Origin of the sequence: Enterococcus sp. ZJ1622 (assembly GCF_011038845.1) — a bacterium.
In the GTDB taxonomy this organism is placed as follows: Bacteria; Bacillota; Bacilli; order Lactobacillales; family Enterococcaceae; genus Enterococcus_B.
Genome location: NZ_JAAKDW010000013.1, coordinates 1 through 57671, shown reverse-complemented (window position 1 = coordinate 57671; position 57671 = coordinate 1). Strand labels below are relative to the sequence as shown.

45 protein-coding genes, 19 tRNA genes, 1 riboswitch and 1 other annotated feature (1 of these 66 running past the window's edge) are annotated in these 57671 nt (G+C 42.5%); of the genes, 17 read left to right on the top strand and 47 right to left on the bottom strand.

The features are described 5' to 3' along the window. The 6 genes from G7Y42_RS12190 to G7Y42_RS12165 all read left to right on the top strand — a co-directional run. Positions 1–433: the 3' end of a tagaturonate reductase gene (locus G7Y42_RS12190; RefSeq protein ID WP_165006194.1), read on the top strand. The gene continues 989 nt to the left of window position 1, outside the view; 433 of the gene's 1422 nt are visible here — the last part of the coding sequence; its start codon lies beyond the left edge, outside the window; the stop codon is at positions 431–433. Then, entirely contained in the window at positions 426–1931 is a 1506-nt protein-coding gene (locus G7Y42_RS12185) for an altronate dehydratase family protein (RefSeq protein ID WP_165006192.1), read from the top strand. Before G7Y42_RS12190 ends, G7Y42_RS12185 begins: the two co-directional genes overlap by 8 nt. A 42-nt stretch (positions 1932–1973) precedes the next feature. Further along, positions 1974–3368, top strand: coding sequence for a glucuronate isomerase (gene uxaC, locus G7Y42_RS12180; protein WP_165006190.1), 1395 nt, complete (start codon positions 1974–1976; stop codon positions 3366–3368). Positions 3369–3545: 177 nt separating this feature from the next. Next, positions 3546–4229: a rhamnogalacturonan acetylesterase gene (locus tag G7Y42_RS12175; RefSeq protein ID WP_165006188.1), complete on the top strand. Its 684-nt coding sequence runs from the start codon at positions 3546–3548 to the stop codon at positions 4227–4229. Between the two features lies 1 nt (position 4230). Then, on the top strand, positions 4231–5067 hold the full coding sequence (locus G7Y42_RS12170) for a sugar phosphate isomerase/epimerase (RefSeq protein WP_165006226.1): 837 nt from the start codon (positions 4231–4233) through the stop codon (positions 5065–5067). Between the two features lie 8 nt (positions 5068–5075). Then, the gene (locus G7Y42_RS12165; RefSeq protein ID WP_165006187.1) at positions 5076–6830 is read left to right on the top strand and encodes an ABC transporter ATP-binding protein; all 1755 of its coding nucleotides are present in this window, start codon (positions 5076–5078) and stop codon (positions 6828–6830) included. A 246-nt stretch (positions 6831–7076) separates the two neighbouring features. Here G7Y42_RS12165 and G7Y42_RS12160 read toward each other — a convergent pair whose 3' ends face one another. Together G7Y42_RS12160 and G7Y42_RS12155 are read right to left on the bottom strand one after the other, a co-directional pair. Beyond that, positions 7077–7418, bottom strand: a complete 342-nt coding sequence (locus G7Y42_RS12160; RefSeq protein ID WP_165006186.1) for a YlbF family regulator — start codon at positions 7416–7418, stop codon at positions 7077–7079. A gap of 74 nt (positions 7419–7492) precedes the next feature. Then, positions 7493–9661 (bottom strand): PBP1A family penicillin-binding protein, encoded by a 2169-nt coding sequence (locus G7Y42_RS12155; protein WP_165006185.1) that lies wholly within the window; start codon positions 9659–9661, stop codon positions 7493–7495. 215 nt (positions 9662–9876) lie between these two features. Between G7Y42_RS12155 and G7Y42_RS12150 the strand changes: the two genes are divergently transcribed. Beyond that, entirely contained in the window at positions 9877–10731 is an 855-nt protein-coding gene (locus G7Y42_RS12150; protein WP_165006184.1) for an RluA family pseudouridine synthase, read from the top strand. 85 nt (positions 10732–10816) lie between these two features. Here the strand turns inward: G7Y42_RS12150 and G7Y42_RS12145 are convergent, their stop codons facing one another. The 3 genes from G7Y42_RS12145 to G7Y42_RS12135 are packed head-to-tail and all read right to left on the bottom strand — an operon-like array spanning position 10817 to position 15669. Further along, positions 10817–11674: an ROK family protein gene (locus G7Y42_RS12145; protein WP_165006183.1), complete on the bottom strand. Its 858-nt coding sequence runs from the start codon at positions 11672–11674 to the stop codon at positions 10817–10819. Continuing rightward, entirely contained in the window at positions 11675–14368 is a 2694-nt protein-coding gene (locus G7Y42_RS12140; protein WP_165006182.1) for an alpha-mannosidase, read from the bottom strand. A gap of 11 nt (positions 14369–14379) precedes the next feature. Next, positions 14380–15669 carry a glycoside hydrolase family 125 protein gene (locus G7Y42_RS12135; protein ID WP_165006224.1) on the bottom strand — a complete coding sequence of 430 codons (1290 nt, stop codon included), beginning with the start codon at positions 15667–15669 and terminating at the stop codon, positions 14380–14382. Positions 15670–15819: 150 nt separating this feature from the next. Between G7Y42_RS12135 and G7Y42_RS12130 the strand changes: the two genes are divergently transcribed. Together G7Y42_RS12130 and G7Y42_RS12125 are read left to right on the top strand one after the other, a co-directional pair. Further along, the gene (locus G7Y42_RS12130; protein ID WP_165006181.1) at positions 15820–16866 is read left to right on the top strand and encodes a LacI family DNA-binding transcriptional regulator; all 1047 of its coding nucleotides are present in this window, start codon (positions 15820–15822) and stop codon (positions 16864–16866) included. Positions 16867–16868: 2 nt separating this feature from the next. After that, on the top strand, positions 16869–19022 hold the full coding sequence (locus G7Y42_RS12125) for a GH92 family glycosyl hydrolase (protein WP_165006180.1): 2154 nt from the start codon (positions 16869–16871) through the stop codon (positions 19020–19022). Between the two features lie 222 nt (positions 19023–19244). On the opposite strand, the gene G7Y42_RS12120 is transcribed toward G7Y42_RS12125, so the two are convergent. The 10 genes from G7Y42_RS12120 to G7Y42_RS12075 form a co-directional block, all read right to left on the bottom strand. Then, positions 19245–20684 carry a response regulator transcription factor gene (locus G7Y42_RS12120; RefSeq protein ID WP_165006179.1) on the bottom strand — a complete coding sequence of 480 codons (1440 nt, stop codon included), beginning with the start codon at positions 20682–20684 and terminating at the stop codon, positions 19245–19247. Beyond that, entirely contained in the window at positions 20662–22416 is a 1755-nt protein-coding gene (locus G7Y42_RS12115; RefSeq protein WP_165006178.1) for a sensor histidine kinase, read from the bottom strand. Before G7Y42_RS12115 ends, G7Y42_RS12120 begins: the two co-directional genes overlap by 23 nt. After that, positions 22409–23023, bottom strand: a complete 615-nt coding sequence (locus G7Y42_RS12110; protein ID WP_165006177.1) for a DUF624 domain-containing protein — start codon at positions 23021–23023, stop codon at positions 22409–22411. The genes G7Y42_RS12115 and G7Y42_RS12110 overlap by 8 nt, the downstream gene beginning before the upstream one ends. Before the next feature lie 211 nt (positions 23024–23234). Next, positions 23235–24689, bottom strand: a complete 1455-nt coding sequence (locus tag G7Y42_RS12105) for an ABC transporter substrate-binding protein (protein WP_165006176.1) — start codon at positions 24687–24689, stop codon at positions 23235–23237. A gap of 40 nt (positions 24690–24729) precedes the next feature. Continuing rightward, positions 24730–25650 carry a carbohydrate ABC transporter permease gene (locus G7Y42_RS12100; protein ID WP_165006175.1) on the bottom strand — a complete coding sequence of 307 codons (921 nt, stop codon included), beginning with the start codon at positions 25648–25650 and terminating at the stop codon, positions 24730–24732. An 11-nt stretch (positions 25651–25661) separates the two neighbouring features. Continuing rightward, entirely contained in the window at positions 25662–26609 is a 948-nt protein-coding gene (locus tag G7Y42_RS12095) for a sugar ABC transporter permease (protein WP_165006174.1), read from the bottom strand. A 324-nt stretch (positions 26610–26933) separates the two neighbouring features. Beyond that, positions 26934–27938 (bottom strand): NADP-dependent oxidoreductase, encoded by a 1005-nt coding sequence (locus tag G7Y42_RS12090; protein ID WP_165006173.1) that lies wholly within the window; start codon positions 27936–27938, stop codon positions 26934–26936. Positions 27939–27950: 12 nt separating this feature from the next. After that, positions 27951–28523, bottom strand: a complete 573-nt coding sequence (locus tag G7Y42_RS12085) for a TetR/AcrR family transcriptional regulator (RefSeq protein WP_165006172.1) — start codon at positions 28521–28523, stop codon at positions 27951–27953. Between the two features lie 198 nt (positions 28524–28721). After that, positions 28722–29447, bottom strand: coding sequence for a pseudouridine synthase (locus G7Y42_RS12080; RefSeq protein WP_165006171.1), 726 nt, complete (start codon positions 29445–29447; stop codon positions 28722–28724). Between the two features lie 57 nt (positions 29448–29504). Then, positions 29505–31151, bottom strand: a complete 1647-nt coding sequence (locus G7Y42_RS12075; RefSeq protein ID WP_165006170.1) for a polysaccharide biosynthesis protein — start codon at positions 31149–31151, stop codon at positions 29505–29507. 178 nt (positions 31152–31329) lie between these two features. Here G7Y42_RS12075 and G7Y42_RS12070 point away from each other — a divergent pair, with 178 nt between their 5' ends. From G7Y42_RS12070 to G7Y42_RS12060, 3 genes are all read left to right on the top strand, one after another. Beyond that, the gene (locus G7Y42_RS12070) at positions 31330–31923 is read left to right on the top strand and encodes a YitT family protein (protein WP_165006169.1); all 594 of its coding nucleotides are present in this window, start codon (positions 31330–31332) and stop codon (positions 31921–31923) included. A gap of 123 nt (positions 31924–32046) precedes the next feature. After that, positions 32047–33561 (top strand): UDP-N-acetylmuramoyl-L-alanyl-D-glutamate--L-lysine ligase, encoded by a 1515-nt coding sequence (locus tag G7Y42_RS12065; RefSeq protein ID WP_165006168.1) that lies wholly within the window; start codon positions 32047–32049, stop codon positions 33559–33561. A gap of 165 nt (positions 33562–33726) precedes the next feature. Then, positions 33727–34026, top strand: coding sequence for a hypothetical protein (locus tag G7Y42_RS12060; RefSeq protein WP_165006167.1), 300 nt, complete (start codon positions 33727–33729; stop codon positions 34024–34026). A gap of 68 nt (positions 34027–34094) precedes the next feature. Here G7Y42_RS12060 and celB read toward each other — a convergent pair whose 3' ends face one another. The 5 genes from celB to G7Y42_RS12035 are packed head-to-tail and all read right to left on the bottom strand — an operon-like array spanning position 34095 to position 38634. After that, the gene (gene celB, locus G7Y42_RS12055; protein WP_165006166.1) at positions 34095–35447 is read right to left on the bottom strand and encodes a PTS cellobiose transporter subunit IIC; all 1353 of its coding nucleotides are present in this window, start codon (positions 35445–35447) and stop codon (positions 34095–34097) included. After that, positions 35447–35965 (bottom strand): hypothetical protein, encoded by a 519-nt coding sequence (locus G7Y42_RS12050; RefSeq protein ID WP_165006165.1) that lies wholly within the window; start codon positions 35963–35965, stop codon positions 35447–35449. Before G7Y42_RS12050 ends, celB begins: the two co-directional genes overlap by 1 nt. Next, positions 35962–36306: a PTS cellobiose transporter subunit IIA gene (locus tag G7Y42_RS12045; protein ID WP_165006164.1), complete on the bottom strand. Its 345-nt coding sequence runs from the start codon at positions 36304–36306 to the stop codon at positions 35962–35964. The genes G7Y42_RS12050 and G7Y42_RS12045 overlap by 4 nt, the downstream gene beginning before the upstream one ends. A gap of 13 nt (positions 36307–36319) precedes the next feature. Further along, complete coding sequence (locus G7Y42_RS12040) at positions 36320–38299, bottom strand: PRD domain-containing protein (RefSeq protein ID WP_165006163.1); 1980 nt, start codon at positions 38297–38299, stop codon at positions 36320–36322. Between the two features lie 20 nt (positions 38300–38319). Continuing rightward, positions 38320–38634 (bottom strand): PTS cellobiose transporter subunit IIB, encoded by a 315-nt coding sequence (locus G7Y42_RS12035; RefSeq protein ID WP_165006162.1) that lies wholly within the window; start codon positions 38632–38634, stop codon positions 38320–38322. A 200-nt stretch (positions 38635–38834) separates the two neighbouring features. Here G7Y42_RS12035 and G7Y42_RS12030 point away from each other — a divergent pair, with 200 nt between their 5' ends. After that, the gene (locus tag G7Y42_RS12030) at positions 38835–39128 is read left to right on the top strand and encodes a putative quinol monooxygenase (protein WP_165006161.1); all 294 of its coding nucleotides are present in this window, start codon (positions 38835–38837) and stop codon (positions 39126–39128) included. Between the two features lie 70 nt (positions 39129–39198). Here the strand turns inward: G7Y42_RS12030 and G7Y42_RS12025 are convergent, their stop codons facing one another. The 3 genes from G7Y42_RS12025 to G7Y42_RS12015 all read right to left on the bottom strand — a co-directional run bounded on the left by G7Y42_RS12025 (position 39199) and on the right by G7Y42_RS12015 (position 44454). After that, entirely contained in the window at positions 39199–39711 is a 513-nt protein-coding gene (locus tag G7Y42_RS12025; RefSeq protein ID WP_165006160.1) for a ClbS/DfsB family four-helix bundle protein, read from the bottom strand. Between the two features lie 184 nt (positions 39712–39895). Then, a complete protein-coding gene (gene leuS, locus G7Y42_RS12020; RefSeq protein WP_165006159.1) occupies positions 39896–42313 on the bottom strand; it encodes a leucine--tRNA ligase in 2418 nt (805 codons plus the stop codon). An 88-nt stretch (positions 42314–42401) separates the two neighbouring features. Further along, positions 42402–42614 (bottom strand) — a binding site (T-box leader). A gap of 67 nt (positions 42615–42681) precedes the next feature. Further along, a complete protein-coding gene (locus tag G7Y42_RS12015) occupies positions 42682–44454 on the bottom strand; it encodes a LysM peptidoglycan-binding domain-containing protein (RefSeq protein ID WP_165006158.1) in 1773 nt (590 codons plus the stop codon). 369 nt (positions 44455–44823) lie between these two features. On the opposite strand from G7Y42_RS12015, the gene G7Y42_RS12010 reads away from it, so the two are divergent. The 3 genes from G7Y42_RS12010 to G7Y42_RS12000 are packed head-to-tail and all read left to right on the top strand — an operon-like array spanning position 44824 to position 47008. Further along, entirely contained in the window at positions 44824–45465 is a 642-nt protein-coding gene (locus G7Y42_RS12010; protein ID WP_165006157.1) for a phosphatase PAP2 family protein, read from the top strand. Between the two features lie 17 nt (positions 45466–45482). After that, a complete protein-coding gene (locus tag G7Y42_RS12005; protein ID WP_165006156.1) occupies positions 45483–46439 on the top strand; it encodes a TIGR01212 family radical SAM protein in 957 nt (318 codons plus the stop codon). Further along, on the top strand, positions 46439–47008 hold the full coding sequence (locus G7Y42_RS12000) for a class I SAM-dependent methyltransferase (protein WP_165006155.1): 570 nt from the start codon (positions 46439–46441) through the stop codon (positions 47006–47008). The genes G7Y42_RS12005 and G7Y42_RS12000 overlap by 1 nt, the downstream gene beginning before the upstream one ends. Positions 47009–47662: 654 nt before the next feature. Here G7Y42_RS12000 and G7Y42_RS11995 read toward each other — a convergent pair. Together G7Y42_RS11995 and G7Y42_RS11990 are read right to left on the bottom strand one after the other, a co-directional pair. Beyond that, entirely contained in the window at positions 47663–49432 is a 1770-nt protein-coding gene (locus G7Y42_RS11995; RefSeq protein WP_165006154.1) for an ABC transporter ATP-binding protein, read from the bottom strand. A gap of 2 nt (positions 49433–49434) precedes the next feature. Further along, positions 49435–51147 (bottom strand): ABC transporter ATP-binding protein, encoded by a 1713-nt coding sequence (locus G7Y42_RS11990; protein WP_165006153.1) that lies wholly within the window; start codon positions 51145–51147, stop codon positions 49435–49437. A gap of 114 nt (positions 51148–51261) precedes the next feature. Between G7Y42_RS11990 and G7Y42_RS11985 the strand changes: the two genes are divergently transcribed. After that, entirely contained in the window at positions 51262–51909 is a 648-nt protein-coding gene (locus G7Y42_RS11985) for a TetR/AcrR family transcriptional regulator C-terminal domain-containing protein (protein ID WP_165006152.1), read from the top strand. A gap of 41 nt (positions 51910–51950) precedes the next feature. On the opposite strand, the gene G7Y42_RS11980 is transcribed toward G7Y42_RS11985, so the two are convergent. The 22 genes from G7Y42_RS11980 to G7Y42_RS11875 all read right to left on the bottom strand — a co-directional run bounded on the left by G7Y42_RS11980 (position 51951) and on the right by G7Y42_RS11875 (position 57619). After that, positions 51951–52739 carry an alpha/beta hydrolase family protein gene (locus tag G7Y42_RS11980; RefSeq protein WP_165006151.1) on the bottom strand — a complete coding sequence of 263 codons (789 nt, stop codon included), beginning with the start codon at positions 52737–52739 and terminating at the stop codon, positions 51951–51953. Positions 52740–52848: 109 nt separating this feature from the next. Then, positions 52849–54321 (bottom strand): MDR family MFS transporter, encoded by a 1473-nt coding sequence (locus tag G7Y42_RS11975; protein WP_165006150.1) that lies wholly within the window; start codon positions 54319–54321, stop codon positions 52849–52851. 147 nt (positions 54322–54468) lie between these two features. Continuing rightward, positions 54469–55662 (bottom strand): methionine adenosyltransferase, encoded by a 1194-nt coding sequence (gene metK / locus G7Y42_RS11970; RefSeq protein ID WP_165006149.1) that lies wholly within the window; start codon positions 55660–55662, stop codon positions 54469–54471. Continuing rightward, a riboswitch (SMK box riboswitch) is annotated at positions 55660–55736 on the bottom strand. Its footprint overlaps the gene before it by 3 nt. Positions 55737–55920: 184 nt before the next feature. Further along, positions 55921–55992 (bottom strand) — tRNA-Glu (locus G7Y42_RS11965). Positions 55993–56010: 18 nt separating this feature from the next. Beyond that, positions 56011–56084 (bottom strand) — tRNA-Ile (locus tag G7Y42_RS11960). Positions 56085–56096: 12 nt separating this feature from the next. Beyond that, positions 56097–56167: transfer RNA gene (locus G7Y42_RS11955), tRNA-Gly, on the bottom strand. Positions 56168–56171: 4 nt separating this feature from the next. Continuing rightward, positions 56172–56244: transfer RNA gene (locus G7Y42_RS11950), tRNA-Phe, on the bottom strand. Positions 56245–56247: 3 nt separating this feature from the next. Beyond that, positions 56248–56320 (bottom strand) — tRNA-Asp (locus tag G7Y42_RS11945). An 18-nt stretch (positions 56321–56338) separates the two neighbouring features. After that, positions 56339–56412: transfer RNA gene (locus G7Y42_RS11940), tRNA-Met, on the bottom strand. Positions 56413–56424: 12 nt separating this feature from the next. Continuing rightward, positions 56425–56514: transfer RNA gene (locus G7Y42_RS11935), tRNA-Ser, on the bottom strand. A gap of 15 nt (positions 56515–56529) precedes the next feature. After that, positions 56530–56601, bottom strand: a tRNA-Glu gene (locus G7Y42_RS11930). Positions 56602–56617: 16 nt separating this feature from the next. Further along, positions 56618–56705: transfer RNA gene (locus G7Y42_RS11925), tRNA-Ser, on the bottom strand. A 24-nt stretch (positions 56706–56729) separates the two neighbouring features. Beyond that, positions 56730–56803: transfer RNA gene (locus G7Y42_RS11920), tRNA-Ile, on the bottom strand. Positions 56804–56816: 13 nt separating this feature from the next. Continuing rightward, positions 56817–56887, bottom strand: a tRNA-Gly gene (locus tag G7Y42_RS11915). A gap of 1 nt (position 56888) precedes the next feature. Beyond that, positions 56889–56964, bottom strand: a tRNA-Asp gene (locus G7Y42_RS11910). A 19-nt stretch (positions 56965–56983) separates the two neighbouring features. Further along, a tRNA-Met gene (locus G7Y42_RS11905) sits at positions 56984–57057 on the bottom strand. A 12-nt stretch (positions 57058–57069) separates the two neighbouring features. Then, positions 57070–57159: transfer RNA gene (locus tag G7Y42_RS11900), tRNA-Ser, on the bottom strand. Positions 57160–57182: 23 nt separating this feature from the next. Beyond that, positions 57183–57256 (bottom strand) — tRNA-Ile (locus G7Y42_RS11895). A gap of 13 nt (positions 57257–57269) precedes the next feature. Further along, a tRNA-Met gene (locus tag G7Y42_RS11890) sits at positions 57270–57343 on the bottom strand. 27 nt (positions 57344–57370) lie between these two features. Next, positions 57371–57443, bottom strand: a tRNA-Ala gene (locus G7Y42_RS11885). Between the two features lie 19 nt (positions 57444–57462). Next, positions 57463–57536, bottom strand: a tRNA-Pro gene (locus G7Y42_RS11880). A gap of 9 nt (positions 57537–57545) precedes the next feature. Beyond that, positions 57546–57619 (bottom strand) — tRNA-Arg (locus tag G7Y42_RS11875). Between the last annotated feature and the right edge of the window lie 52 nt (positions 57620–57671).

Sequence of the window (57671 nt, the reverse complement as noted above, 5' to 3'; positions counted from 1 at the left end):
ATTGGCCGCTTATGCCGATCAGATCAAGGAGCGTTTTTTGAATCCGTTCGCTCACCATAAATTAGAAGCGATTTCATTGAACAGTATTTCAAAATTCAGTACCCGTCTACTTCCTGTCTTCCATAAATATATCGAAGAGAAGGAGACGATCCCGCCACTGATGGCCGTTTCACTTGCTGCCTTGTTGCTGATGTACCGTGGGGACCAGATCCAGCCACATGACGATGAAGCGATCCTTACACGTTTTGCAGCTGCTTGGTCTGAACCTGAAACAGCTATTCCTACACTTCTGAAAGATTCTGAGCTTTGGGGAAGAGATTTGTCAGATATACCGGATCTTACTCACACTATTACAGAAATGACTGCTGCGATCGACAAAAAAGGCGTCCGCCAAGTCTTGCAGGAAATGAAAGGAACGATGGTCTATGCTTGACACACTGCAATCCACACCGATCATGAAACTGAACCCAAGAGATAGCGTCGCTGTGGCGTTGTCTCCTCTTCCAAAAGAGACTCAAATCGTCATCGATCAGCAATCAGTCACTTTATTAGAAGACATTCCGCAAGGCCACAAAATCGCGTTGGCTGGACTGAAAAAAGGAGAAAACGTCATCAAGTATGGCTATCCGATCGGACACGTGACTGAAGATGTTCATGCCGGTCAATGGCTGCATACACACAACGTCAAGACCAATCTCTCTGGTGAACTGGATTATCGTTACGAAAAGGATGTCCACCCTGTACATTACCCTGTAGAGAACCGGACGTTCCAAGGTTATTTGCGTGAAAATGGAAAAGTCGGTATTCGAAATGATCTTTTTCTGATCCCCACTGTCGGTTGCGTAAACGGAATTGCGGAATTGATCGTAAAAGAATTCAAAGCAAAACATCCTGATCTAGGACCTTTTGACCATGTGACGATTCTAAAGCATCCTTATGGCTGTTCGCAGCTTGGGAAAGATCATCAAAATACACGTGAAATCTTAGCAGATGCTGTCAGTCACCCCAATGCTGGAGGAGTCCTAGTCTTCGGGCTTGGCTGTGAAAACAATACTGTTCCAGAATTCAAAAAAGCATTGGGCAGCTTTGATGAACAACGCGTGAAATTCTTAGTCGCTCAGGAAGTCTATGATGAAGTAGAAAACGGCGTGGCTTTATTGGAAGAACTTTTGGATGCTGCAAAAGAGGATCAGCGTGTCCCCGTTCCTCTCTCGAAATTGAACGTGGGCCTGAAATGCGGTGGTTCAGATGGCCTGTCAGGTATTACTGCCAATCCTTTGCTCGGTGCTTTTTCAGATTACCTGATCTCGCAAGGAGGCAGCACGATCTTGACAGAAGTTCCGGAAATGTTTGGTGCAGAACAGGTATTGATGGCACGCGCCGAAAATAAAGAGGTGTTTGATTCGATCGTTCACTTGATCAATGACTTCAAACAATACTTCTTGTCTTACGGGGAACCTGTTTATGAAAACCCCTCCCCAGGAAATAAGGCAGGTGGAATCACCACTTTAGAGGATAAATCATTAGGCTGTACGCAAAAATCAGGTAGTTCTCCTGTGGTGGATGTCCTTCAATATGGTGAGAAACTCCGTAAATCAGGTCTCAGCCTGCTGCAAGCTCCTGGAAATGATCTGGTCGCCGCTTCTGCACTCGCTTCTTCTGACTGCCAGCTTGTTTTGTTTACTACAGGAAGAGGTACGCCATTTGGATCTTATGTGCCGACTGTCAAAGTAGCGACGAATCATACGCTATTCGAACGCAAAGGTCACTGGATGGATTTTGATGCAGGCACTCTTTTGAACCAGCCGATGGAAAAGGTCCTAGAAGAATTCATCCAAAAGATCATTGCCGTTGCAAGCGGCGAAGAAACAAAAAATGAACAAAATGATGTTAGGGAAATCGCTATTTTTAAAAACGGTGTGACATTGTAATCTCAATGTACCAATAAATACGAAAAGAAAGAAGGCAGTACGATGTTTTTATCTGATGATTTTTTATTGAAAGACGAGTGGGCAAAAAAACTTTATCATTCTCATGCCAAAGAAATGCCTATTATTGACTACCATTGCCATTTAGATCCAAAAGAAATCTATGAAAACAAGAATTTCGAAAACCTGACTGAAGCATGGTTAGGCGGTGATCATTACAAATGGCGGCTCATGCGGGCATGCGGCGTGCCTGAAGAGAAGATCACAGGAGAGGCTTCCGATTACGAAAAATTTCTAGCCTGGTGCCAAACTGTACCGAAAATCATCGGTAACCCTCTTTATACTTGGTCTCATCTGGAGCTGAAACGTTTCTTCGATATCGATCTGCTGATAAACGAAGAAAATGCAGAAAAAATTTGGGCACAGGCAAATGAGAAACTTGCTGCTCCCGAATTTCGGCGAAGAGAAATCGCCAAACATTCCAATGTCAAAGTCATTTGTACGACAGATGACCCTGCAGACGACTTGCATTACCATCAACTATTGGCACAAGAAGAGCAAGAGTTGAAGGTCTTCCCTTCTTTTCGCCCGGATAAAGCATTGAATATCGAAAAAGAAGGTTTCGCTCAATGGATCACTCGCTTAGAAGAAGCATCTGGACAAAATATCACTACTTATCCAGAACTGATCGCAGCTTTAGGTCAGCGTGTCGATTACTTTGATCAGCACGGTTGTAAAGTATCTGACCATGCACTCGATGTTCTGCGATATACCGAGGCTACGGAGGAAGAACTGGAACAGATTTTCCAGAAAGCATTGGCAGGCGAAACCTTATCGCAGCATGAGACCGATGCGTATCGTATAGAAACATTGACTCGCTTGATCCATTTTTACCATTCCTATGATTGGACGATGCAGCTGCACATCCATGCTTATCGGAATTGTAACACCCGTATGTTCGACCAGTTAGGACCAGATACAGGCTATGACGGCCTCAATGATCTTTCATTGACGATTCCTCTGCAACGCTTGCTGAACCGTGCGGAATCGACTGATCAGCTGCCGAAAACGATCCTTTATTCACTGAATCCGACTGATTATCCGGCAATCGTTGCTTTGATGGGCTGTTTCCAGAAAGAACAGGCTGGAAAAATGCAATTAGGTTCCGGCTGGTGGTATAACGACACACGCGCTGGGATGCGTGATCAGCTTACCCAGTTTGCAGACGGCAGTGCTTTAGGAAATTTTGTTGGCATGCTGACAGATTCGCGAAGCTTCCTTTCCTATACAAGACATGAATATTTCCGTCGCGTCTTATGCGAATTCATCGGCGAGATGGTCGTTCGAGGAGAGGCACCAGAAGACGAGAACTTGTTAGGCGGCTTAGTCGAAGCAATCAGTTACGATAATGCCGCTGCTTATTTCGGCTTCTTCAACTGATTGACAGTCGATTTCCCGATCAATTCAGCGACTTATAAAAAGAAGACGCGTTTTTTTGAAATTCATTCGTTGAATTTTATGAGAATGCGTCTTATTTCAGGAAGTGGCTAGGACAACACGAAGGACCAAGCTTGAGTTTATCATCCTTGAATCTAAAAAAGAAAGAAGAGAATGCACATGCCGACTATCCACATTGCTGGTGACTCGACCGCCGCAAAAAAAGAAGCCGACAAACGACCAGAAACAGGTTGGGGCGAAAAATTCGCACCTTATTTTACTGAAAAGATCACTATTAACAATCAAGCTAAAAACGGGCGTAGCACAAAATCTTTTATCGAAGAAGGAAGACTGGAAAATCTAATCAAAGAATTTAAAGCCGGTGACTTTTTGCTGATTCAATTCGGTCATAATGATCAAAAAATCCAAGAAGAAAAAGGAACGCTCCCATTTGGCAACTATATCGACTACTTGCAGCAATATGCTCAAGCAGCTGTCGATGCAGATGTAGCACCCATTTTTCTGACATCCGTCACGCGCCGGGATTATTTAGACACTGGCTGTCTCAACCCTGAAATTTTAGGCGACTATCCCAAGGCTATGCGTACATTTGCTCATCAGTATCAATTTCCTGTACTTGATGTTTTTTCGCGTTCTCAATCGCTTTTCCAAGATTTCTCTAAAGAAGAAACGAAAAAATTCTATCTACATCTATCTCCTGGCGCACACAGAAATTATCCAGAGGGGCTGCATGACAATACCCACTTCAGTCCTGAAGGGGCAGAAAAAGTAGCAGGTTTGATTGCACAGCTGATCAAAGAATCCCGTTTGCCGCTTGCCGATTACTTGAAAGAAGGTGTTTAAACTGCTGCCATTGAATTTAGGTATACGTGCTCATGATCTGACTAGCCATTCTCCAAGAGAGCTCGTAGAAAAAATCAATCAGCTTGGGTTGTCGCATATACAATTTGCTCCGCAAAAAGCGTTCCCTAAACTGTTGGAATTAGATAAGATGACGCTAGGTACTGCTGCTTATTTTGGCAGATATTTCCAGAAAAATGACATTGACCTGTCGATCTTAGGTTGTTATATCAATATTTCCAGTGAGAATGTCCAAGTGCGTCAGCAAGCTTTAGCGACATTCAAACACCAGCTTTCATTATGCCCCGCCTATCAGGCAAAAATGATCGCAACGGAAACAGGAAGTATAGCAGTGGGCTATACGACGAGAAATTTCACAGAAGAAGCTTATCAGATCGCTCGGACTTCCATCATTGAAATGGTCGAGACCGCAGAGCATTTCGGTGTCACTGTTGCTATCGAAGCTGGGATCAACCACCCGATTCATACGTATCAGTTAGCTAAACGCTTGGTAGAAGAAGTTGCTTCACCAAATCTGAAATTGATCTTAGATTGTGCGAATCTGATCCATAAAGACAATCATGAGAAGCAAGAATACTTGGTTAAACAGGCTTTGGAGACACTCGATCCTTATCTGGCTGCTATCCACCTCAAAGATTACCAGTTTGAAAACAATCAGATCACCATGGTTCCAGTAGGACAAGGCTGTCTTGATTTCCGTCCAATCATCCATTATTTAAAATATACGCGGCCGCTCCTGTATGCCACGCTTGAAGCAACACCGGAATCCGTTGCCGTACAAGCACGTGAACAGCTGCAAGTTCTTTATCAGGAAAGCTGAGGAACATCATGGAAGAACGTATACAAAAAAGCTATCAAAAATATCATAAAAATTCCTTTCAAATCCTGCTGCATCTTTATCAGGGTAATTATTGGCGATTTGCTTTATCGAGTATTTTTTTCATCATCAAGCATCTGCCTTCTTGGCTGATGCCCCTAGCAATCGCTAATGTGATCAATGCTGCAGCTTCTAATGATCTCTCGCAGATCCAGACGATTTATTTCAATGCCTTTTTCATGGCGTGTCTGATTGGACAAAATATTTTGACGAATTACTTCCATGTCAAATACCATAGTGCGTCGATCCGACAAGTAGAAGCAGGCTTGCGTGCGACATTGATCAAAAAAATCCAGGAATTATCGATTCCTTATCAAAAAGAACTGCAATCAGGAAGGATCCAGTCAAAGATCATACGAGATGTCGAAGCTGTCCAGACGCTTTCTTCTCAAGTATTTGTCAGCGGATTGAATATAGCTGTCAATTTGTTCGTTGCGCTTGGGATCACTCTTTATAAAAGTCCAGTCGTCTTTTTATTCTTTTTATTGACAGTTCCTTTAGCAGCACTAGTAGCTGTCCTCTTTCGCAAGCGTATCAAAGAATCAAATTCAGAATTCAGACAGGAGATGGAAGAAACTTCTGCTAAAGTGATCGAAGTCATTGAATTAGCACCTATTTCGCGTGCACATGCGTTAGAAAAGCATGAGACTTCCAGATTGAACGATCATTTTTCACAAATTTACAAAAAAGGGTTCCACTTGGATATCCTTCAATCTGTTTTTGGCTCAGTCAGCTGGGCAAGTTTCCAGATATTCCAACTTGTCTGCCTTATTTTCACTGGAGTTTTAGCTTTACAAGGAAGAATCCAGCCGGGGGATGTCGTGATGTATCAGACTTACTTCACCACCGTAGTCAATTCCGTTTCCAGCATGATCACGCTGATCCCGACGATTTCAAAAGGGATGGAGTCGATTGCTTCGATCGGCGAATTATTGACTGCCGGAGATGTCGAAAGTTATCAGGGGAAGAAGAAAATCCAGCAACTTCGCGGAGAATTCCGTTTTGAAGATGTTTCTTTCCATTATCCGGATTCTCCTAAACCTGTCATCGACCATTTTTCTTTAGAGGTAAAAGCAGGAGAAACTATCGCTTTTGTTGGTCCTTCCGGTTCCGGTAAATCGACGCTTCTCAATTTGCTGATCGGATTTTCTCAACCTTCTTCTGGTACGATCTACCTCGATGGCCAGCCTATGGATAGCCTTGATATGCGCAGTGTCCGCAATTTTTTAGCAGTTGTCCCTCAAGCTACACTGCTGTTTTCTGCCTCGATCAGAGAAAATATCACCTATGGCTTGAAAAATGTTTCAGAAGACCAATTGAACAAAGTGATCGAAGCGGCACAGCTATCCTCATTAATCGATGAGCTTCCTGAAGGCTTAGACACTTTAGTTGGCGAACATGGGAATAAGCTCTCAGGTGGACAAAAACAACGAATCTCTATTGCTCGTGCGCTCATTCGACAACCAAAAATCATTTTACTCGATGAAGCGACTTCTGCTTTAGATAACCAATCTGAGAAAAAGATCCAGCAGGCATTGAATTATTTGACTGAAGCACCTACTACCTTTGTCGTTGCTCACCGGCTCTCAACGATCAAAGAAGCGGATAAGATCGCGGTGGTCAATGAAGGTAAATTGATAGAGCTTGGGACCTACGAAGAGCTTTTAGCGAAAAAAGGCTATTTCTACCGATTAAAAAACGAATAAAAAGAACATGCCCCTTCCCTTTGAGGAAATCGCCTTAAAGGAGGGGGCATGTTCTTTTTTAATGAGGATGGAGTGAGGTTGTGAAAGAGACGTTCAGCCTTGAGCGATAAGAAGCGATTTTGAAAAATAGCTTCCTATATTTTACAAAATCGTGCCTTAGTGCCGATAGGCTGTCTCTTGAACACCGTTTATTCGAAAAAAAGAGCCATGACAAATCTTTTGTCACAGCTCCACTTTCACACTCTTTTATTCACTGTACAAATCGCGTACTGGCGTCATGATGATTCGATTCAAATCATTGATGATCGTGCTGAAACCTTGTTCTTTTTGCATCAGATCATTGATGACTTCTTCTGATTGGATCTTCATTGCCATTTCTTGTGCCTTCATTGCATCTTCATCACTGAATTCTTGTCCGCTCATTTGTTTTTCCTGCAATTCGATTTGCATAGCTTGGAAATCCTTGAACAGCTGATGTGCTTCAGTATCTGCTTTTACTTTTTCGTATGCTTCTTCTAAAGCTTTGAATTCAGGTAGTTCACGGATCTCGCGTTCGATTTGATTGGCGCTATCATAGATGTTTGACATGGTATAGCCTCTTTTCTTTTATTAGTTGACTTCTGTCTCCTATTGTAACATGTGGTTATTCGTTTTCAAAGAGGCTACTCTCCCTGATATCTTCGCCAGAGATCTTTTGCCGCTTCTCCGATTCCCTGGACACCTTCTTTGACCATGTCTCCGAAGTTTTTGAGTCCTTCTTTTGCTTGCTCTCCGTATTTCCCTAAATTGTCTTGCCAGTTGCCTGATTCGTCATTGGCTGCTGAATTCCCCACTTGATCAGCAGCTACGACTTGTCCGCCAGTAGCATACGCATCTGCTACGCTAAAGCTTGTTTTTGAAGTATAAGGCAGGATACCTTCTGCAGCGGACTTGAAGACTTTTCCGACCACATTTCCACTTGTTCCTTCTAAATAATGAAGTTCACTTGACTCTTCATACCCCATCCAAGTAGAGATCACTACATCTGGCGTATACCCGATGATCCATTGATCGTTTGCTTTAGTAGAATCGAAGTTTGTTTCTGTCGTCCCTGTTTTTCCGGCAACTGTATAACCGGCTGGGTTAGCTGCGACAGCTGTACCGTTAGAAAACGTACCGAGCATCATGCTAGTCATTTCTTCTGCTGTTTCTTTGGAGATGACTTGTTTCGGTTTCTTGTTCGTATTGTCAATGATCACTGCACCAGTGGAATCGACGATTTTTGTAATAAGGTGCGGGGTGTACATCTGGCCTTCATTTGCAAAGGCACTATAAGCTCCTGCCATGATCAGCGGAGAAACTCCTTTTTCCAATCCACCTAAAGCCAACCCGTAATATTTATCTGATTTTGCTAAAGGTAGCCCGAATTCTTCTGCTTTATCATATCCTTTTTGGAGTCCGATTTCATGCAACAGCCAAACAGCCGGTAAATTCAAGCTTTGTGCAACTGCTTGATACATCGGTACTTCTCCTTGATAGGTCCCGTCAAAATTGTGTGCATCATAATACGTTTGCGGTTCATCTCTCAACATGCTTGACGGTTTGTATCCTGCTTCTAGTGCTGGAACATACACACTCAAAGGTTTGATCGTCGAACCGGGTGACCGACGCATTTGAGTTGCGAAACTGAAGCCTCTGAACACATGCTCGCCACGTCTTCCTACTAGTGCCTGGACTCCTCCAGTTTTCGGATCCAATGCGACAGAAGCGGATTGGACCATCGCTCCATCTGATGCGTTAGCTGGGAACAGCTGGTTATTCTGATACGTTGCTTCTAATTGTTTCTGATAGTCCTGATCTAATGAGGTGTAGATCTTATAGCCTTTATTCATGACGTCTTCTTCGTCTAATCCGTAGTCTTTCACAGCTTCATCGATCACCGCATCAAAGTAATAAGGATAACGGTAGCCTGATTCCGAGTTTTCATACGTATCTTGAAGATAGTCGCTGATGTTCGTTTGGCTTTCTGCTTGTTCTTGTGCTTTCGAGATTTTCCCGTTTTCTTCCATGACGCTTAGAACGGTATTTTTTCGATTATTGGCATTTTCAGGATGATCGATCGGATTATAGATCCCCGGCCCCTTAAGCATTCCGGCCAAAGTAGCAGCTTCTGCTATAGTGACGTTATTGGCATCTACTCCAAAGTATCGCCTTGATGCATCCTGTACTCCCCAGACCCCGTTACCGAAATAGGCATTGTTGAGGTACATAGTCAAAATCTCTTCTTTACTGTATTTCTTTTCGATCTCGATTGCTAAGAATAGTTCTTTTGCTTTTCGATCAAAGGTTTGATCCAAAGTCAGATAGGCATTCTTCGCCAGCTGCTGCGTGATCGTACTGCCGCCTCCGCCAGAGGTTCCACCAGAAAGTACCATTCGAACAGCTGCTCGGGCGATCCCTTTGATATCGAAACCATGATGCTGATAAAAATTACGATCTTCTGTCGAAATCACTGCATCTTGGATATACGGAGAGATCGCATTCAACTCTACGTACGTTCCTTTTTGGGCATAAAGCGTTCCTGCCTCTTCATTTTTTTTATCATAAATCACTGTAGACTGGCTCAGCCCGGATTTCAGCGTTTCTACATTCGCTTGTTTTGCTAAAATAAAAAGGTAGATGCTTGTGACTAACACGCAGATCAGTCCGATAAGCAAAATCAGTTTATTTATATGATACTTTTTCCAAACACGCTTTCGCCATCGATGGAATTGGCTGAGATACGGCTTGATCCATCGCCAAAAACTGATCAAAGCAGTTTTTATTTTTTTCCAAATGCTTTGAAAATCCATTTGTTTATTCTCCTGTCTTTTTGATTCGATCGCTTTATTCTACCATAAGCTAATGGCGTTTTCTTCCTGCTTAAGACGTAGTTCGTTTAAGTGTTCTGTTCCTTCGGTGAAAGTAGATTATCATACGAATCCAGAGAAAAATGTAAGTTTTTTCTTAAATATGTCTTAAAAATGATACAATAGTTCTGCGCTTTTCTGCGAAAGGAGTAACTTTAATGGAAATTACGATCACATTACCTCAAACACATCCAAGGATAACGATCAAGGATTTATTAGAAAAAGAATGGCTAGTTCCAAGAAAAGTTCGGCATTTTTTGCGTATACGTCAAAATGTCTGGATCAATCAAAAACCCGCCTTGTTTCATTATGAAGTGACAGCCGGTGATCAAATCACGTTGAGATTCGAAGAGGACGACTATCATTATCAAAGCGTTCAACTTGGAGATGCTGCTCACATCCAAGTACTTTATGAAGATGAACAGCTGATCATCGTCAATAAACCCGCTGGAATGAAAACACACCCCAACGAACCTACAGAGACTGACACATTGTTGAATCATCTTGCTGCTTATCTGGCTAAAAACGAGCAGAGGCCTTACGTCGTCCATCGTTTGGATAAAGAAACAAGCGGCGCGATTTTATTTGCTAAAAATCCGTTTGTCCTTCCGATACTTGGTCGACTGCTAGAACAAAAAAAGATCTACCGCCGTTATCAGGCAGTCGTTTGGGGCTCACTAAAAAAAGACCTTGTCATTACTGACAAGATCGGGCGTGACCGGCATGACCGACGAAAGCGGGTCATCGATAATCGAAAAGGACAAGACGCTTTGACACGTGTGTCCGTGGATCAGCAGCTCACTGACAAAACACAAGTATATTGTGTTTTGGAAACGGGTCGAACGCATCAGATTCGTGTTCACCTTGCTCATCTTGGCCATCCGATCGTGGGCGATCCTTTATATCAAACACGTCCTGCAAAACGACTGATGCTTCATGCGCAGGAGCTTCATCTGCTACATCCTTTTACTCAAGAAAAAATCATCGCAAAAGCATTGCCTGGTCTCTGGTGATTAAAAAAAGCAGAAAGCAGGCTATGGAAGAAAACTTGTTATACAGAGATAACTATCGTTCTTCTTTCCGTAGCCAGCTTGCTGCTTATTTTTGCAGTTCATTTTCCGCTAAAAGCAGGCTGCCGATGATCCCACTTTCGTTTGGCAGACCCCAGCGGACGATATAGTCGCTTACTTGCGGCGTTTCCATATATCCACCCATCAGTTCAACAAACTGCTGACGGATCTTTTGCAATAGATGATCCTGATTCATCACCCCACCGCCTAGAATGATTTTTTCAGGTCCTAATGTCAAAGTATAATTGATCAGTGCTTGAGCGATGTAATAAGCTTGTATGTCCCAAATCGGGTGATCTTGTGGCAGATCCTGTCCTTTGATCCCAGTTCTGGCCTCAATAGAAGGTCCTGCCGCCAATCCTTCCAAGCAGTCCTTATGATAGGGACATGTCCCTTCGTACGTATCATCCGGATGACGTTTCACCCAGATATGCCCCATTTCAGGATGGGCGATCCCGGAAAATATTTTCCCATCGATCACTACCCCTGCGCCGATCCCGGTACCCACAGTCAAATAAATACAGCTGTTTTTCCCTTGAGCTGATCCTTGCTTCAATTCACCGTATGCGGCCGCATTCACATCTGTAGTCCAAGCAACGGGAAGCTTGTAACGCTGTTTGATACTTCCTAAAAAATCAAATTCTGCCCAGCCAGGCTTAGGAGTCGCTAATACGTAACCGTAATTGTCTTTGGTTCGATCGATGCCGATCGGTCCGAATGATCCGATTCCTATTGCTTCCAGATCGAAACGGTCAAAAAACTCAAATACTTCTTTTAATGTTGCTTCCGGCGTTGTAGTAGGAATGCTCACTTTTTCTACGATTACGCCGTCTTCTGAAACCGCACACACAAATTTCGTTCCGCCTGCTTCTATTCCGCCATACATCTATTTCTCCTCCTCGAATCCGATTGTCCGAATCTCATAAGGATCGATTGTCGGTACAACCTCTTGATGGATCGTTTCTTCAAGCAGATTCAATAGTGTCCCCTGTTTACCATCTTTTGTAATAACTAAATTCTCTAAATGACTAGACATATTGAATCCTCTTGTTACCACTTTATCACTAATTCTGCTTCGTTTCAAAGCTGTTATCGCAAACGTTTGGCCTTTTATTTCCAAATATCGTTTTTTCGAAGGAAGTTTTCCGGTTTGCCGATCGACTTGCTTCGCAGAAAATGGGATCTGTGCAGCATACGCGTGGAGATAGGTCTCATATTTTTCTTCCGGCTTGTGCAGTTCAAAACTGTAACAAAAATGATGTTCTCCTATACATTGTGCTTCTGGCGTAGGAAAATAACCCCAGTCCCCTAATTCTCCAACACTGCGCAGCAAAGTAACAGCGATTTGTCCATCATGCAGGATCTCATATTCATTCAGTCCGAAGTTTCCGACCGTTACTCCATATGATTCGTTCTCCAGATGGACAAAAGCGTGCTGATGCTGAGGATTTGTAGGATTTTCCCAGCTTTCAGAAACATGGTTCGGACGTTTCACTACTTCGAATATACTATCTGCTTCATGATGTTCCACATGTAACTTTGTCGGGAACAATACACGCAATCGATGATCGTTCATTTGATTATTGATCGTCGTTTCAAAATCGATTTTTTTACTGTTTTTTCTGACAGTGATCGTTGTTATCAGTTCAAGGATCTTCATTTCCTTGGCACGTTCTGCCTTTCGTTGACGAAATTCCACGACCATCTGCTGTTCTTTCAGTAACCGATCATCTGCCGAAACGGGGATGTGCATGCGCTGACTGATCTTCACCTTAGCTAGTTCTGGGGTATCCAAGACGATCTCTACGGAGGCATTCGTATTGTTTTTCGAGAAAATCGGTTCGTCATGCATCGGCTGTTTGAAAATATATTCGTTTCCTATATCCCCTACGTCTTCAAATACAAGCAGATCCTGCAAGTACTCTCCAGTGGTTTTGTCTTTCAGGGTCAAGGTGCCGTTTTTCTCGATTGTCAGACGCAGGAACTGATTTTCGATGACTCGTCCATTTGCTTGTAACATTGTCGCTTTTTGCTTTGTCTGGTCTCCTTCGACAAGTGCAAAAGTCTCCCAAGAAAAAGGCGGCATTTCTTCGATCGGTAAAGTAACGGTGATTGTTTTTGCCATGTATGGGACTCTGAACCGCTCCTTCGGTAAATCATAATCGAATCGAACGGTTTCTTCCGTCAGTATCGCCGGAACCAATCGCCCGTCTTTCGTTTCTACGTGATATTGTTTCTTAGGTGCTTTTTCTAGCTCCCTATACAATGCTTCAGGTAGACCTTTTGCGAATGGTTTTCGTTCAAGTTCGACTGTGATCACCGCCTCACCCGTTTTTGGCATTCCAGCTGTATTGACGACCACAAAGGGATAGCTATTTTCAGGAAAATCAGAAGTGTCGATTTTAGCTGTTAATTGTGCCAATGCTTCTTGCGCAAGATATTTTCCCACTTCCTCCGCTTTTTCGAACCGTGGCATCATTTCGCGATGGACAGCATCGACGGAACAGCCGCAAATACTATCGTGAGGATGGTTTTGCATCAGCGTCTTCCATGCATAGGTCAGCTGATCGTGAGGATAAGCATCCGTCATATCATCCGATTCATATGCCATCGTTGCTAAAGGCTCGGTGATGTTTTCAAGCTGTCGCTGGACTTTCGTATTCCATTGTTTCAAATAAACACGCGCAGAAGCAGTATTGGCTAAAGTATACCATCCATCCGTTTCCTGGCTTGTCAGTTCGCCTTCGACAAAACCAAGCGTCTGCGGCACATCCTTATGGACAGCTTCCAGATAATCTGTGAAATTCGAATGGAGAAATTCATAATCCGGGAACAATTCATTCGCTACTTCGATTGCTTTTGATATATCTTTTTGGACAGGCTGATGATCTACACCATTCATCATCAACAAATGATTCGTCGAAGCATATCGTTCTGCATCTGCTAACTTCTGGCGCCAGAAATCTCGTGCGGCTTCTTTTTCTGCCGGGATCTCGTTCCCATTACTATACCAATTTGCAAAAAGCAGACCGAAAATCGTTGACTGATCTGGTCCTTTCCACCACATCTCCGAATATTTCGAAGAATAATTTTCTGCCTCCAACACCTGGTTGTCGAATCCAATCGGTTTGACGCCTCGTCCGAAGGCAGCTGCAGTGATCCCTGCTTGTTTCATCATTTGAGGTGTCTGCCCCATGTTTCCAAAGGTATCCGGAAAATATCCAAGCATGACTGGAGTGCCCCATTTCTTGCTTTCTTCCATTCCGATCAGCATATTTCGTACATTTGATTCCGGACTGATCAAAAAATCATCTTGCAGGATATAAAACGGCCCGATCCTCAATTTTCCATCTGTGATCGCTTGCTGTACTTCCGCCTTTTTTTCTGGTCTGACTTGCAGATAGTCATCTAAAATGATCGTCTGTCCATCTAGATGGAAGCTGTTGAATTTCGGATCATTCTTGAATAATTCAAGCAGATCATCCATAAGTTCGACTAAGCGCATATGATGCTGTTCATATGCCATGTACCATTCTCTATCCCAGTGGCTATGAGAAATGATATATACTTTCTTTTTCATGTACGCTCCTCCTATTTCTCTACTCGTATATCGAAATAATCCATTACTAGTTCGCAAAACATCATATTCGCCCAAGAAAACCATTCTCGCGTATACTTTTTAGGATCATCGACGTCAAATCCTTCATGCATGAGATGCGTGCCTGCATCTGTTGCAACAAGCAGATCGAGAATCCGTTCTTTTTCGGCTTTGTCCTCTGTCGTCATGCCTTCCATTGCTAAAGCGATCGGCCAGACGTAATTTACTGGTGTGTGTGAAGAACCGATTCCTTTCGCATATCTGCCTTCGTAAAAATACGGATTTTCTTTACTAAGCAGTGTTTTTCGAGTCAGCAGATAACGTTCATCTTGAGAAGAGCAGTAGCCAAGGTACGGTGCAGCGATCAAATTCGGAACATTACTGTCGTCCATGAGTGTGGCGTTCCCGAGTCCGTCCACTTCGTAAGCATAAACAGATTCTTGTGCATGGTTTTCGACCAACCCGTATTTATTGATCCCTTGCTGGATATCCTCCCGCAATTTTTTTGCTTTCTCGACGATAGAATGGTCTTCTAGCACCGTTTGGAAAAGTTCTTCGATATAGCCTAGAACGACAACTGCGAACATATTAGAAGGGATCAAGTAACCATAGCTGCACGCATCATCACTTGGACGGAATCCCGACCAAGTCATGCCTGTAGGCGCCACTTTTGCTCCGCGCCCTTCATTGATCAAAGTATCTTCTTTTCTTGTCGTGTCTCTCGTAAATGTGTAGTCTGAATGTTCATGATTCTGTTCTGTTTTGAACACGTGAAGGATCTTTTTTACCCCTTCAACAAACGAGGTATCGAAATGGCTGGTCCTTCCAGTGTTTTTGTAAAGAAGATAGGCTAGCTGCACAGGATAACACAGTGAGTCGATCTCATATTTCCTTTCCCAGATCCATCCATTCATTTTTGTATGATCCAATTGGTGTCCAGCGCCATTCTCCTCTTCATTGAAAGCATTCGCGTACGGATCGATATTGATATAAAAAAACTGTTTTTCGACTAGCCCGCTGATCATCTCAGCTAATTCTTCGTCTTCTTTCGCAATCACGAGATAGGGACGAACTTGCGCAGTCGAGTCTCTCAGCCACATTGCGGGTATATCCCCCGTCAGTAAGAAAGTCGTCCCATCTGCATGTCTCTTCACCGTGGTCAGTAACGTATTCGCGAAAGCTGCAGTGAAATTTTCAGCCCAATCCGCATGTTCTTCACCACACTTTTGAGTCATTTTATCCATAAATTCCTGAACTGATTTTGGTATATCTTTATAAACCATCACTATTAACCCCTCTCCAATTTGATATATCATAGTGAATTATACCTTTTTACAGCTATATTGTCTACGCTTTCAAAAAATATTTTCTAGTTTACTTTTTATGAGTTTATGCTATCATTAGAATATGATATATCATTAAGAGGTGTAATTATGAATCAACCATTATATAAAAAAATCTTTCTCGATTTACAGGCAGCAATCGTAGATGGTACGTTGCCTATAGACAGTCAAGTGCCAACAGAAAAAGAACTTTCTCAAAAATATCAAGTCAGTCGTATCACTTCTAAACGTGCTTTAACAGAGCTTGAACAGCTAGATATGATCTATCGTGTACGAGGAAAGGGAAGCTTCGTGAAAGCTTTGCCGAAGAAAGATACCACTGATTCCTATAAGAAAATCAAACGTATCCTTTTCTTACTCCCTTATTTGTCTGATCTTTCTGTAGGTGACTTCACTAAAGGGCTGAACCCAGTGATGCAAGAAAAGGAAATCGAAGTCATGATGTCTACACTCGATTTTCTTCACAATAAGACTACTCAAATGATCATGGAAGAATTTGACGGTTTGATCTATTATGCTTTCGATACCGAACACCATTTGGATCTGCTATTTGAGCTATCTCTCAAAAAATTCCCAGTCATCGTGTTAGATAAAAAGATTTACGAATTGCCTTTCCCTACCGTCCTTTCAGATAATTTCCAAGGTGGCGTATTAGCGACTAGCCATCTGATCCAGGAAGGCCATCAAAAAATCGCTTATCTTTTTGGTACTCAAACACACCCTCAGTCTGTGCGCCAAAGATATCTCGGTTATCTGGAAGCATTGGATCATGCAGCTCTGCCTTTTCACACTGCATTAGATGATAAAAATGCAACGATCGATGCCTTGCTTTCTTATATTCAGGAGCATCAAGTCACTGCTTTCGTGTGCGAAAACGATCTTGTTGCGATCCAGACGATGAATCATCTAAAACAGCATGGCTACAACGTACCTGAAGATTTTTCGATCATCGGCTTCGATGACATCCAGGCTGCTTCATTGGTCGATCCGCCACTTACGACGATTGCGCAAGATTTCAAGCAGCTTGGAGAACTCGCAGGAACGAAGATGATCCATTGGCTTGAGACCTCGGAAGTACCTGCTGATTCAAAATATCCAGTCACTTTTATCCAAAGATACTCAACAAAGGAGATTTAAACATGGAGATCCAACAAATCGATACCCGTCACGGTACTGCTAACCAATCTGCTTTTTCTCACGGGAACTGCCTGCCCTATACTGGCGTTCCATTCGGGATGAACTATTTTGCTCCGCAAACGACAGACCAGCACGGCAGCTGGTGGTTCCATCCTGACGATCGACTGTTCCAAGGCTATCGGCTGACACATCAGCCTAGTCCTTGGATGGGTGATTTCAGCCAACTGGTTTTGACCCCTATTTCAGGAGAATTGTCTGAACCAAGCCTTTTCCACGCGCAAAGTTCCTATCGTCCGGAAGAATGTACTTTTTGTCCGACCCATCTATCGATACACCAGCTTCGTTATGATATCCGTTCGACCTTGATCCCAAGTATGTACGGCGGAATCCTGTCGATTGCTTATCAGGGAAATGAGAGCGGTTTACTTTTGAGTTTTCCAGGTAAGTTTCGTTTGACTGTCAAAGATGCCCATACTGTAGTTGGTGAAATCACCCATTTTTCTGGAGCAGAGGACCCGAACTTCACGTTTTATTTTGTCCTTCGACTAGAGCAGCCACTGACAGATACCGAACTAACTGTCTCTAGTGAAGAAGCGTCCTCAGTTCTCTTATCTTTTGGTAGGATAAGTGAACAGACGATTCGTTTCGGTACTTCGTTCATTAGTACAGAACAAGCTTTTTGTAACCTAGATAGGGAAAAAAATCAAACGGCGGACGATTACTTGGAACACAGCCGTTATCAGTGGCAAACGTATTTTGACCGAATCAAAGTGACCCATCATGAATCGCAAGTGCTGCGGACATTCTATCACAATCTTTACCGGGTATTTCTGTTTCCTCAAACGTTCTATGAGATCGATCCGACTGGTGAAAAAATCCATTACGACACGACTAGCCGCACGGTTCGTCCCGGCGTCCTCTATACGAACAACGGCTTTTGGGACACATATAAAACCGTTTATCCGCTGTTTTCTCTGATCGCAGTAGAAAAGTATGAAGAGATGCTTGAAGGATTCTTGAATAGTTATCGTGAATCTGGCTTTTTACCTAAGTGGCTGTCGCCTGATGAGCGCGGACTGATGCCAGGAACTTTGATCGATGCGGTGATCGCTGATGCCGCCGTGAAAGAGATCCGAAAAGATCTGATGCCAGAATTTCTGGAAGGAATGAAAAAAGCGGCAGAGATCCAAAGCGACCGGCCAAATTACGGGCGTCAAGGGACAAACGATTATTTGACATATGGTTATGTGCCGAATCATTATCATGAATCTGTCAATCATACATTAGACTACTCGTATAGCGATTTTTGTATCAGTCAAGTCGCCCAAAAACTGGCAGATGAAAAAACAGCGGACGATTATCGGAGACAGTCATTCAATTATCGGCATATTTTCGATCCGGATACCGGTTTTATGCGTTCTAAAAACACCGAAGGCCAGTTCAGAGAACCATTTTCCCCGATACGCTGGGGACAGGATCATGCGGAAGGAAGTGCATGGCAGAGCAGTTTTGCAGTTTATCATGATTTTGCCGGACTGATCGCAGCTTACGGTAAGCAAAGATTTGAAGAGCAGCTGATCCAGCTTTGTAATCAGCCGCCAAAATTCGATGTCGGCGGCTACGGCTTCGAGATCCACGAAATGAGTGAAATGGCCGCTCTTGAATTCGGACAGCTAGCGATCTCTAACCAGCCAAGCTTCCACTATCCTTATCTATTCAGTTATATCGGTAAACCGGAGATGGCTCAGCCACTGATCAAACAGCTGATGACACAAACCTTCAATGATTCTCCTACAGGCTATCCTGGAGACGAAGATAATGGCAGTATGGCTGCATGGTATATCTTTAATAGTCTAGGCTTTTATCCAGTCACTCCCGGGACAGGTGAATATGTCATTGGCTTGCCACTGATCGATCATGCAGTCTTATCTCTGTCAAACGGTAACAAATTGACGATCGACGCTTCGCCAAACAAACCGCAGCAGCAATTCATCCATGAGATCAAACGAAATGGGTTAGAACACACCAAATTATTCTTTACTCATCAAGATTTATCTGAGGGCGGAACGATCTCCTATCAGCTTGGGATCGTCCCGAATCCTAGAAAGTATCGAGAGGAAGATCTGCCGTTCTCGTTATCCTCTGCTGAACAGTAAAACCAATCGAAGATGCTGGTGAGTTATTCTCCAGTTTCTTTTTTATGCACAGATCCTCTTCTCACACTTGTTTTCTCCTTTCACTATTTATATACGCCTGTTTTCTTTATCTATTCTTCAAAAATCAAATTTTCACTGAAAAAAAGAAATCAGCTGTGCCCACAAAAATTTAACAAACGATTTTTGCGGGCACAGCTGATTTCTAGTTTGTTTCATCTAAGTTCATCCTCTTTGCTCTCGAAATTCCTTTGGCGATTTCCCTACGATTTTCTTGAAAAGCTTTGAAAAATAAGTGGTGTTGTTATACCCTATCTTGCTTGATATTTCATTGATGTTCTGATTGCTGTGAAGAAGCAGCCACTTTGCTTGTTCCATTCGCTGATGATTCAAATAAGCAGAAAAACTCTTTTTGGTTTCTTTCTTGAATAGCTGCCCAAGATACATCACATTCAGATGTAAATTTTCTGATACTTCTTTGAGTGTCAGCGGTTCTTGGTAGTGTTCATGGAGGATGCAAAGTACTTTTTCGACATTCTCGCTGTATCTCTTTTGCTTTTGCCGATTTTTCAATAATGACAGGAGAAACTGATGCAGCTCTTGCACGGTTTCTGCTTGATTGATCGTTTGGACGCCTTCTAAATATTCCTCATCTTCTAGGCTGATCAGTTCTCTTTGGATATCCATAAACAGCAAGAAGCTGAAATGCCGAATATCTTCAGGTGTCATCACAGCTGTTTGGAATTGTTCGAAAAAGCTGGTGATCATCTGCTGCGCAGTCTCTAACTGACCACCTTGCAGCACTCGAGTAAAAGCAGAAAAATCGATCGTCTGTTCTTTCACTGCTGCATGATCGGCATAAAAAATCTTTTGGTCCTCCCTGCCATAAAACTGGTGCAGTTTCAAATGATCTTTTGCCTGCTGGAAAGCTTCCGGGATTTTATCTGATTCTTTCGTTTCCCTACCGATACTGATCAGCCATTTTTCCTGCCCGTACGTTTTTTTGATGAAATCACACAGAGTAGAAATATTTCTTTCGGAAAGCAGCATTGTGAACAAAACGGTTTCTCCGTAATTGCGCTGATAATAAAAGGGTTCCTGATTTTCTTTCAGCCAACGATTCACCTTTGTTTCATCCATCCGCGGCAACTGGACCAGTAATACCCGTTTTTGGCTTGACCCTATTTTTTCTAGTATCTCTTCTTCACTGGCTTCATCTAATTCTTCATTCAGCCATTGATTGAAAAGTACTTCTTGATAGATCTCCTGCTGATTCTTCTGTTCATTTTGACGATCCAGCCGCTGTTTGACTTTTTCCAGACTTTCGATCAATTCCGATTTGTTCACCGGCTTCATCAGATAATTGATCGCACCTAACTGCATGCCGCCTTTCAAATAATCAAATTCCTGATAACCGGATAGTATCATAAATTCAAACGTATGGTGCTCTTTTTGCGCAGCTTCGATAAATTCCAAGCCGTTCATTTCAGGCATCGTCACATCAGTTACGACCAGATCGATTTTCTGGTTTTCCAGAATCGCTAAACCTTCCATTGCGTTTTCAGCAGTGCTGACGACCTGAAACCCCAAATGATTCCAGTCGATGATTTTTTTCAAACCATTCAAAATCATGTACTCATCATCAACCAGCAGTACCTGATACATTTTCAGCGCCCCTTTCTTTGAATGTCATGCTGACAGTCAGCCCGCCTTCTGCATTTCGACTCAATTCCATCCTATAGCTGCTGCCAAAGCTTGCCCGTAATCGCTCATTCACATTCTGCAGACCGATCGATTCATGGAGTTCGACTTTAGGATGTGAGAGTCTGTCCTTGATTGCTTTTAATCGTTCTTCGGTCATTCCTTTCCCGTTATCTTTAACCAAGATTTTGACACACTGGCCTTTTCGAAAGACTTTGACACTCAGTGCATTATCCAGACGAGTAAAATCGATACCATGTTTGAAATAATTTTCTACTAAAGGCTGGACGATAAATTTAGGTACTTCGATTTTTTCCAACGTAGAATCGATCGTGAAATGATACGCTACGCGATTGGGGTAACGCATTTGATAAAGATAGACATATTTTTCGCAGAAATCCAGCTCTTCTTTCAAGCTGATTTTCTTTTCCTGATTCGTGTTGTTTCTAAGCAATGCAGAAAAAGCATACACGACATCCGCTAATTCTTCGCTCCCTTCGCTTAAAGCATACATTCGGATATACTCTAATGTATTATATAAAAAATGCGGATTGATCTGTGCCTGCAACGCCCGCATATGTGCATCTTTTTGCTTTATTTCCAATTTATAGATGTCTTCCACGAATTGACTGATACTCTCAAGCATCTCATTGATCCCTTCCGATAGAACTTTTAATTCGTATTCGGTTTGCGAAGTATCGATACGGGTATCTAGATTCCCAGCTGATGCTTCATTCATCGCTCCCATCACACTGTCTATCTGTTGTGAGTAACGCTTGAAAGTCTTATATAAAAATGCTAATAGGATCCCGTCCAGCAAGATCACACCTATGAGTAGCGGTGCAAGATTTTTTACTGCGGTCTTCCTGACTGTCTGTTTGTCCAAGACAGCTAATATCCGGTAATCATCTGGCAACTCCTGATATTGGACAAAATTAGTTTTATCCAGTTCCGTTATGGGAAGCTCGGAATTTTTTTGAAGACTCTCTGTGATCGATGCCTCCTGAGGTTTCAGTATATTAGTAGACATCCCTTTGTCATGGAATGTATATAAGCGATTTGCTGTACCAGAAATCATGTATAAAGATAGTCCGTTGAACGAATGCAGATTTTCAAGGGTGGTATCCAGTTCTTTTTTCTGGAATCCGACAAACATACTTCCCACTTCTGCGCCGCCTTGTGTGATAGGCAATTTGATATAGAATGCATCAAGCAGTTTAGGCGTACCGGTTTTTATCTTTCCGCCCTTGTCTTCTCTTGTGGATTCGAAATATTCCGGCAGCTGGCTGAAAACGATATACAACGTACTGACTTCTTCATAATTGACGTACATATCTCTGATCTGATTCGGGAATGAAGGGAAATCACCCGTTTGTATCTGCTGATCGTACGCATACATGAGATATTTGTTAATCGGCTGGGTAAGATAGGTGGTGACATTTTCGATTTTTTCCGAGCTTCCAAGTAGCTGATCTTTGATGATCTTGCTCAAAGTGGTTTTGTCATTCAGCATCCTGCTCGTACTTTTCAAAGCTTCATTTGTCATTTGCTCTGCCTGGCTTTGTGTTTGTCTCCATGTTTGGATACTGATCAGCAGTGTTGCTGACAGAGTCAAAAGGATCATGACTAATGCGTATTTACGCAACAAACGATTCAATAACGTTCCTTTCGAAAATAAGATCCGAAATCTATTCATAGCTCTCAAGCTGTCCGTCCAGCTCTTCTCTCCATTGCTTAGTCACCGTGCCATTCCAGACAGTTAGCAAGCCAATCAGGCCAAATAACAGTAACCCTTTGAAATGCCACGTCAAAACCAAGATCACTCCACCTCCAATGACTAGTTTCAAAAAAGTGGAGAAACTGGAAAAGCTAGAAACAAAACTCAGCTTTAACAAATCCGGTACAGAAATCTGATATTCACTGTCGAGAATCAGACTATACTGGTAAGTCGTATAAGCATAAAGCAACCCGAAAAGTAGGATGAAATCAACGATCAAAAACAAGATTCCTTTGATTTGAACGGACAAGTACAGATTGTAACTCAGCAAAGCAATCCCTGCTAAAAACCCCCAGAACACCAGATTGCCTCTGAAAAAAGATTGCTTGAACAGTTCCCATCCTTCCTTGAAAGTCAACTCTTTGTATTCGAATCCATGCAGATAAAACAGCTCATTCACTGTTTTCAATGCTGGACCAACTCCAACTACTACGCCTCCTGCGAAAGTATAAATCCAAAAAAACAAGGTCAGTTTCATGATGACCCATACGCGTATAAACAATGTTTCCAGTGCTTGCCCTAACATACCCGTTCCTCCAAATCATTGGTGTATTCCTTTTCATTATACAAATTTAAGGAGCTGCGACAAATGTCCCAGCTCCTTGAACTATAAATAGAAGGTCTTCAAAAGCTGAAAGTTGATGCCATTACCTTCACTATTGTCACGAACTCTGCTTTATCTATGCCTTTAGATGCCCAGTCAGATTGATGAACACACGCGGGAAGTTTTTTACTCTTTATTTTCGGAATTCATCATATTGTTTTTGCATTTCGGTCAATACTTTGTCATATCCGGCTTTCTCTAGTGCATCCATCATTTTCGGCAGTGTTTCATCCGGATCGACGGTTCCTGTATTCAAGCCGTCCAAGTACTGGTTCATCACGTTTGAGATGTTGCTGAGCTCTGTTTTTACGCTATCTGTATTGAAGCTGAATCCTAAGATCGGGGAAGTTTCTGCTTCTGCGATCGATTGGTCTCTTTTAGCGATCATTTCATCTGTGATCGATTCTTGCGTGTACAGGATTTTGTTGTTTCCTGTATTCCAAGCTGACATATGGGTATTTGGCTTATAGCCATCCAATAGTTTGATTTTGTTGTCTGCACCGTCCACTTTTTCCCACGCTTCTCCTTCGATTCCCCAAACTAATCCATTTAGTAATTCAGGATCACTATTGAGCAAACCAAGAAATTCAACTGATTTTTCTTTATTCTTTGACGTATTTGAAACAACGAAATTAGCCATTTGAGCTTGTGCTGTCGATTTCAATGGGATCGTGATCGCTTTTGAAACAAGTTCTTGTTTGGCCGCATTTGTCAGGATCGTATCGCCATAGTCGTATGGTCCTTGTGTCTCGCCACGCATCAACCATGTATTTCCTTCTAATGGATAATCTTTATTGCTTGTTGCTGCATCGCTTGGGATCAATCCTTGCTGGTACCAGCTATGCATGGTACGCAACAAATCGATATAAGTTTTGTTATCGTACTGATTGATGATTTTTGTATCGTCACCGTCTAGATCGATGGCAAATGGCAAAGTATTCCCTAATGGATAATCAAAGTTTCCTTGTAATTTGAAACCTTGTCCGATTGCAAAAGCTGCTGTATTCGGGTCTTTTTTATGGAATTCCTGCAATACTTTTTCTGCATCTGCGTACGATTCAATCCCGTCAATCGATAAATCATACTTGTCTAATAACGGCTTGTTGAACGTGAGTACTTGCTGCGCAAAGATATTCCCATTGACTGGAAAGGCATATAATTTTCCATTGACCAGGTTTCCTTTGATATAAGCCTCATCTAGATCATCGTACGCTTTCTTTGCATATTTTGGAGCCAATTCTGTCAGATCAGCAAATGCGCCTTTTTGTGCATTCGACACATAGTTGTTCGCAAAAGCGATGTCGTAATTTTCACCTGAAGAGATGATGACGTTCATTTTCTTTTCGTAATCGCCCCAACCGATATAATTGATATTTACTTTTACACCGATTTCTTTTTCGATCCGCTTGTTCGCTACCTCCATCAGCTGATCAAAATTGTCTGGCTTATCCCCGATCTGATACATCTGCAAGGTGTCCGAATCACTTGCCTCTGCACTGTTTTTCGTTCCTGATCCTCCGCAGGCTGCCAATGTTCCGACCATCAACGCTGATACACCCGTAAAGGCTAGTGTCTTCCATAACTTCATCATTTTTCCTCCTAATTTTGTATGATATAGTTTTGTTTCTTTATTCTTTTACGCCACCGATCGTTAGTCCTTTGACAAAATGTTTCTGGAAGAATGGATAACTGATCGCGATCGGCAATGTCGAGATCACGACGATCGCCATTCGCGCGGATTCTCCCGGTACAGAAGCGAGTCCGCCCGCTAACTGACTACCTGCCCCTGAATTTTGTGTCAAGTACTGGATATTGCTTTGGATCTTCATCAAGAGATACTGCAATGGGACTAATTTGTCATCCTGTATATATAACAACGCATTGAACCAGTCATTCCAGTAACCAAGTGCTGCAAACAAGCTGATCGTTGCAATCCCCGGAACCGCTAAAGGCAAGACGATCTGAACGAAAATACGCAGCTCTGTGGCACCATCGATCCTCGCCGATTCGATGATCGAATCAGAGACCGAACGTTTGAAGAAGGTACGCATCACAATGATATTGAAAGGACTGACAGCCATTGGCAAGATCAACGCCCAGATCGTATCCTTCAACTGAAGCAGATTCGTCATCACTAAATAGTTCGCGACCATCCCCGGTGAAAACAACATGGTGATCAGACAAAATACCGTGAAGAAACGACGAAACGGAAAATTCGAACGTGAAATCGCGTACGCGTACAAAGACGTCGCTGTACTATTGATCAATGTACCTACGACAGTCACGAGAATCGTGACGAATAATGCTTGGAAAATCTTATCCTGCATCTGTCCGAAAAGATACGTATAACCGAATGTGCTGAATTTCTCTGGCCAGAAGCTGTAACCTTGTGTAGATAACACGGATTCTTCTGTGAATGAAATAGCGATAACGAATAGGAATGGCAAGATACACGACAGCGCAAAGATTCCAATTAGCAGGTTAGAGAAAAAGTTTGCCGTTTTATTGAACGAGCGGATTTGGACACGTTCCACTTTCTTTTTTTTCATTTTTCTCCTCCTTAGAATAATGCAGATTCGCTGTCAAAGCGACGTGCAATCGTATTTGTGATCATTAATAAAACAAATCCTACAACTGATTGATATAATCCGGCAGCAGCCGTCATACCAAAGTCCCCAGTAGAGGTCAAGCCATTATAAATATAAGTATCCAGTACTTGGGTCACTTCATACAATGCACCGGAATTTCGCGGAATATTGTAGAATAAGCCAAAGTCCGCTCGGAAGATATTCCCTACGGCCAAAATCGTCAAGATCGTCATCAAAGGAACAAGCTGAGGGATCGTGACATGCTTGATCTGCTGCCATTTGCTCGCGCCATCCACCATCGCTGCTTCATAATACGTCGGATCAATCCCCATGACTGAAGCAAAGTAAATGATGCTATTGTAACCGATCCCTTTCCAAGTCCCGATGAATACAAGGATAAACGGCCAGTATTTCGGCTCATTATACCAATTGACCGATTCGCCACCATGACCTGTGATCCATTGATTGAAGATCCCTTTATCCGGACTCAAGAAGGCGTAAACGAAATAACTGATGATGACCCATGAAAGAAAATACGGAAGCAGTGACATCGTCTGATAGACTTTTACTAGACGCTTATTCCTCAACTCGCTCATAATAATAGCAAAAAGAACTGAGATCACTAAATTCAACAAAATAAACGTCACGTTATATAAAATGGTGTTTTTAGTAATCAAGAAAGCTTGATCTGAAGAAAATAAAAATTTGAAATTCTCCCATCCGACCCAGGGACTTTCCCTGAGACTGGCAAGAAAACCATCTGCTGAAATATGGAAATTTTTGAACGCGACTACATTGGCAAACACGGGGATGTAAAAGAAAAAAATCATCCAAAGCATACCTGGAATCGCCATGCATACAAGCGCCCGATAGCGCCACAGATTTCCAAAAAAATGTGTTAACCCCTTTCTTTTTTTCATCGAAAAACTCCTTTCCTCTCAATCGCACCATCATTATAGCGCTTTCAATATAGAGAATAAATAAACAAATTATAGGTAAAATGAAACAAATTATAGAAGAAAGGTAGTGACAACTGCGTTTTGCTTTGAGCATCAAGTAAGTACGTTACATCATCGAACCACTGATGTTCTTCGTGATTTAACGTAATAAAATACTGAACAAGAAACAGTTTTACATGTTTACTCGTTCAGCATTCAGTCGTCTAGCAGCAGCTCTCACTTTCTGGTTATTACGATTATTTCCACCTAAAAATCATTATCAATCAAAAATCATTCATTTTTTCCTTAATCAAACTTGATAACCACTTTCCCATTTGGATGCCCATTTTTTACAAGTTGGAGTGCTTCATTTGTTTGTTCAATGGTAAACTCGTGCGGATCAATAACAGGTATGATATTCTTTTCTTCAATGATTTCTGAAATTTTTCTCAGCTGTTCATTGTTTGACTGAACAAACATAAAATGATACGTCGCACCAGCTCTTTTTGCTTTTTTATCTAATTTTGCTCCAGCTGCCCAAAATAACCAGTGTTTCCATATTGGAAGATGTTGATCCACCGCGAATTGCTTATTTGGACCGGCAATCAAGCTGAGTAATTTCCCGCCTTTTTTTACAATAGAAAGCTCATGATCAATCTCCTTATTTCCCAGTGTATCTATCACAAAATCGACCTTATCCAAGACTTCCCAATAATTCTCTTTTTTATAATCTATATAGAGGTGGGCACCAGATCGGAGCATCCGCTCTTTTGCAGTGGCATTTCCTGAAACAATCACCTGCAAACCGAGATGTCTAGCAATCGGTACGGCCATTTGACCAAAGCTCCCAGAAGCACCCGGGATAAAAATAGTTTGACCTTGTTGCACTCTTAATCGTTCAGTCATAGCTTGATAAGCGGTCAGACCGGTTAAGGGAGCACCTGCGCCCGTAACAAAACCAAGATTTTTGGGTAAAAAAGTAATAGCTTCCTGATCTACAGCGACATATTCAGCAAATGCGCCTATTTTATCAATTGGCAGTCGTGAATACACTTTGTCTCCTCTTTGAAAATCAGTTACTTCCTTGCCTACTTTCTCAATTACTCCAGTTAATTCATTTCCAAGGGTGAAGGGCTTTTGATAGTCTTGTATTAGCTTGACCTCTCCCGTAATATTCAAGATATCTAAGGGATTTACTGCAGCTGCTTTGACTTTGATCAAGACCTCGTTATCCTTTATCTCAGGAATAGGGATGTCCACAATCTGAACATTGATCTCTTTTGAATACTTCTGGATTTGTGCTGCTTTCATTTTTATTCTCCTTTATTTGACTGCTAACAATGTTTGTTCGATAATATCATTCAATTTTTTGTTATCATCAGTCGTTTTCGACAATACTCGAATCCCTACAAGTGCGTTATGTAAATAGTAAGACAACGCTTCTATATTCGTGTCAGCTGAGAGTTCTTTTTTCTCTTGTGCTGAGAGAAGCAAGTGAAAGATTTGCTGTTCTTCATGCTCAAGCAGTGAACGGATTTCTTCAGCCGCAACAGGGTCAACATTCGAGAGTTCTGCTGCTGAATTTACAACTAGACAGCCTGCTTTATGGTCTGATTCTACGGACAGGAGCGAAAAGAGTATTCTCAATTTTTCAATGATCTCCATCTCTTCGGACATCTTTTCTGCTATGTTTTTTTCAATCATTTCTTCATAAAATTTTAGGGAACGGATAAATAAACGATGCTTGTCTCCAAAAGTATCGTAAATACTTCGCCGATGGATCGCCATCGCATCCACTAAGTCTTGCATCGAAGTCTGTTCATACCCTTTTTGCCAAAAAACATCCATTGCTTTCTTCAACACTTCTTGTGTATCAAACTCTTTTCTTCTTCCCATGTAATTGACTCCTCTCCTCTATAGCCATCCACTAAAAAATATTAGAACGATCATTCTAATATTCCTATAAAAAAAATAATTTGTCAAACAACTAAATAAAAATACTGCTGCTTATTTTGAGCATTGCCCTTGAAATGCGTACAATAGCAAAAAAAAGGGCGCAGAATTTTTTCTACACCATTCTTTTTGTTTCTCGCATTAATTTTCTTTCGTCTTCACTTGTGCCAGCTCTTCAGGAGTCATCTGACGGTACTCCCCTTTTCCTAGGTCTTCTGGTAGTCTGAAACTGCCCATCCGTATCCGTTTGAGATAGGTGACTTCTTTCCCGACGGCTTTTACCATTCGTTTGACTTGATGGAACTTGCCCTCGTGAAGGATAAGACGGATCTTGGAAACACCTTTTTCCTTATCGACTGTATCGATGATCAGCTTTGCAGGAAGCGTTTCTTCACCGTCATCGATGACAAGGCCTTTTGAAAAAGCATCTACATCTTCTTCTGTCATGATTCCTTTGACCTCTGCTGCATATTCTTTTTCCACATGTTTTTTTGGCGATAATACCTGATGAGCAAATACACCATCGTTGGTCAAGATCAGCAATCCCTCGGTATCCTTATCCAAACGCCCGACTGGAAAAAGATCGTCCCGATAATCCGTATCTGCCAGCAAATCGATCACTGTCTGATCATAATTGTCTTGTGTAGCAGAGATAACATCAGAAGGTTTATGCATCACGTAATAAAAATCTTTCTGATAGATCAGCGCTTCCCCAAGATACAAGATCTCGTCTTCTTGTTCTTTTACCTGGAACTTATCACTTTTGATGATTTTTCCATTGACGGCGACATTTCCCTTTTTGATGTATCCTTTTACTTCTTTCCTGCTGCCAATACCCATATCTGCTAAAAATTTATCTAAACGCATCATCATACTCCTGTTCTTTTCTAAAAGAGGTTATGACAAGTCTTTTGTCACAGCTCCTTATTTGATTCTCAACCGGTGACGCAATCGGATCATACTTGGTCCTAAAAGCTTCTCTGCCAGTCTTATCTTCAATGCTAGATAGCCATATACAAGAGCTCCCACTCCTGCGACAACCACAACTAGTACAAACGACTGGAATTTGCTGTCTGTATCCAAGAAAGAACCGAAAATCAGCTTTGTGAGCCATGCAACAAACAGCATCATCAAGGTCAGAAGAAAGATCAGTAATGTCCTACGCCAGACGAATCCCGCTTTGAAACGCGCGACCGCTCGCACCTTTCTCAAAATCAGGTAGCAGGAAACTGCAAAGCCGATCATCGTCGCAAGCAAGGGACCGTAAACTTCAAATATCCGGATCGCCGGATACTGCAATAGTAATTTGACGACGAACCCGACTGCTAAATAGCGAATTGCTGCCATATTTTCAAACATCCCCTGCAGCATATTCGATACTAGCATGTACAATCCTAGAAACAGTCCGACGAAACTTGCTTGGATCAGTACTTTACTGCCTAAAGGATCTGGTGTATAGAATAATGTGTTCAACGGATAAGCCAGCAGCATGACGCCAAACGTTGCCGGAAACATGAAAAAGGAAAACAACTGGAGATTTCCGCTTGTTAATTTTGCTAAACCAGCTCGGTCTTTTATCGTTACAGCTTCTGTGATCAGCGGAAGTCCTGTAGAAGCAATCGACGTAGCTAAAGCGATCACGACCATCGTCAATTTATCAGGATTGGCACTGAAAATAGAAAAAAGATCCAGTAATTGTCCTTTTGAATATTCTGTCATCCCAGACATGATCCGGATAAAGGTAAACTGATCCACCAGTTTGAAAATCGTGACACCTGAACCTACGATGATAAACGGGATCGCTTCTTTGACCGTATCCAATAACAGTTCTCTGGTCGCGATGTCTACTTGGTTCTTGCTGTACTTGATAAATACAGAAGCGTATGCCTGATGCTTTTTCAAAAAATAAAGCAAAACTAGTATACTGGCAATCATCCCGATAAATGCTGCAAAAGTCGATTGGGTCACCGCAGTCACATAATCACCTTTCATCACCTTCATGATAATAAAGGTCGTCAGCAGCATGTAAAAGACACGAGCTACCTGTTCGACGATTTGTGATAGCGCATACGGCATCATTTCCTGGTTTCCTTGGAAGTATCCCCTTATGACACTCATACAAGGAAAAACCAATACAGCGATACTTAACGAACGCATCGTTGGAATCAGTTCTTCTCCGCCACCAGAAGCATGGGCAAGCCACGGAGATGCCAGATACATGAACAAAGCGAACAGGATGCCCAAGACGCCCATCATCTGCAGTGCACGGATGAACAACTTGCGGGAAGTCCCGTATTCATTCAGCGAATTGTAGCGGGCTGTCTGTTTGGCGATCGCAGCTGGGATCCCCGCAGTAGAGATCAGGAGAAATAATGCATAAATGTTATACCCCATATTGAATAATCCATTGGCTGCCTTTGCGTGTTCGCCCATCCAGGCATACCAGGGGATGATGTAGACTGCACCTAGCAATCTGGAAATAATGTTGCTAGCTGTCATCCAGGCTGAGCCTCTTGCCATTTTTTCTTGCGGAGACAGTTGATTTGTTGCTGGTTTTCTTTGATTATCCATCCGTTAGATTCCAACTTTCTACAAAACATTACTATCATTTTAATTGGAAAAACAGAAACTGGCAATCGATTTTATATAGTTTTTATAAGAACACCTATTTTTTTGAATTCGTTTTCTGTTTTTTGGTAAAGTAATAGAATAGCTATCCGTTTTACAAGTAAAAACTCAGGAGATTCTTATGAACCGTGAACTAAAAAAACTACCTATTCTTATTCTTGGCATCTTCTTTATTGCGATCGGGTTGAACTGGTTCCTGCTTCCTCACGATATCGCTTCGGCAGGCGTGGGTGCGATCGGCCATTTACTGGAAGCTGCTTTTTCGATCCAACGCTCTGCGGCAGTATGGACGATCAATCTCGCCATGCTGGTCTTAGCTGCTCTCTTATTAGGAAAAGCGGTCTTTATAAAAACTGTTACTGGAAGTCTCCTTTTTCCTGTTGTACTGGATCTTCTGCCTCAAACTGCTCTTGTTTCCTCCCATCTTATTTCGTTGGTTACAGGAAGCCTGTTATTTAGTCTGGGCGTTTATACGCTTTACACGGTTGGAGCCTCTAATGGCGGTGTCACGATCCCGCCGATTATTTTTCAGAAATATTTTCGATTGCCGGTCTCGCTTGGATTGTTGTTGACCAATATGAGTATCGTCTTGTTGAATTTTCTGGTCTTTGGATTCATAGAAACACTCTTTGTCGTGCTGTCCATCAGCATCAGCTCTTTTTTTCTGAAAATCCTTGTTTCTCTCTCTCCTATCACACGCGAATTTGATGGATAATTCTCAGAAGTACTTGCTGAATCAAACGATAGATCAAAAAGAGTGTGCTATAATGAATCAAGAACTCAAAGAGGAATAAAAGCGAAAGAACTGAAAGAAACAAAAGAAGCGGAGGATTGATCGATGAGCTTCTCTTTAGAAGATATCCGTCATTTACTGTTAAAAGAAAACCTACTAAAAGAATTTGTCTCTGAGTCTGGCTGGCATCTCCATGCCCCTACTGAGAAAACATTCACCTATATCAGCTATGATTCCCGAAAAGTAGACGCAGAAACTTTGTTTTTCTGCAAAGGGATGAATTTCAAAGAAGAGTATCTGCAGTCAGCGATTGAAAAAGGTGTCCAATCCTATGTATCTGAACAACCTTATGAAACTTCAGCTATCGGGATCATCGTCACAGATATCCGAAAAGCGATGGCTGTCCTAGCAATGGCTTTTTATGATTATCCGCAGACGAAACTGAAAGTGATCGGCTTTACCGGAACCAAAGGAAAGACGACAGCTGCCTACTTTACGAAAGCGATCCTGGATCACACGACAAGTCAGAAAACAGCATTGCTTTCGACGATGAATACGACGCTGGATGGCAAAACGTATTTCAAGTCTCATTTGACAACACCTGAATCATTGGATCTATACCGCATGATGGCAGAAGCAGTGAACAACGGCATGACTCATCTAGTCATGGAAGTTTCTTCCCAAGCGTATAAAACACAGCGCGTGTACGGATTGACTTTAGATGTAGGGATCTTCTTGAATATCTCTCCTGACCATATCAGTCCGATCGAGCATCCGACATTCGATGACTACTTTTATTGCAAGCGACAACTGATCGTGAATTCAAAAACTGTTATCTTGAACCACGAAAGCGACTATTTTGAATTACTGAAGGAAACGGCAGAGACCTTCCAGATCCCAGCGATCACTTATGGACGTTCAGAAGAAAGCAACTATCAAGTGATCGGTACAGATCATGGCAAACACGGATTTACTTTGTCTTCTCGTGAAGATCACTTAGCTATCGTTGATGTTGCTTATGATATCTTGCTAGCTGGCGGATTCAATCAGGAAAATGCCGCTAGTGCGATCATCGCAGCAGCTCTAACTAGCGCAACAAGCCAAGACGCACAGCATGGACTGAAAGAAGCTCGCGTACCCGGTCGAATGGACCAGCTGATACAGGCAAACGGTGCTCATGTCTATGTAGATTATGCACACAATTACTTAAGCTTGAAGACCTTGCTTGAATTTGCCAAAAGCGAACATCCAGATGGTCGTGTGATCGTGGTCCTAGGAAGCCCTGGAAACAAGGCAATCTCACGTCGCCATGATTTTGGAAAAGTATTATCTGAAACGGCTGATGTAGCCTTTTTGACCGCAGATGATCCGGCATTCGAAGATCCTCAAAAAATCGCGGAAGAGATCAATGAAGCAATCACTAATCCAGAATTGATTGTCCATTACGAGATGGATCGTCCTGAAGCGATTCGACGTGCTTTAGCGGAAAGCCGACCAGAAGATTCCGTCGTCATTGCAGGAAAAGGCGTCGATCCTTATCAAAAAATCAATGGTGTGGATGAACCATATGAAGGAGATTATGCCGTGGTGAAGCGATTGATTGTAGAGCATGGTGCATAACCGTCATTTTATATAACAAAAACTGCGAAAAACATTCGCAGTTTTTTTGTTTTCTCTTTATCAAAAAAGCCTATTAAATAACATTCAATATATAGATAGAAGCTTTTTTTCTATGTAGAACTCTGGTACGGTTAAGTAAATGAATCTTTGAAAAGGAGAGTCGTCATGAATAAATTATTCCATTCAGGTATGTTCTTATTCGTACTTACAATCTCTACTGTCATTTTTCTAACTTTGGATTTGCAAAGTGGTAAATTTGGGGCCGTTTTTTTTAGAAATCTCCATTTGCCAGTTGATGCCTCGATCATTGGATGGTTACTGCTACTTTTTTCTTACTTGATGAGTCGAAACCACCAGACTGATTTTTTTGCGCGTTTAGGTGGAAGGATCGCTCTATTTTTTCTGATCATTTATCTGATATTCACATTTCTAGGCATCGCTCAGTCCGTAGGGGTTCTTCCCTGATTTTTGTACAAAAAAACCCTCTTCCACGATAAACTAACCTTTTAGGAGAGAGGGTTTCTATTCGTTTTCTAACTTGGGACTTCGCTAGCTAATTCTGCCGCTTTCTCCCTTTCTTCACTCAATAATTTATTGTCATAGAATTTAATGAACGGAAACCAGATAATGAATGCGACGATTGCACAAAACACAGCTAGAACCGCCGCTTTCCAATCACCGCCACTGCCGACGAATGCTCCGATCCCTACAGGAGAAGGCCATGGCATTTGCGCCAGCATCGGTTTGACGATCTCTAATTTGATCGCGAAGTAAGCAATCGATGCAGATGCCATGGGCGCTAAGAAGAAAGGAACCGCTAAATAAGGATTATATACGATCGGCATCCCGAAAATGATCGGCTCGTTGATATTGAATAGTCCTGGTACAAAAGAAGCTTTTCCTAAAACTTTCAGCTGATCGGATTTGGCAAGGAAAGCGATGAAGATGATCAATCCTAGCGTAGCTCCTGATCCTCCGACGGTCACATAAGAATTATTGAATTCCCCTGCTAGCGGATAATTTGCACCTTGAGCATTTGCTGCCATATTTGCCAAGACGATCGGTGTCAGGAAAGAAGTGATGATATTTGCTCCATGGATTCCTACGATCCACAATGCATGGATCAGGAAATAAATGATCATGACGCCAAGCCACGTATTCGTCAGTTGTGTCACGAAACCAAATGGGATAGCGATCATCTTGAAGATGTCTGTTCCTAATGCAATGAGCACTCCGTTGATGATCATCACGGCAAAGGCGATCACGAAAGTCGGGATCAGTGCAGTAAATGAACGCGAAACACCTGGAGGAACGACATCCGGCATTTTGATCACCCAATTGCGCTTCACACATAGACAATACAACTCAACGGCAATGATAGACATGATAATCGCTGTGAATATCCCTGATGTGCCTAGACGTTCGACAAAAGCCCCCATTCGTATACCACTGACGACTGTTTCTGTGTCATTGACAGAAGCAATCAGACTGAGCTTTCCATCTGACATAATCAATTCTGGGATACACATGAAGAAAGCAAAAACAGATAAGAGCGCGCCAGTCAGTGGGTTGACATTCAATCCTTGTTCCTCTTTTTCGATCGAAGTCAGTTCATAAGCAAAAACAATGGCAAAATAGATAGATAAGATCCCCATGGTCATCGTATTGACGATCATGTATAGATCACTGACCTTGAAAAATGTCGCATTGAAGAATCCTTCTAGAAATGGAAACGGCAAAGGCAGGATATTCAATACTAAAAACATCGAACCTACGATCGTAAAAGGAATGGATGCCATCCCAGCAGCCATGACCGCTCGGACGATTTTCAGCTGTGCGATTTTCCCCATAGGTCCCATCAGGTATTTCTGCAAAAAGTTAAACATTAGTGACTCTCCTTTCCTGAATACAGTATTTTTTCATATTGTTTGATCCGTCCGAAATGACGATCCTGATCAGTAGCAATCTGTTTCAAGCGATGCTGGACAAACACACAGATAAAGATACCGCTTACAATCATCAAGGAAACGATCTGCTTCGTCTCCATACTATTTGCCATGAATGGAAATAGTTCCTCGTAACTATCGGTGAACAGTATCCCGAATAAGAATAGGTTACTTATCATCTGTACAAAAAAGTAATTTCTAGTCATCCGCACGACCGATTGATGCTTTCGATAAAGAAGGACCTGTTCCCAGACTGCCGGAAGTATCGCTATGAGCAATCCCAATGGCAAAACTAACCAATCACTGCCAGCAAAAAGAAGCAGTGCTAGCCAATTAAGATGGATGAAAAAGAAAAATGCTGTCAGATAGCGAATCAACAAATAACGATTATAATACATCATTTTTATACTCAGCTTCTTTTTTTCCAGCTCCTGGTTCCGTTTTTCAGCAGTGTTCATTTCTTTCCCTCCTCTCTTGGTTCTCTCTGATATAAATAGCTCATTTCTCTTGCTACTTCCAGTAACGTCATCGTCGTCATCAAGTGATCCTGTGCATGGACCATGATGATCTCCATTTCGATTTTTGTTCCACCCGCATATTCTTTGAGAAGGTTGGTCTGTGATTTGTGGGCTTCCAGGATCTCTTCGTCGGCTTCTTGAAGTTTTCGCTCTGCCTGTTCGTACTTTTCCTCACGCATAGCTGCAAATGCTTCATGGATCAGCGTTCGAGCGTTTCCGCTATGGAGGATGATATCAAAAGATATGACCTGCAAGGTTTCGCTAGTTAATTTATCAGTCACGTGTTCTCCTCCTTTAAATCAGTTTGATAAAAGATGTATTGAAATTCTCAAAGGTTGGTTCAGCTAATATTGCTTGTTGGATTTCGAGTCGATCCACCAGTTTCACGATTGCTTTCGTGACGACAGTGATTCCTTCATTTTCGATATAAGATGGGGAAACGAGAAAAACAAATCGGATCCTTCCATAGTCATCCCACTGCATACCATCAGGGATCAATGCCACTGCGATTTTTGTTTCAACTCCTATAGGAATAGCTGGATGCGGAACAGCTACGGTGTCACTGAAAATGATCTGCCCCATCTCTTGGCGTCGCTTGATCTGTTTTTTCATCTTTATAGGATAATCTCCTTCTTCGTTACTGCTAAGCAGCTCTAACAAATCATGGATCACTGTCTCTTTTTCAGGACTGTTCTCATAGACTTTGAAGAACCGTTCTGATAGCTGCTGAGCATAAATCTTTTGCTTTTGCGTGACAGAAAATGTACAAGTGTCGGTGACTGTCTGCTGCTGCGAGGTAAGCTGGGTGATGCTCTTGCGAATCCGATGCACATCTTCTTCATTCAAGAACACACTGACATGCAGAACCGGCAATTTGAAAACCATAGATGACAGATCGATCGAAGAAAGGATCAAGTCTGCACCTTCCAAGCTTGCTTCGTCGATTTCATAATACCCTTTGACATCGGTCACTATCACTGTTTTCCCGAATTCATTCACTACGCGGTTTCTCAATAACTGTGCACTGCCATAACCTGTCGCACAGATGATCAGCACACGGATTTTCTGTGCAGCTTTCGCTTTTTCCAAAGCTGCCATGAGATGGAGGGCTAAATATGCCCATTCATCATCATTCACTGAAAATCGGCTTAATACTGGTAGCTCGCCAAAGCAGGATTTAGTCGCTTCAAAGGCTAGCTGGTTGGCTTTTTTGATTTCTTCGGTGAGCGGATTCTCTAATGTGATCCCTCGTTCCAAGCGTACGAGCATTGGTGCCAGATGATCCAGCAGACCATTTTGCAACTGCTGATCTTCCGTTAATGGTTCATTGAAGTATTGTGACAGATGGCTGATTGCTTTAGTTATTTCTTTTTTTAGCGTATGGTTGCTCTTTGTTTCGTTCCGATTCGATTTTGCCATGAGATGTAGTGTCAGATAAGAGATTTCTTCTGGCGGAAAGGAGACATTGGCGACGACTTTGATTCGTTCGACGATTTTTTCTGCTACTTGATATTCCATGCGATCAGAGAGTTCATTTTCGATCCCTAAATCTTGGATCTCAAAACCTGCTCTCATTCGTTTGATACCTAACGCAAGGTGTAAGGCAAGATTTTGAATAATAAAGTCAGAGATCTTCAGTTTTGCTTCTCTTGCTTCGTCCAAAATGATCATAGCAAGTTCTTCGAAACTGATTTCGCTGAAAAAATGACTGTTCCCTAAATATTCTTTCAGTGAATTCGCGTAGCTGCTCCCAAAAAAAGTATTCATAATAAAATGCCGTTTATCTCTTTCTTTTCCTTCGATCCACATCCCCTTTCCATATTTTGAGAGGATCTTCAGTGAATAAGGAGCAAGTTTCGCCTTGATCTTTTTGATATCTTTTGCCAGACTGGATCGACTGAGATACAGTTCTTCTGCTAAGTCATCCATAAAAAGGACTTCCTCTTCTAAAAGCAGCTTATTCAACAGATATTTCTGCCGGTCTTCGGATTCAAGAAACACTTCTCGGGCATCTTCTCTTCTTCCAGGCAGGATCTCCTGCTGACTCAAGAATAGATCAAACGTCAGTTTATGCACGATTTGGAGCTGGTAGCCCTGTCCTTGTTTCGCGATGATCCTGCCACCGTTTTTCTCGACTGCTTCTTTCAAATGATGCAGATAATTCCGGACAGTCCGATCAGACAATAACAACTCAGAAGCCAAATATCGACTGGTGACATATTCGTCTTTCCGTTCGATCAAATACCTCAGCAATATTTTTTCCTTCTGTTTCATTATTCCCCGCTCCTATTCGTCTATATATTTTCTTCGATCACCTCTGCCAGCTGCTGGATGCCTGTTGGTATAGGGACATAGGCTTGGAAAGGGATGCTGACTACCGGTTTTCCGACACTCTCCCCTAACTTTTTGAATTTAGCCAAAAACATAGCTGTTTGCGGACTAATCAAAAACAAATCGAAGTCGCTATTCCTGATCATATTATCCCCTTCGGTTGCAGAAACTGCATCTACCATGATTTCTTCTCCCTTTTCTTTAAAAAGCTCTGTCGTCTTTGATGCCATCATCGAGGATGACATCCCTGCTGCACAAATGATCAATGCCTTTTTCATAACCGTCTGCTCCTTTTATAAGTCATACTCAGCTGATTCAGCTTGTGTATCTAGTATAGAATGTAATCGTTTTCTATTCAAAACAACTATTTCCTTATCGTTACGGAAAAAAAGGAGCAATGTCAAGATGTACGAATCTTTTTACATATGGTATGCTTTTTTTGGATTCAAAAAATTTAACGATCGAGGTGGCTGCTTCAATGAGTATCACAGTGCATATCTTATATACAAGTACAAATGGTCGGGCAAGAAAATTCGCAGAAGAAATGATGGAAAGAAAAATCGTCGAAGCGATTCGTGCAGCAGAGGGAAATGAGAAGTATGAATACTATTTCCCACTTGAAGACCCGGAGTCAGTATTACTGATCGATCGCTGGACGGACCAGGAAGCAATCGACCGTCATCATAAATCTGAAATGATGAATCAGATCGCTGAGCTGAGAAAGAAATATCATCTGAAAATGAAAGTAGAGCGTTTCACCGATCTTCCTTGAGAAGAGTCCATAAAAACAGTCTATTCAAAAGACGGTAGGTTGCTCTTTTGGATAGACTGTTATTTATGACTTATTTGTTTAGTGTTTTTTTCCATTTTCGGATTTTTGGTCGAAAATTAGTGAATGGCGCGACAGAATTGATGTGGATCCATTTATACAAGGGCCATTTGGCTTTTGTGGTTGCCCACTCCCGCTGTTCTGGCTCGAATAGCTCTACTTCTGAAAGAGTTTCGACCCAATGACACAATTCATTCACAGCGCGATCCAATAACTGTTTCTGCTGTTTCAAGGAATTTGTTCCATAGGTTTCGTAAAAATGCTGATATAAACCACCTAAGTTATTCCATTTATACCCTTTTGCAGGTGTCTGGACCTTGATCCCGTTTTTTTCATCTCTTTCCCATGCCAATAGTTGATTGATCCATCCTAATTGATAGGATAAATGTTCGGAAGGTGTTTTTTCTGTTTCTTCACTACGCAAATCTTTGTCTTCTTCCGGGATATCCGAAAATTCTGTGATGTACTTCTGATAGCTGTTTTTGATCGCTTCAATTAGTTCTTCTTTATGTTTATACTCTTTCATCCTGCACCCCCTATTATGGTAACAACCTCTCCTTGAATACCTGATTTCCAATTTTTTTGTTTTCGCTTACATATCCACCTTATCAAATAACTGAAAAAAAGCAAGCAGGATAGAAAACTAGATTCTATCTTGCTTGCTTTTTATTAAATGATATTTGTTGTGTCGTTTTCGAGTGATAGACGGATCAATTCTGCACGACGATATTGACTAGTTTGTTTGGTACAGCGATGACTTTTCTTACTGTTTTACCTTCGATATATTCTTGTACAGTCTCATTTGCCAGTGCTGCTTTTTCCAGCTCTTCTTTTCCTAGATCACGAGGGACATTGCTTTTAGCTCGGACTTTACCATTGACTTGGAAAACTACTTCGACTTCGTCTTCCACAAGAGCTGCCTCATCATATACTGGCCATGGTGCGTAAGAGATGCCGCCTTCGTTTCCAAGGATCGCCCATAGTTCTTCGCCCATATGTGGTGCGATCGGTGCAAGTAACTGGACAAAGCCTTCGATATATTCGTAAGGAAGTGCATCCACTTTGTACGCTTCATTGACAAAGACCATCAATTGAGAGATTGCTGTGTTGAAATGCAGATTCTCGTAGTCTTCGGTCACTTTTTTCACTGTCTGATGGTATACTTTATCAAGTTTTCCGTCATTCAGTGTCGTGATACGGTCACGCATCTTGTTGTTTTCATCAACGATCAAACGCCATACACGATCCAAGAATTTACGACTGCCTTCTAGTCCGTTTTCACTCCAAGCGATCGAAGCATCTAATGGTCCCATGAACATTTCATACATCCGTAAGGTATCTGCGCCATAAGTTTCGACCACATCGTCAGGGTTGACGACATTCCCGCGGGATTTTGACATTTTTTCGTTGTTTTCCCCTAGGATCATTCCTTGATTATACAATTTTTGGAATGGTTCTTTTGTAGGAACGACACCGATATCGTATAAGAATTTGTGCCAGAATCGTGCGTACAGCAAGTGAAGTACGGCATGTTCTGCTCCACCGATATAGATATCGACAGGTAGCCAGCGTTCCAGTTTTTCGTAATCTGCTAGCTCTGTTTTATTATGCGGATCAATATAACGCAAGTAATACCAAGAACTTCCTGCCCATTGCGGCATCGTGTTGGTTTCTCTGCGTCCTTTTTTCCCAGTTACTGGATCAACGACGTTTACCCATTCTTCGATATTCGCTAATGGTGATTCACCCGTACCGCTTGGCTTGATATTCGTTGTTTTCGGCAAACGAAGTGGCAGTTCTTCTTCTGGTAGAGCAGTCACTGTACCGTCTTCCCAGTGGATGATCGGGATTGGTTCGCCCCAGTAACGCTGCCGTGAGAATAGCCAGTCACGCAGACGATAGCTGACTTCTTTTTTACCCACGCCATTTTCTTCCAGCCATTCGTTCATTTTATCGATTGCTTCTTGCTTGTTCATTCCATTTAAGAATTCAGAATTGATATGCGTACCGTCTTCTGTATAGGCTGCTTCTTCGACATTTCCGCCTTCGATTACAGGAAGGATCTCTAACCCAAATGTTTTGGCAAATTCAAAGTCACGTTCATCATGCGCAGGTACCGCCATGATCGCACCAGTTCCGTATGAAGCCAGCACATAATCAGCGATCCAGATTGGGATCTCTTTTCCATTCACTGGATTGATGGCATATGCCCCAGTAAATACACCTGTTTTTTCTTTTGCCAAGTCTGTTCGTTTCAAATCTGATTTTTTCGCTGTTTCTTCGATATACGCTTCTACTGCTTCTTTTTGTTCCGGTGTCGTGATTTCTCGGACAAGATCCAATTCTGGTGCTAATACAGAATAAGTAGCCCCAAATAACGTGTCCGGACGAGTAGTAAAGACTGTATATGAACGATCTGTCCCAGCTACTTTGAATTCAACGTTTGCACCGACCGAACGTCCGATCCAGTTACGTTGCATCTCTTTGATACTTTCAGGCCAGTCGACTAATTCTAAGTCGTCCAGCAGACGATCAGCGTAAGCGGTGATTTTCAGCATCCATTGACGCATCGGTTTGCGGATCACATCATATCCGCCACGCTCGCTTTTTCCATCGATGACTTCTTCGTTTGAAATGACTGTCCCTAGTTCTGGCACCCAGTTGACCGCCACTTCCGCTTCATAAGCCAATCCTTTTTCGTAAAGTTTCGTAAAGATCCATTGTGTCCATTTGTAATATTCTGGATCAGTTGTATTGACTTCTCGATTCCAGTCATAGCTGAAACCAAGTGAATTGATTTGACGACGGAATGTTTCGATGTTTTTTTGGGTGAACTCTGCAGGATCATTACCTGTATCTAGCGCATATTGTTCTGCGGGAAGACCGAAAGCGTCCCACCCCATTGGATGCAGTACGTTGAATCCTTGACTTCGTTTTACTCGGGAAAGGATATCAGTGGCTGTATAGCCTTCTGGGTGTCCTACGTGCAACCCTTGACCAGATGGATAAGGAAACATATCCAGTGCATAAAATTTTGGCTTTTCAGGATCATCATGGGTATTGAATGTATTGTTTTTTGCCCAGTACTTTTGCCATTTTTTTTCGATTTCTTTATGGTTGTAACTCATTTTTCTGTCCTCCTGCTCTATAAGAAACAATGCTTACTTGGTTATTGAAACCTAGTAAAAAAAAAATCCTATAAAAAGATTGCTCTTTTTATAGGACGTAATCTACGTGGTACCACCTAATTTTGCCTTTCCTGAAAGAAAGGCCTCGAACGTTGTAACGGCCGTCACCGCCCCTGCTTACTATTGAGATTCAGCAGGTGCAACTCAAAGGCGAGTTCAAAAGCATCCGTACACATTCTCACCAGCCATGTGCTCTCTGAAACTTCTGTCTTTTTACTACTTCCTTTTCAAATGTTGTCATATTTAAGTAGGTTCATAGTAACAAATATTCTGAACAAGTTCAATTGTTATTTCCTCAAAATCCGCTTTTATTTTGCTACGATCAGCGTTTGACCTGGATAGATGAAGTTGTTCTTGATGTTGTTCCATTCGATCAGCTGATCCATCGTAATCCCGTGACTGTCAGCAACACTCCAAACCGATTCGCCTGACTTGACGGTATACGTTTTTGCACCTGCAGCGGCTTGTCCTTGTGTATTCCCTTTTTTCACGATCACTTGCTGTCCCGGATAGATGAAGTTGTTCTTGATGTTGTTCCATTCAATCAATTGGTCCATTGTGATCCCATTCTTGTTCGCTACGCTCCAGACAGATTCTCCTGCTTTGACTGTATACATCGTATCACCCGTTGCAGCAGTACTTGTATTGGCAGACGTATTCGGTGTAGCTGGTGCAGTTGGTGTAGTTGTATTAGCAGTAGTACTTGCTGAACTGTTACCGCCTTTGACGATCAACGTTTGACCTGGATAGATGAAGTTGTTCTTGATGTTGTTCCATTCGATCAGTTGATCCATCGTGATCCCGTTTTTGTTTGATACGCTCCAGACAGATTCCCCTGCCTTGACGGTGTATCTATCTTGACTTGTGCTGGCTGAAGGGTTGCTTGTCGGAGTCGAAGCGCTTGATCCGCCAGTACTTGCTCCTGCGTTTGAACCATTGGCGGAAACGACCAACTCTTGACCTGGGTAGACAAAGTTGTTCTGGATATTGTTCCACTCGATCAGCTGTGTCATCGTGATGCCGTGGTCATTTGATATTTTCCAAACAGAGTCGCCAGCTTTCACCGTGTATCTTGTACCTGTTGCTTGACCTGCGCCAGAAGCCGCATTGCTGTTTCCAGATGAATTCGTATTGTTTCCGGAATTCGTTGTCGATGATCCGTTTGCCTGACCGCCTTTGATCGTCAGTTTTTGTCCTGGATAAATGAAGTTATTCTGGATATTGTTCCATTCGATCAGTTGATCCATTGTGATCCCAAAAGAATTGGAGATGCCCCAGACGGAATCACCGGATTTTACAGTATAAGTAGATGATGTATTCGCTACTCCATTCCCGGTATTTCCTGTATTGGCTGTATTCCCTGTATTGCTGCCGGTACTGCTGTTGCTTGTGCCTGCAGTAGCTCCGCCGCCTGCGTTGCCGCTAGCCGGTGTATCATATTTTGTTAGTCCGTATGTCATGATGATGTTGTTCAATTTTCCTGCATAAGTAGGATCTGTTGCATAACGACCTGTCAAGCAGGCAGTCGCATCCATATAAGAGCTAGTGTTGCTCTTCCAGGTTCCCGCATAATAATAGCCGTTACCAAATGATGTGTTTCGAAGTACATAGGCGTTGTCACTGAAAGATTCTGCAAAAGAAGGATATTGACGGAATGGTTCTTTTTTACTTACCCATTGGTTGTTCAAGTATTCAAGTGTGTCCATGTAAACCGTTTGTCCTTGATAGCTCCCTTTGATTCCAAATAAATTATGATAAGGTGCTTGAGAAAGAGAACTGCTTCCCCAGCCGCTTTCGACGACTGCTTGCGCGATCATTACGGAAGCATATAAGTCATTTGCTTGAGCGACCGGCTGTGCATAGGTCGCGATTTCTGTGATGAATGCAGAGGTATTGATCCGTGCACCGAATTGTGCGGGTGTGTCATCTGCGTTGACAGGAACGGGTTGTACCAATGGAGCAGCAACTGAACAACCGACCATCGCTGTTCCCACAAGCGCTGCTCCTCGTTTTACTTTACGAAAACGTTTTGTTTCTTCTAAACGTCTCCGTTCTTTTCTAGCAATGATTTCCTTTTCCATCTTCTATCCTCCAAATTCGTATACTATTATTAACAATTATAGCTTTTATTAATATTTATTAAAAGTTGTTTAAGACCTTTGTTGTTTTTTGTAATCAATTCGTAATTTATCGTAATGTTCGACTATTTGTCTTGGCAAGAAACGCCGTATAACTACATTGCTCTCCCTCTATAAAATAAAGGGATTTCTTTCAACGATCCGATTATGTCTGTTTTGTTACTAAAAAATTTCCGTTTTGTTACAGTTATTTTTTTCATACAAGATATCGATTTGTCGAGCTTCGTTACCTTCCCTCACGGATTACCGAAAGTCTGTTTTTTATTCGGCCGGAAATGCTATAATAAGGCATTATTGAGAAGGAGGAATGATATGAAATACAAAACAACTTTTCAAGTGGCTGGCGGGATATTCTTGCTATCCTTTTTAACTTTGACCTACATCGTCAGATTCCATATCTCGTGGCTTTCCGGATTCGATCAGACGATCACTCGGATTATTCGTGCACCCTATCCGACATGGAATGGCTATCAGCTCTTCATCACAAAGCTGGGAAATCCGCTGATTGTCATTCTTATATTTTTAGGCGGCTTTTTATTTTTATGGTGGCAGAAAAAACGGCCTGAGATGATCTGGTTCGCTTCAAATTTTCTCGTGATAGCCGGGATTATCAATCCACTTGTCAAATTGCTGATTATGCGGGCACGTCCGACGATCCCACATTTGGTCACAGAAACAAGCTATAGTTTCCCTAGTGGGCATGCTGCTGGCAGTATGATCTTATATGGCTCTCTTTTCTTTTTGATGCCTATTCTTGTCAGAAAAAAACGACTATGCACATTGCTTCAATTCGTGATGGCGTTTATCATAATAAGTGTCGGCATCAGCAGGATCTATTTAGGGGTCCATTACCCTAGTGATATCACTGGCGGCTTTTTACTGAGCCTCTCCTGGCTATGTCTGACATATCCGATTTACAAACAATACACACAGTTGAGTAAGCACAACCAATGAAGAAAGAAGGATATTTGATGGATTTTCCTTATTCAGAAGGAAACAAACGATACCACTCATGGAATTATGCCTTGAGAAACGAATTTGGAGGAAAGATTTTCAAAGTTCCTATCGATGGCGGCTTTGATTGCCCTAACCGCGATGGGACAGTCGCTCATGGAGGCTGTACTTTCTGCAGCGTTTCCGGATCAGGAGATATGATCGTAGCACCAGAAGATCCGCTTCCTGTCCAATTCCATAAAGAAATCGATATGATGCATCAAAAATGGCCAAATGTCCAGCAATATATCGTTTATTTCCAAAACTTTACCAATACACATGCGCCCGTTGAAGTGATCCGGGAACGGTTTGAACAGGTGGTCAATCTTCCTGGTGTTGTCGGATTATCGATCGGTACTCGCCCTGACTGCTTGCCAGATGAAGTCGTCGATTATCTTGCTGAATTGAATCAGCGCCTTTATTTATGGGTCGAATTAGGGTTACAGACGACATTCGAAGAGACTTCTCGAATGATCAACCGTGCCCATGATTATGAAACCTACTTGGAGGGCGTCAGCAAGCTGCGCAAACACAATATCCGAGTATGTACGCATTTGATCAACGGTCTTCCTGGAGAATCGCTGGAGATGATGCGTGAGAATGTGCGACGTACGATCTTAGATTCAGATATCCAAGGAATCAAACTGCATCTGATGCATTTGATGCGCAAAACAAGAATGCTTCGAGATTACCATGAAGGACGTCTTCAATTGATGAGTCGCCCCGATTATGTCAATGTGATCTGCGACCAGCTGGAGATGATCCCGAAAGAAATCATCATCCATCGTTTGACGGGAGATGCACCTTGGGATTCCTTGATCGGTCCGATGTGGAGTTTGAAGAAATGGGAAGTGCTCAATGCCATTGACGAGGAACTTATCCGCAGAGACAGTTTCCAAGGAAAATACAATGTGAGAGAAAAGGTGACAAATTAATGCTGCAAACAGCTTTGCATTTCAGTCATACTTTGCTGAAAGAAATCCTCCAGCCAGGAGATCACGTGATCGATGCAACTATGGGAAACGGTTATGATACGGTTTTTCTGGCAGAGCAGATTGGTAAAACGGGACATGTATACAGTTTCGACATCCAGCAAGAAGCACTATCAGCTACCCGCCAAAAACTCAACAGTGGATTGGATGATCGCGTTTCTTTGTATTTACAAGGCCATGAGACGCTAGGACAAGTGATCCGCGAAGATCAGCCGATCAAAGCGGGAATCTTCAATCTAGGCTATCTTCCAAAAAGCGACAAAGCCGTGATCACTTTACCGGAAACAACAAAAATCGCGATGGAAGAAATATTAAAACGGCTTGTTCCCCGCGGTCGTTTGATCCTAGTCGTCTATTATGGTCATGAAGGCGGACAGCAGGAACTTGACATGGTGCAGGAATTCTGCCGTAATTTGCCTCAAGCACAATATAATGTATTGAATTATCAATTCATCAATCAGAAAAACCAGCCGCCGATCCTTTATTGTATCGAAAAAAAGAGATACGTATAAAAGAGGTTGTGACAGAAGTGGGCAGCTTCAAGAAATAAGAAGGGATTTGCGAAAATTGCTTCTTAAATTTTTGTAGAATCTCGGCTTATTTTCGAAGAAGCTACTTCTGGAACACCGTGAATCAGAGGTTGTGAAAAAGCTGTCCTGCATCAAGTAATAAGAACAGCCAAACAAAAATAGTTCTCCATATTTTTTGTTTGGTTAGGCTTATTACCGCAGATGCAAGCTTTTGAACACCGTGAACCAGAGGTCGTGAAAGAGACGTTCAGCCTTGAGCGATAAGAAGCGATTTTGAAAAATAGCTTCCCATATTTTACAAAATCGTGCCTTATTGCCGATAGGCTGTCTCCTTGAACACCGTTTAGTGAAGAGGTTGTGACAACTGCGCTCTGCTTTAAGGAATAAGGACACTGAACAGAAAAAAGCTCCTCATATTTTCTTGTTCAGTGAACTTATTGCCGAGAAGCAGCAGATGGAACACAATTTATTCGAAAAAAAGGAGGTACGACAAGATTTTTGTCGCACCTCCTTTTTGGTAGTGAAGATTATTAAGACTAGCTGAGGCCTAGCAGATTTGTTTCGCGTAAATAATATGGAACATTCATTTCAGAAAACATCCCATCTCATGCGAAGCTAGATGACCTCACAGCCTCTTTACTCAAATACAAACTGATTATGATACAGCTCAGCATAGAATCCATTTTCTGCTAACAGCTCATGATGGCTGCCTTCTTCAATGACCTTGCCATCACGCAAAACTACGATCCGATCTGCATTCAAGATCGTTTTCAGCCGGTGAGCAATGACAAAACTGGTTCTTCCTTTGATAGCTTCATCCATTGCTTTTTGGATTTTTGCTTCTGTGACAGTATCCACGTTACTCGTCGCTTCGTCCAGAATCAGCAAGGATGGATTCGTAATGATGGTCCGAGCGATGCTGATCAGCTGCTTTTGCCCTGTACTGAATAGGTTGTTTTCTTCTGATACTTCTGTTTCATAGCCTTTTTCCAATGTCATGATAAAGTCGTGGATATTTGCTTGTTTGGCTGCATCGACCACTTCTTCATCCGTAGCATCAGGTTTGCCGAATGTGATATTGTCCCTGATCGTTCCAGAAAACAAAACAGATTCTTGCAAAACGATTCCGACATGTTTGCGCAGCGCATCAAGATCGAACTCGCGAATATCCTTTCCGTCGATCGTTACCGCGCCCTTGTTCACGTCATAGAAACGGTTGAGCAGGTTCATGATCGTTGTTTTCCCTGAACCAGTCGGACCAACTAATGCAACCATTTCTCCCTTGTCTACATGGATAGAAACATCTTTCAGCACCAATTTATCAGGCGAGTAGCCGAAATCCACGTGTTGTAAAGCAAGGCCTTTTTCGATTCCATCGAATGCTTGGCCATTTTCAGGTTTCACTTCGTCTTTTTCGTCAAACATCTCGTTCAGTCTTCTTGCACCTGTGATGGCTAACTGGATCATGCTGTAGCCAGAAGAAATCTGCATCAATGGCTGGTAATACTGTTGTGAATACTGCACGAATGTGACGACCAATCCTAATGCAACAGACCGCTCTAGATTCCCATTCAATGCCAGCCAGCCGCCAAAGAAAATGACGATCGCTGTATTGACTAGTGACATCCCCTGCATCATTGGGAAAAGCAAGCCGGAATAAGCCTGTCCTTTAAATGTAGCTTGTCGAACACTCTGGTTATGCGCCAAGAACCCGTCGATCGTCTCTTCTTGCAGACCATTCGTAATGATCACGCGCTGTCCGCTGATTTTTTCATCCATATAACCATTCAGTTTTCCTACTTCGTCTTGCTGCAGATCGACATATTTTCTTGCTTTTTGAATGATCAAGACCGCGATCAGGACTGCTACTGGTGTCGAAGCAATCGTTGCCCAAGCTAATTCCACGTTTTGTCTAAACATCATGATCAAGATACCCACAAGCAGTACCGCATTGGTGATTGCTTGAAGGAGTGCTTGGTTCAAACTGTTTTGGATATTATCCAGATCACTAGTGAATCGGCTTAAGATCTCTCCGTCTTGATGAGAATCAAAGAAACGGATCGTTAATTTTTCTAGTTTGTTGAATAACCCGATACGCATCCGATTGGTTGACTTTCCGACCACTTGCGTAAACAAAATACTGTAAATAAAGTTAGCCGCACTTGCCAATACATAAAATAGCAGTAATTTCCAAATAATCGCAATAAACTTGCTTTTATCATCGACCCCTTGCATCAGACCAGCTACATAATTGGCTAATTCCTGAAAAGCTTCCCCAATATACTGGGGGGCTTTGACCTGCAAGTAGGTCGCAGCAATCACTGTGACAAAAATAAAGAAAAAGGAGACCTTATACCGTTTTAAATAGTAATAGAAAAATTTGCCCGCTTTAATTAAATCAGTCATGGTTACTCCTCCGTTCCTTTTTGTGTTTCAAAAATTTCCTGATATACCCGGTTAGTGGCTGCTAATTCTTCGTGCGTACCTTCACCGACTAATCTTCCTTCATCTAAAACCAAAATACGATCGGCTTTGACTACTGAAGCGATTTTTTGAGCGATCACGATCGTAGTTGTCCCTTTTAGCTCCCGATCCAATGCTTCACGGACTAATTTTTCGGAACGAGCATCCAAGGCACTCGTACTGTCATCTAAAATCAGGATCTTGGGATTGCCGATCACGCCTCGTGTAATGGACAACCGCTGCTTCTGCCCACCGGAAAAATTACTGCTTCTTTCTTCCACTGGTGCTTCATAACGATCCGTCAGCTTCTCGATGAATTCTTGTGCTTGTGCGATCGCTGAGGCACGTTCCATTTCCTGTGGTGTTGCGTCTTTTTTACCTTGCCGCAGGTTTTGTGCGATCGTTCCAGAAAACAGGATAGCTTTTTGCAAAACAAAGGAGACTGTATGACGTAAGCTTTTCTCATTTACTTTTCGTAAATCCACCCCGCCTACTTCAACGGTCCCTTCTGTCGGATCGAATAATCGGGGGATCAGCTGAGCTAAGGTTGATTTACCAGCACCAGTCGCACCGACGATCCCCACCATTTCTCCTGGTTCGATCGAAAAACTGATATCTTTCAACGTATCCGTTTCGTCACCGGGATATCGGAATGAAACATGATCAAATCTTACTGAGCCGGTCAAATCTTGTTCCGGAACATCCAAATAAGTTAGATCTGGTTCTGTTTCAAGGATTTCTTTTATCCGCTTCAAAGATACAGCAGCTCTTGAGGTCATCATCATCATCATCCCACCAATGATGATAGCCATCATGATCTGCATCAAATAATTCATAAAGGATGCGATGCTTCCAATCAATGTCGGATCATCTTTGACCAAATTGCTGACAAAGAAAATCGCGCCGACGACAGCTAGATTCGCAGCTAGCATGAAAGAAGGAATCATCACTGAAAACAGCGTACCTACGATGATATTGTGCTTCGTCAGATCATCACTGACTTTACTGAAAGAATTCAGCTGGTTTTCTTCTTGTACAAAAGATTTCACCACACGGATACCCACTAGGTTTTCTTTTGCAATACTGTTTATCTTATCGATCAGTTTCTGAATGATCATGAAATGCTTGCCCATTCTGGTAAAAGAAAGTGCAGTGATCACAAATACTGTAATAATAAGTGCGACAATGATCCACCATAATTGAGGCAAAGTAGCCATAGCCAAAATGAATGCACCGATAAACAAAAATGGAATCCGAAATAATGATTGTAAGGAAATCATCACTAAATTTTGAATTTGCGTAATATCATTCGTCAAACGAACTACGAGATTTCCGGCAGAAAACTGTTCGATATTCCCAAATGAAAAAGACTGGATTTTACGAAAGGCTTCCTCGCGAATATCTGCACTCACACCTTGTGCCACTTTAGCGGAGAAAATCGTGTTCGTCACACCTGCCGCTAATCCCAACAATGCCAGACTGATCAGATAGATACCGATCGTTTTCATCTCATCGTTGTCTTCCGTAATAATTGCTTCCAGCACTTGTTGTAGAAGCTTTGGTTGCCATAAAGCTGCAGCAACCATGATCGCCACAGACAATAACGAAATAAAAACAGCCGCTTTGTATTTTTTCGCATGTCTTAAGATTAGATTCATCGTTATTTACACCCCTTTATATAAATTGACAGCCTTAATTTAACACTGTAAAATTAGACCGACTAAAAATGTACCATGATTAAAAAGATAATGCAACAGACGAGGATGATAAAAATGGAACCCAAGCTTTCACAAGCAACAATTATCCAGACTGCCTTTGATATACTGGCAGAAAAACAGGAACTTTCCCAGCTTTCGATGCGTAGCTTAGCAAAAGCGGCGAATGTCCAAGCACCTGCACTTTACTGGTATTTCAAGAATAAACAGCAGTTATTGCAAAAAATGGCAGAGACAATGGAAAATGGATTAGCGATACCTGATCCCACATTACCGTGGAAAGAACAATTGCTGCAGTTTATGGAAAATTACTACGATCTTTATACGCAGTTTCCTTGCGGCGCAGAATTAGAGATCCACACAGTCCCTGCTTTTCCAAGCCGTTTGGAACATCTGGAGCAAATGATCCAGATTTTAGTGAACGAGGGGTTTTCTGTTGCGCGTAGCCATCAAGCGATTTCCGCTTTGCACAATCTTCTAGTCGGTCAGCTGATGGACCAGCAGCACGAACAACAGCTTAGACAAAAAATCATCAAAGGAAACGTCCTATTGAAAGACACTGTTTCTTATATGCGCCAGTATGTCAACGATCATCAGCTAAACGGCCTCACACAAAGCATCATGTCCCATGTAGCAGTAGATGGAAAAGAAGTATTTCTTACAAGTGTTGAAACATTCCTTCTAGGATTAAGTGTTCAAAAATAAAAAAAGAACGATTCCGATCATTTTTTCGGAATCGTTCTCTTTTATTTTTCTGTAAACAGCCAAGAAAGTGCCCGCTGAATCCACTGATCCCAGAACACCCAGTTATGTTCGCCTGGACCATGCTCAAAGGTCACGTCCATTCCCTTTTCTCTGATAGCTGCAGCCATTTCTTCATTTGCCTGATAAAGAAAATCAGATTCGCCGCACGCAAGATAGATTCTAGGGACCGGTTTGTTACTGTTTGCCAAGTCCTCTAAAAGACGCTGCGGATCATTGACCGATCCTTTGACTTGATCTAACGGGCCGAAAATCCCTTCCCAGAATGCTGCTTTTCGGACCATCAACAAGTCATCCATTCGATTGCCCACTGAAACTGCTCCAGACAAAGAGATAACGGCAGCAAAATTTTCTGATTTTGCCAGCCCTAGTTTGATGGCTCCGTATCCGCCCATCGATAACCCTGCAGCAAATGTTTTTTCTCGTTTTTTCGTTAGTTGCGGAAACAGCTCGTGGCAGATTTCAGGCAGTTCTTCTGAAATAAAGGTCCAGTAATTCATATCATATGTCGTATCTGTATACCAGCCTTGATCCGTAGACGGCATGATCACTGCTAGCCCATAATGGGATGCATATCTTTCAATCGAAGAGCGTCGTTCCCACACACTGTGGTTACCGCCCATCCCATGAAGCAGATACAATACTGGAACATCTGTTGTTTCCTGTTGTGAACTCGTCCCGATCACTTTTTTTGTTTTTTGTGGAAGAATCACGTTCAGATTGACTTCCATTTCTAATATATTTGAATAAATGTTTGCTTGAATAAATGCCATTTTTCTGCCTTCCTTTATTTAGAGATGATGAAAGAAATATTCCTTGTCACTGAAGAACAGCTTCTTGAATACTCTTCTCATAAATCCTGATTTCTCGCTTTGCGCGAAGCTACTGCTTTATTCTATCACTTTTTTTGCGAACGAAAAATGTTAAGCACAAAGCAATGACTACCAGTAAAAGCCCTGCTAGATAAACCGCGTGCAAGCCATCATATAGAATCTTTCTTAACGGAGTGATAAGCGTTGCATCAAGTTGTTTTGCTGTTTGTGGATTGACTAATTTGTTCATGATATCTGGATCGTTGGTCAATTCTGTTGCGGCAAGTTCTCTTTGCATCACTCCGTTGATCAACAATCCGAAGACCGCGACCATCACTGTCTGACCGATCGTCCGCACTAATGTATTAAATGAAGTCGCTACCCCAAGCTGTTCACGAGAGACACTGTTTTGTGCACTCACAGTCGAGGTCGTCATGGTGATCCCTAAGCCAACACCAATCACTGTCGAAATAGCAAAAAACCATAAGAAGTTACTGTGAAATGGCATCAGATACAACCATGCACCACCGACTGCTGCAATCAGCAGACCAATTCGCAATACCCAGATTGTAGACATTTGAGTCATCCACTTGCTGGCTAAGAATGAGCCGACCATCCATACTAGTGATAAAGGCGCTAATACCAGTCCTCCGACCGCAGCATTCAGTCCCAGAACTCCTTGCATCCACATGGGGATATAGACATCGATTCCCATCAAAAAACCGCTCGCTAAAGCAGCTGCTATATTCACCACAACAAAAAGCGGATTTTTAAATAAATCCAGCATAATCACTGGATCCTTCGCTCGCTTTTCTGCTGCCACAAAAAGACCAAGTAAAAGGAGACTTCCTACTAATAAACCAATCACTAAAGGTGTGATTCCCTGATCTCCCAATAGCTGAAACCCTAAGAGTAATGAGACGAGCGTCAGCATCAAGCTGAAACTTCCTAAGATATCCATCGGTTTTGCTTCACGTTCGATCGCAGGTTCATTCAAGTACAGCCAGATCAGTACGATCAGTAAAAGTCCAATTGGTACATTGATAAAAAAGATCCAATGCCAACTCAATGCATCTACGATAAACCCGCCAGCCAACGGACCGAAGACACTGGCAATCCCCCAGGCAGAACTGTTCAATCCTAAGACTTTCGCACGTTTTTCCATAGAGTAAAGATCCCCGATAATCGTTAAAGCTACCGGCATCATCGCTCCGGCACCCATTCCTTGAACTGCACGGGCTGCGATCAGTCCAAGCATCGTTTGAGAAAGCCCACAGAACAACGAACCGATAATAAATAATAGCGTACCAAATATAAAAATCGGCTTACGCCCGATCTTGTCTGCTAATTTGCCGTAGATCGGTGTCAGCATCGCATTCGTCAGTAAATAAATCGAAAATACCCAATTCATGATCTCCATTCCGTGAAGTGAACCTACGATCGTCGGCATCGCAGTCGTGACAATCGTCCCTTCGATCGCTGTCATGAAAGTAGCAATGAATACACTGATAGTGACTAATGTTACATTTGTTTTTCTCTCCATATTTTTCCTCCTTTGTTTTATTCGCTTTTTTCTTTATCCTCAATCAGTTTTTCAGACCAAAAAAAAGAAGCAGATCTTCTATGAAATTGTAGATGAGCAAAAAACTGGAACGACTACCTGTTGGCAATCATCCCAGTTATCAGCCGATTATTTAGCTAAGCTTGCTTTTAATGCATCTACTTTATCTGTGTGTTCCCATGGCAAATCAACATCTGTACGGCCAAAATGTCCATACGCTGCTGTTTGTCTGTAGATTGGTCGACGCAAGTCAAGCATTTCGATAATACCTGCTGGACGCAAATCAAAGTTTTCTCTAACCGCTGCGATCAGTTCTTCTTCTGGTACTTCAGATGTGCCAAAAGTATTGATTGAAATTGAGACAGGCTGTGCAACACCAATCGCATATGCCAATTGGACTTCAGCTTTGCGTGCAAGTCCTGCTGCAACGATGTTCTTCGCAATATAACGCGCTGCATAACTTGCTGAACGGTCTACTTTTGTGGCATCTTTCCCTGAAAAAGCACCGCCGCCGTGACGAGCATATCCGCCATACGTATCAACAATGATTTTTCTTCCTGTCAGACCGGCATCTCCTTGAGGTCCGCCGATAACAAAACGACCAGTAGGATTGATATAATATTTTGTTTTTTCATCTAGTAACTCAGCTGGAATGACTTCCTTAATCACTTTTTCAATGACATCGCGGTGAATTGTTTCATTGTCAACCGCATCATCATGTTGTGTTGAGATAACGATCGTATCTACACGTTCAGGTTGCCCGTTATCATCATACTCTACAGTTACCTGTGATTTAGCATCCGGACGCAAGTAAGTTAATTCATTTGATTTGCGTAATTCTGCTAAACGACGTACCAGACGATGGCTTAAAGCGATTGGTAATGGCATCAATTCAGGTGTTTCGTCTACTGCAAAACCAAACATCAGTCCTTGGTCTCCTGCCCCAATCTCATCTAATACATCTTTCTTATCTTCATCTCGGATTTCCAGTGCTTCATCTACACCTTGTGCGATATCTGGAGATTGTTCATCAATCGCAACTAATACAGCTGCTGTATCTCCATCAAATCCGAATTTTGCACGTGTGTAGCCAATCTCTTTGATAGTTTGGCGTACTACTTTTTGGATATCTACATAAGCAGTCGTAGAAATTTCTCCAAATACTAAAACAAGCCCAGTCGTAACAGAAGTTTCGCACGCTACACGCGCATTCGGGTCCTGTTCTATAATTGCATCCAAGATCGCATCGCTGATTTGGTCAGCTATCTTATCTGGATGGCCTTCAGAAACTGATTCTGAAGTAAATAAATGTCTTTCTCCCATAGTGATTCCCCCTAGTTAAATTCGGTTACAAGGCATCTCCGTTTCACGGATCCTTTCGGGAACTTGCAACGAACCAAGTATAGCAGATAAAATGATTTTACGCTCGTTTTTTTTACGTTTTCAGCGAAAAAATACCTCGTGTTTTTTAAGTAAAGAAAAAAGCTTAACCAAATTATCTTTACTGGATAATTTTGCTAAGCTGATTGAAACCATTCTCTCAGAAAAAAAAGAAAAAGATACTTAAAAAAGTATCTCAGATGACCCGTACGGGATTCGAACCCGTGTTACCGCCGTGAAAGGGCGGTGTCTTAACCGCTTGACCAACGGGCCAATAATAAAATAAAACAATGGGCCTAAATGGACTCGAACCATCGACCTCACGCTTATCAGGCGTGCGCTCTAACCAGCTGAGCTATAGGCCCATAAAAACTAAAAGCGGGTGACGAGAATCGAACTCGCGACAACAGCTTGGAAGGCTGTGGTTTTACCACTAAACTACACCCGCATAATGGCGCGGGACAGAATCGAACTGCCGACACATGGAGCTTCAATCCATTGCTCTACCAACTGAGCTACCGAGCCAAACGGTTCCGACGGGAATCGAACCCGCGATCTCCTGCGTGACAGGCAGGCATGTTAACCCCTACACCACGGAACCAGTGTTTTTAGTTTTTAATTGCGGGAGCAGGATTTGAACCTACGACCTTCGGGTTATGAGCCCGACGAGCTACCAGACTGCTCCATCCCGCGATAATATTAAAAAGGAGGATAAGGGATTCGAACCCTTGCACGGTTTTACCCGCCTGACGGTTTTCAAGACCGTTCCCTTCAGCCGGACTTGGGTAATCCTCCATGTAAATCTTATAATGACCCGTACGGGATTCGAACCCGTGTTACCGCCGTGAAAGGGCGGTGTCTTAACCGCTTGACCAACGGGCCAGGTAAAATATTGAAACGGAGAAGGAGGGATTTGAACCCTCGCGCCGGTTTCCCGACCTACACCCTTAGCAGGGGCGCCTCTTCAGCCACTTGAGTACTTCCCCAAAACCAATAAGATTTTGTACTAATGGGCCTAAATGGACTCGAACCATCGACCTCACGCTTATCAGGCGTGCGCTCTAACCAGCTGAGCTATAGGCCCATAAAAAACTAAAAGCGGGTGACGAGAATCGAACTCGCGACAACAGCTTGGAAGGCTGTGGTTTTACCACTAAACTACACCCGCATGGCGGTTCCGACGGGAATCGAACCCGCGATCTCCTGCGTGACAGGCAGGCATGTTAACCCCTACACCACGGAACCAGTGTTTTTAGTTTTTTAATTGCGGGAGCAGGATTTGAACCTACGACCTTCGGGTTATGAGCCCGACGAGCTACCAGACTGCTCCATCCCGCGATAATATTAAAAAGGAGGATAAGGGATTCGAACCCTTGCACGGTTTTACCCGCCTGACGGTTTTCAAGACCGTTCCCTTCAGCCGGACTTGGGTAATCCTCCATATGGAACTTACAACGCCACAATGGACCTTGTAGGACTCGAACCTACGACCGGACGGTTATGAGCCGTCTGCTCTAACCAACTGAGCTAAAGGTCCAGGCTCTTAAAAATCGCGGCGGAGGGGATCGAACCCCCGACCTCCCGGGTATGAACCGGACGCTCTAGCCAGCTGAGCTACACCGCGAAAAAGATATTCATTATTCAAATGAAATGGAGCCTAGCGGGATCGAACCGCTGACCTCCTGCGTGCAAAGCAGGCGCTCTCCCAGCTGAGCTAAGGCCCCGTATTTTATTTGATAATTATCGGGAAGACAGGATTCGAACCTGCGACCCCTTGGTCCCAAACCAAGTGCTCTACCAAGCTGAGCTACTTCCCGTTTAATTAACGCGCCCAAGAGGAGTCGAACCCCTAACCTTTTGATCCGTAGTCAAACACTCTATCCAGTTGAGCTATGGGCGCATATTATAATGCCGAGGACCGGAATCGAACCGGTACGGTGATCACTCACCGC

Bases quoted from the DNA above. Each gene is read 5' to 3' on its own strand.
- G7Y42_RS12015 (WP_165006158.1), bottom strand. From the start codon at position 44,454: ATGGAAAAGGAAATCATTGCTAGAAAAGAACGGAGACGTTTAGAAGAA.
- G7Y42_RS12165 (WP_165006187.1), top strand. From the start codon at position 5,076: ATGGAAGAACGTATACAAAAAAGCTATCAAAAATATCATAAAAATTCC.
- G7Y42_RS12085 (WP_165006172.1), bottom strand. From the start codon at position 28,523: ATGGGAAGAAGAAAAGAGTTTGATACACAAGAAGTGTTGAAGAAAGCA.
- G7Y42_RS11980 (WP_165006151.1), bottom strand. From the start codon at position 52,739: ATGGCATTTATTCAAGCAAACATTTATTCAAATATATTAGAAATGGAA.
- G7Y42_RS11975 (WP_165006150.1), bottom strand. From the start codon at position 54,321: ATGGAGAGAAAAACAAATGTAACATTAGTCACTATCAGTGTATTCATT.
- G7Y42_RS12130 (WP_165006181.1), top strand. From the start codon at position 15,820: ATGAATCAACCATTATATAAAAAAATCTTTCTCGATTTACAGGCAGCA.
- G7Y42_RS12030 (WP_165006161.1), top strand. From the start codon at position 38,835: ATGAGTATCACAGTGCATATCTTATATACAAGTACAAATGGTCGGGCA.
- celB (WP_165006166.1), bottom strand. From the start codon at position 35,447: ATGTTTAACTTTTTGCAGAAATACCTGATGGGACCTATGGGGAAAATC.
- G7Y42_RS12095 (WP_165006174.1), bottom strand. From the start codon at position 26,609: ATGAAAAAAAGAAAGGGGTTAACACATTTTTTTGGAAATCTGTGGCGC.
- G7Y42_RS12135 (WP_165006224.1), bottom strand. From the start codon at position 15,669: ATGGTTTATAAAGATATACCAAAATCAGTTCAGGAATTTATGGATAAA.
- G7Y42_RS12175 (WP_165006188.1), top strand. From the start codon at position 3,546: ATGCCGACTATCCACATTGCTGGTGACTCGACCGCCGCAAAAAAAGAA.
- G7Y42_RS12110 (WP_165006177.1), bottom strand. From the start codon at position 23,023: ATGTTAGGGCAAGCACTGGAAACATTGTTTATACGCGTATGGGTCATC.
- G7Y42_RS12105 (WP_165006176.1), bottom strand. From the start codon at position 24,689: ATGAAGTTATGGAAGACACTAGCCTTTACGGGTGTATCAGCGTTGATG.
- G7Y42_RS12145 (WP_165006183.1), bottom strand. From the start codon at position 11,674: ATGTATGGCGGAATAGAAGCAGGCGGAACGAAATTTGTGTGTGCGGTT.
- G7Y42_RS12075 (WP_165006170.1), bottom strand. From the start codon at position 31,151: ATGGATAATCAAAGAAAACCAGCAACAAATCAACTGTCTCCGCAAGAA.
- G7Y42_RS12160 (WP_165006186.1), bottom strand. From the start codon at position 7,418: ATGTCAAACATCTATGATAGCGCCAATCAAATCGAACGCGAGATCCGT.
- G7Y42_RS12155 (WP_165006185.1), bottom strand. From the start codon at position 9,661: ATGGATTTTCAAAGCATTTGGAAAAAAATAAAAACTGCTTTGATCAGT.
- G7Y42_RS12150 (WP_165006184.1), top strand. From the start codon at position 9,877: ATGGAAATTACGATCACATTACCTCAAACACATCCAAGGATAACGATC.
- G7Y42_RS11995 (WP_165006154.1), bottom strand. From the start codon at position 49,432: ATGACTGATTTAATTAAAGCGGGCAAATTTTTCTATTACTATTTAAAA.
- G7Y42_RS12140 (WP_165006182.1), bottom strand. From the start codon at position 14,368: ATGAAAAAGAAAGTATATATCATTTCTCATAGCCACTGGGATAGAGAA.
- G7Y42_RS12070 (WP_165006169.1), top strand. From the start codon at position 31,330: ATGAACCGTGAACTAAAAAAACTACCTATTCTTATTCTTGGCATCTTC.
- G7Y42_RS12065 (WP_165006168.1), top strand. From the start codon at position 32,047: ATGAGCTTCTCTTTAGAAGATATCCGTCATTTACTGTTAAAAGAAAAC.
- G7Y42_RS12010 (WP_165006157.1), top strand. From the start codon at position 44,824: ATGAAATACAAAACAACTTTTCAAGTGGCTGGCGGGATATTCTTGCTA.
- G7Y42_RS12090 (WP_165006173.1), bottom strand. From the start codon at position 27,938: ATGAAAGCAGCACAAATCCAGAAGTATTCAAAAGAGATCAATGTTCAG.
- metK (WP_165006149.1), bottom strand. From the start codon at position 55,662: ATGGGAGAAAGACATTTATTTACTTCAGAATCAGTTTCTGAAGGCCAT.
- uxaC (WP_165006190.1), top strand. From the start codon at position 1,974: ATGTTTTTATCTGATGATTTTTTATTGAAAGACGAGTGGGCAAAAAAA.
- G7Y42_RS12040 (WP_165006163.1), bottom strand. From the start codon at position 38,299: ATGAAACAGAAGGAAAAAATATTGCTGAGGTATTTGATCGAACGGAAA.
- G7Y42_RS12000 (WP_165006155.1), top strand. From the start codon at position 46,439: ATGCTGCAAACAGCTTTGCATTTCAGTCATACTTTGCTGAAAGAAATC.
- G7Y42_RS12005 (WP_165006156.1), top strand. From the start codon at position 45,483: ATGGATTTTCCTTATTCAGAAGGAAACAAACGATACCACTCATGGAAT.
- G7Y42_RS12080 (WP_165006171.1), bottom strand. From the start codon at position 29,447: ATGCGTTTAGATAAATTTTTAGCAGATATGGGTATTGGCAGCAGGAAA.
- G7Y42_RS11985 (WP_165006152.1), top strand. From the start codon at position 51,262: ATGGAACCCAAGCTTTCACAAGCAACAATTATCCAGACTGCCTTTGAT.
- G7Y42_RS11990 (WP_165006153.1), bottom strand. From the start codon at position 51,147: ATGAATCTAATCTTAAGACATGCGAAAAAATACAAAGCGGCTGTTTTT.
- leuS (WP_165006159.1), bottom strand. From the start codon at position 42,313: ATGAGTTACAACCATAAAGAAATCGAAAAAAAATGGCAAAAGTACTGG.
- G7Y42_RS12050 (WP_165006165.1), bottom strand. From the start codon at position 35,965: ATGAACACTGCTGAAAAACGGAACCAGGAGCTGGAAAAAAAGAAGCTG.
- G7Y42_RS12115 (WP_165006178.1), bottom strand. From the start codon at position 22,416: ATGAATAGATTTCGGATCTTATTTTCGAAAGGAACGTTATTGAATCGT.
- G7Y42_RS12125 (WP_165006180.1), top strand. From the start codon at position 16,869: ATGGAGATCCAACAAATCGATACCCGTCACGGTACTGCTAACCAATCT.
- G7Y42_RS12120 (WP_165006179.1), bottom strand. From the start codon at position 20,684: ATGTATCAGGTACTGCTGGTTGATGATGAGTACATGATTTTGAATGGT.
- G7Y42_RS12060 (WP_165006167.1), top strand. From the start codon at position 33,727: ATGAATAAATTATTCCATTCAGGTATGTTCTTATTCGTACTTACAATC.
- G7Y42_RS12100 (WP_165006175.1), bottom strand. From the start codon at position 25,650: ATGAAAAAAAAGAAAGTGGAACGTGTCCAAATCCGCTCGTTCAATAAA.
- G7Y42_RS12025 (WP_165006160.1), bottom strand. From the start codon at position 39,711: ATGAAAGAGTATAAACATAAAGAAGAACTAATTGAAGCGATCAAAAAC.
- G7Y42_RS12185 (WP_165006192.1), top strand. From the start codon at position 426: ATGCTTGACACACTGCAATCCACACCGATCATGAAACTGAACCCAAGA.
- G7Y42_RS12035 (WP_165006162.1), bottom strand. From the start codon at position 38,634: ATGAAAAAGGCATTGATCATTTGTGCAGCAGGGATGTCATCCTCGATG.